This window comes from Serratia sp. H1w (assembly GCF_000633355.1).
In the GTDB taxonomy this organism is placed as follows: domain Bacteria; phylum Pseudomonadota; class Gammaproteobacteria; order Enterobacterales; family Enterobacteriaceae; genus Chania.
The window spans coordinates 1-41,074 of sequence record NZ_AYMQ01000023.1 but is presented as its reverse complement, the minus strand read 5'-3'; the positions used below and the strand labels follow the sequence as shown (position 1 = coordinate 41,074).

The window sequence follows — 41,074 nt, the reverse complement described above, 5'->3', positions numbered from 1 at the left end:
CTCCCACAGGGAGAGGGAACTGTCCGAGCCACAATTTGGCTTATGCACCCGGCCGTAACTTTGTATCTGTCCTCTCACCTACGACCTAGCCGTAGACTAGCGCCACACCAGACCGCAACTCCGCGCTGGCTCCCTCTCCTTGTGGGAGAGGGTTGGGGTGAGGGGGAACCGCATTGTTGAATGTATTTGCAAATCCTATGACACGCAACCAGTATTGAACAAAATTTAACACTGCCATTACAACTGATTTGAAGACAATCACACTTCTGATTATTTGTTTAGAGCCTGATGTGGCGCGAGATGAAAGCCCATTGCCCGCAGGGACGTTTGCCATGGCAAAAGGCGCAAAACATAAGAGAAAGATTGCGCCGACGCACAGTTTGCCTTTATTGTTGAATTGTTTTCAACAATTATTCCCTTTGCGATGAATGATTCTTAAGCGGATGTTTTTATCCGTCATCTGTTGCTATTCTCAGTAGCAATGAAAGTATCCAAGCCCACTGAAAAATAGGGAGCGAGAATATGTCTGATAAAGCGCTGATTAGCGAATTTCTTTTTGCTGCGGAACAAGGCGATGGCGAGGCACTGAAAAGCTGCCTGGATAAAGGTGTTGATATCAATGCTGCCAACCGCCAGGGCCGTACCGCCATTACCATTGCCAGCCTGAATAAACATTACGACTGTGTGGCATTATTAATCGCAGCCGGTGCCGATATTGATAAGCAAGATCAGACCTGTTTTAACCCCTTCCTGCTGAGCTGTCTGAATAATGACTTAACGCTGCTGCGCCTGGTATTGCCAGCAAACCCGGATTTGGATCGTTTGACACGTTTTGGCGGCGTAGGTATTACCCCAGCCAGTGAAAAAGGCCACGTCGACATCGTGCGCGAATTATTGACGCGTACCGAAATTAACGTCAACCACACCAATTTTGTGGGCTGGACGCCGCTGCTGGAAGCCATTGTGTTAAATGATGGCGGCGCGAAGCAGCAGGAGATTGTCAAATTACTGCTCGATCACGGCGCCAATCCTCATATGACCGACAAATATGGTAAATCTCCCCTGACGCTGGCACGTGAAAAAGATTATCGCGAAATTGCTGAGCTGCTGATCGCAGCCGGAGCCTAACCCGAGGAGAAGCCTTATCGCACAGCCATTACGGCAGTGCATTACAGCGTTATCGGCAGAGGTGGCGTTTCCCCGCCAGCGGCTAAGTGGGCAAGTCGAACAGGTTTTTTCCCGCGCGGTTAACCTGTTCGTCCCCGAGCAGAACATGCTCTACACGTTATTAAGCGACGAGTATGACAACGCCCCGAATAGCTGCCGTATAGCGCTCAGGCACTGCGACCAAATAGTTAGCCCAGGAGATCGAGTCGAGTTTTCACAGGGCGGCATTGAAATAGGCCAACACAGTTGGATTGATTTTTCCGGTTGCCAAATATGGCAGCAGCCCGAGCTGTATTTAACCGATGCAAACAGGGCTGATATTGCCTGGTACCAATGGGGGACATGCCTTAATCAACATGCCGCATCCGGTAATTCTCTTTTTAATTACCGTGGAGACAATATATTTCACCGAGAAATGGCCAGGTTATTACAATTGCATCGCGACGCATTATTTATGGCGATACGTCGCAATGAACATCCCGGCGATGCTATACAGTCTCTCATTGACTTGGGGATTGGCCTGACGCCTTCCGGTGATGATTATCTGGTTGGCCTTTGCTCTATATTGTTGTTGCCCGGACATCCGGCGCAAAAATATCGCGAATTATTTTTAGCCGTGCTGGAAAAAGCTCAACAGAAAACGACGTTACTGAGCGCGATTACATTAGAGGCGGCAATCAATCAGCGTTACCGACAGGTGATCGGCCAGCTGTTAGAGAAATTAGTACACGACGATCGTCACCTTATTATCGCTACCATAAACAAGATTAAACAGATCGGTTCAAGTTCGGGTTGCGACATGCTGCATGGCATGGCGGATGCCTGTCTCTTGACCTCATATTTTGGAGAAAAATATGCCCATCAGGATCATTGTAAAAAACAACACCTGGTTTGATTCCGTTTCGCTGATGTCTATTTCCACCAAAGCGAACAAGCTGGAAGGCGTTGAGCAAGCCTTTGTGGCCATGGCCACGGAGATGAACAAGGGAGTGCTGGAGAACCTGGGCTTGTTGACCCCAGAACTGGCAGCCGCCAAGAACGGCGATCTGATGATCGTGATTAAAGGCGTCAGCGATGAAGCGAACGATGCCAACCTGCTGGCCATCGAAGCCTTGTTCACCCATAAAGACCAAGGTGGCCGCCACGAAGCACGCTACGCCACCCTTGCCAGCGCGAAAACCCATATTCCAGAAAGCAATCTGGCGGTGATCTCGGTCAACGGGCTGTATGCGGCGCGTGAAGCCCGCCAGGCGCTGAAAAACGATCTCAACGTGATGCTGTTCTCCGATAACGTCTCCATCGAGGATGAATTGGCACTGAAACAACTGGCGCATGAGAAAGGCCTGCTGATGATGGGGCCAGACTGCGGCACCGCCATCATTAACGGCACCGCGCTGTGTTTTGCTAACGCGGTACGCCGGGGCAACATTGGCATCATCGGCGCATCCGGCACCGGTAGCCAGGAGTTGAGCGTGCGTATTCACGAATTTGGCGGCGGCATTTCTCAACTGATCGGCACCGGCGGGCGCGATCTGAGTGAAAAGATTGGCGGCCGGATGATGCTGGATGCGTTGGAGATGCTAGAGCAGGACGACGGCACCGAAGTGATCGCGCTGATCTCCAAGCCCCCTGCTCCTGCCGTGGCAAGCGCAGTGCTGGAACGCGCCCGCGCCTGCCGTAAACCGGTGGTGGTTTGTTTCCTTGGTCGCAATGAGCCACCAGCCGATGAACCAGGATTGCAGTTTGCTCGTGCAACGAAACAGGCTGCATTAAAGGCTGTGCTACTTACCGGGATCAAAGAAGAGTCTCTCGACCTGCATCCACTCAACTGGCCGCTGATTGAAGAAGTGCGTGCCAAGCTGACACCGCAGCAAAAGTATATTCGCGGCCTGTTCTGTGGCGGCACCCTGTGCGACGAAGCGATGTTTGCCGCATTGGAAAAACACGACGACGTTTACAGCAACATTCAACCCGATCCGGCCAAGCGTCTGCAAGATCTCAACCGCAGCGTGGCGCACACCTTCCTCGACTTTGGCGATGATGATTTCACCAATGGCAAACCCCACCCGATGATCGACCCGACCAACCGCATCCAGCGCCTGTTGCAGGAAGCGCGCGATCCAGAGGTTGCCGTGATCGTGATGGACTTCGTACTGGGGTTCGGTTCCCACGAGGATCCGGTAGGCGTGATGATCGAGGCGATCAAAGAAGCCAAAGCGATTGCAGCCAGCGAGGGCCGGCCATTGGAGATCCTCGGCTACGTGCTGGGCACCGATCTTGATACGCCGTCGTTAGTACAGCAGTGCCAGATGCTCACCGATGCGGGCGTCATCTGGGCAAGCAGCAGTACCAATACTGGATTGCTGGCACGTGAATTTGTCTGTAAAGGAGGGAAAGCCTGATGAGCCATTCGTTATTTAACCAACCGCTGAATGTGATTAACGTCGGCATTGCCATGTTCAGCGACGATTTGAAAAAACAGCATGTTCCGGTGACTCAGTTGGACTGGACACCGCCGGGTCAGGGCAATATGGCAGTGGTTGAAGCACTCGATCAGATTGCTTCCCCAGCGCTGGCCGACAAAGTCGCTGCCGCCAACAAACTGGCGCTGGAACGCATTATCCAATCGCATCCGGTACTGGTGGGTTACGACCAGGCGATCAATGTCGTCCCCGGTATGACTCGCCACACCATTTTGCATGCTGGCCCGCCAATCACCTGGCAAAAGATGTGCGGTGGAATGAAGGGCGCGGTCACCGGTGCGCTGGTATTTGAAGGATTGGCGGCCAACCTCGACGAAGCAGCGGAACTGGCTGCCTCCGGTGAAATCATCTTCTCGCCGTGCCATGAGCATGACTGCGTGGGTTCGATGGCGGGTGTGACCTCGGCGTCAATGTTCATGCACATAGTGGAAAACAAAACCTACGGCAACCGCGCTTATACCAATATGAGCGAGCAGATGGCGAAGATCCTGCGCATGGGGGCCAATGACCAGAGCGTAATTGACCGCCTGAACTGGATGCGCGACGTGCTAGGCCCGATGCTGCGCGATGCCATGAAGCTGGCCGGTGAAATTGACCTGCGGCTGATGCTGGCGCAGGCGCTGCATATGGGTGATGAGTGCCATAACCGTAATAACGCAGGCACCACACTGCTGATCCAGGCGCTGACGCCATGGATTATCCAGGCGGGTTACTCCGTTGAACAACAGCGTGAAGTGTTTGATTTTGTCGCCAGCAGCGATTACTTCTCCGGCCCGACCTGGATGGCGATGTGCAAAGCGGCGATGGACGCAGCACACGGCATTGAATACAGCACAGTAGTTACCACCATGGCGCGTAACGGCGTTGAGTTTGGTCTACGCATCAGCGGCCTACCGGGTCAATGGTTTACCGGCCCGGCACAACAGGTGATTGGCCCGATGTTTGCAGGCTACAAGCCCGAAGATTCCGGGCTGGATATCGGCGACAGCGCCATCACCGAAACCTACGGCATTGGCGGCTTTGCCATGGCGACCGCACCGGCCATCGTTGCACTGGTCGGGGGCACGGTGGATGAAGCGATCGATTTCTCACGCCAGATGCGTGAGATCACTCTCGGCGAAAACCCCAACGTCACCATCCCACTGCTGTCGTTTATGGGGATCCCAACGGCGATCGATATTACCAGGGTCGGCAGCAGCGGCATTCTGCCGGTGATCAACACCGCCATTGCCCATAAAGATGCGGGGATCGGCATGATCGGTGCCGGGATTGTCCACCCACCGTTTGCCTGTTTCGAGAAAGCAGTGCTGACCTATCGCGACCACTATTGCCAATAAAAAAATAACGGGGCTAACCCAGCGTTAGCCCCACCTGACACCAGAGAGTTGTTCACCTGCAGGACCAATGGCGATCCCGTGGACCGTCGAAAGTTGTTAAACGACCTGTGAAGGATTTTCCATGAACAAAATGAAATTAGAGTGGAAACGCGGTGACTGGGCGGCCTACTTCGGGCTGATGACCAATAACCTGACCAACCTGCTCACCATGATGGGCTTGCTCATCTTTGTGGTGGGTATTCCCAAAGAGATTGTTTACGGGCGCATCGCCCCTGCCTTTGGCCTGGCAGTGATGATGGCCAGCATCTGCTACACCTGGTTTGGCCTGCAAATGGCTCGCCAGACCGGGCGTAGCGATGTGACCGCGCTGCCTTCTGGCCCAAGCGCACCGTCTATTTTTACCGTGACCTTCCTGGTGCTGATGCCGGTTTATCAGTCGACCGGCGATGCGGATTTTGCCATTTCGATCGGCCTGGTGTGGTGCTTTGTTGAAGCGCTGATCCTGGTGGGCGGTTCATTCCTCGGCGAAACTATTCGCAAGATGATCCCGCGTACCGTGCTGCTCTCCTGTCTTTCTGGCCTGGGGCTGTTACTGCTGGCGATGAACCCGATGTTGCAGGCGTTCGAAGCGCCAACCGTCTCGTTTATCGTGCTGCTGCTGATCTTTATCAACTGGTTTGGCAAAAAGCCGATCTTCGCCCGTATTCCAACCGGCTTGCTGCTGCTGATCGCCGGTACTGCGCTGGCGTGGATCTCCGGCCTGCAAAGCCCGGACGCGATTAAGGCTTCGATGTCCTCCTTTGGCTTTAACCCGCCAGGGTTCCATGTCGACAGCTTTATGCAAGGTCTACCACATGCGCTGCCGTATCTGGCCTCTGCCGTTCCGCTGGGGCTGGCGAACTACATCTTTGACCTGGAAAACATTGAAAGTGCCCATGCTGCCGGTGATGAATACAACACCCGTAAGGTAATGATGGCCAACGGCCTTTCCTCCATGTTCGGCTGCCTGCTGGGTAACCCGTTCCCGGTGACCGTCTATGTTGGTCACGCCGGTTGGAAAGCGATGGGCGCCAGCATTGGTTACACCTTGGCTTCCGGCGTGACGATGTTCCTGGTGCCGCTGTTCGGGCTGGGTGCCTTTATGTTGGCGGTGATCCCAATGACGGCGATCGTCCCCATCCTGGTGTTTATCGGTGTGGTCACCGCCAACCAGGTGGTGAGGGAAACGCCGAAGATCGAGGTACCGGTCATCTTCATCTGCCTGTTCCCATGGATCGCCAACTGGGGCTTAACCGTGGTTAACAGCGTGCTGGGGGCGGCGGGCACCTCGGGAGCCAAGCTGGGTGCAGAGTTGCGGCACAGCAAAGGCGTGTATTACCAGGGGCTGGTGCATTTGGGTAGCGGTGCTCCGCTCGCCAGCATGCTGTGGGGATGTATCGCGATTTTCGCCATCATCAACAAACCGTTGCGTGGTGCAGTAGCGGCGGCAACCGGCGCGTTGCTGGCGTTGTTCGGCGTGATCCATGCCCCTGCCGTAGGCTTTGCCGAGGGAAGCTCGATGATGTTTGTGGTGGCTTACCTGATGATGTCGGGCATGTTTGTGGTGAAGCATTTCCTCGACAGCCGTGAAACGGTGGTTGCCGCAGTGCAGGAACCCACCAAGACGGCCTAAGCCCTCACCCCAACCCTCTCCCACAGGGAGAGGGAGCAGTCCGGAGCGCTTGGTAAGCTTGTGTATTACACAGAAAAATCAACGAACTCGATCAATCCCCTCTCCCTGCGGGAGAGGGTTAGGGTGAGGGGAAAAGCACCAGTGTTAACATCCTTCACCCTGCCCTTAGTCAAACGGTATTTCTACTCGGATCCAGCAAATGAAAGAACTCGTGGTGGTTGCCATTGGTGGCAACAGCATTATCAAAGACAACGCCAGCCAGTCCGTAGAACATCAGGCCGAGGCGGTAAAAGCGGTAGCCGACTCGGTGCTGGAAATGCTGGCATCGGATTACCACATCGTACTCACCCACGGCAACGGCCCGCAGGTAGGGCTGGAATTGCGCCGTGCAGAGGTTGCCCATGAACACGAAGGGCTGCCCCTGACCCCGCTGGCCAACTGCGTGGCGGATACCCAAGGCGGGATCGGCTATCTTATTCAGCAAGCGCTCAACAATCGCCTGGCACAGCACGGCGGGCAGAAAGCGGTTACGGTGATCACCCAAGTTGAAGTGGATAAAAACGATCCCGGATTTACCCATCCGACCAAACCGATCGGTGCTTTCTTTAACGAGCAACAGCGCGACGCGCTATTGCCGCAATACCCAAGCTGGCGGTTTGTCGAGGACTCCGGACGCGGTTATCGTCGGGTGGTCGCCTCACCAGAACCGATCAGGATTGTGGAAGCCGACGCCATCAAGGCACTGACGCAACAAGGGTTTGTGGTTATTGGGGCTGGCGGTGGCGGCATTCCTGTCATTCGCGATCTGCAGGGGGATTACCAGAGCGTAGACGCGGTGATCGATAAAGATCTCTCCACCGCATTGCTGGCCAGGGAAATCCGTGCCGACGTGCTGGTGATCACTACCGGCGTGGAACAAGTGTGCATTCACTTTGGCAAACCGAACCAACAGGCGTTAGGCCAGGTGAACGTAGCAGAGATGACCCGCTATATGGCTGAAGGGCATTTTCCTGCGGGCAGCATGCTGCCGAAGATTGTCTCCAGCCTGGCGTTCTTGCGCGACGGCGGTAAACGCGTCGTGATCACTTCGCCGGATTGCTTGCCTGCCGCACTGCGCGGAGAAACGGGCACCCATATCGTTAACCTCTGAGAGGGAACCACAGATGAATGAGAACCAAAGCCGCCGTGAGTTTTTGAGCCATAGCGGCAAAGTGGCTGCCGCCTGTGCGCTATTGGGCACGACCTCCTCCGTCGGTTATGCTGCTAACCCGGCAACCGCGAACTGTGAGGCAGACCAGCGCATGAAAATTACCGACCCACACTATTATCTGGATAACGTGCTGCTGGAGGCGGGCTTCGAGTTTGACGGAGCAACACCGATCAGTACCCGTACCGAACTGAAAACCCTGGAAATAAACCAGGGCAAGATCGTTGCCCTGCGCGATAACCGCCAGCATCCGGACGGTACCGTGCCGGTTTACGACGCTGGCGGCAAACTGCTGCTGCCTGCCATGCGTGATATGCACATCCATCTGGACAAAACGTTTTACGGCGGCCCATGGCGTTCACTCAATCGTCCGGCAGGCACCACCATCAAGGATATGATTGCGCTGGAGCAGAAGATGCTGCCGGAGTTGCAACCCTACACCCAAGAGCGGGCAGAAAAGCTGATCGATTTACTTCAATCACACGGCTCCACCATCGCCCGTAGCCATTGTAACGTTGAGCCCACTTCAGGGCTGAAAAACCTGGAGAACCTGCAACAGGTGCTGGCACGCCGCAAGTCGGGCTTTGAGTGCGAGATCGTTGCGTTCCCACAACATGGCCTGCTGTATTCAAAATCAGAACCGCTGATGCGTGAGGCGATGCAGGCGGGAGCCCATTACGTTGGTGGCCTGGATCCGACCAACGTCGATGGCACCATGGAAAAGTCGCTCGATAGCATGTTCCAGATCGCGCTGGATTATAACAAAGGGGTGGATATCCACCTGCACGAAACCAGCCCGGCAGGCATCGCGGCGGTGAACTACATGGTGGAAACCGTCGAGAAAACGCCACAGCTCAAGGGCAAACTGACCATTAGCCACGCCTTTGCGTTGGCGATGATGAATGAACAGCAGGTTGACGAGATCGCCACCCGCATGGCGGCACAGCAAATCACCATTGCCAGCACGATCCCGATTGGCCCTATGCATATGCCGCTCAGCCAACTGCGTAACAAAGGCGTGTTCTTGATGACCGGCACCGACAGCGTGATCGACCATTGGTCGCCGTATGGCCTGGGTGACATGTTGGAGAAAGCCAACCTCTATGCCCAGCTCTACATTCGCCCGAATGAGGGAACCTTGTCGCGCTCGCTGGCGATCGCCACCGGTGATGTCTTACCGCTGAACGATAAAGGCGAACGCGTATGGCCGAAAGTCCAGGACGATGCCAGCTTCGTGCTGGTCGATGCCTCCTGCTCTGCCGAGGCAGTAGCACGTATTTCCCCAAGAACCGCGACGTTCCATAAGGGCGAGATGGTTTGGGGCCGCGTTGGGCAAGGCAACAAAGCCTGAGGATTAGTGCCGGTTATTGAGTACGGATGAGGCCCGCAAGGCCCACAGAGTAGGGGCGCGGCATGCTGCGCCCCTGGTGAGATTGGCGTAGGTTTGATGGCGATAAAATCCACATAAACATCACAAAAGCACCCATAACTACTATAGTTTCAAATGAGTAGCGACTATGAAAAGCTACCAGTTTACAAGCAACGCACCGGCAGGTGATGTGGCTTGTTTTAACCGATTGAAATGGTTGCATCACAGTGTGGGTGAAACATGTTAATGCGCTACATCATCGACTCAAGCTTTGAGTTTTGCCCGGAAAGTTGCCAACTGACCGTTTTTGGTGCTGAAAATATTATCATTTCGCTTAACGCTCCAGCCAGTCGATGTCTGGAGCTGCTTCTTGAGCGGCGTTTTGAGTTGGTCCCTCAAAATGACTTTTACGAGTACGTCTGGGGAGATGAGGCCAAGGAGGTCTCCGTTAATACGCTTTACCAAAACATTGCATTGCTGCGTAAGGCGTTAAAAAGCATATCAAAAAACTATCAATCGATGGTACTGACGGTCCCCAAACAAGGATTCAAATTTAATCAGATCTTTTCCGTCCAGCAACTGTTGGGCGAAGAAGCGCCAGTGCCTCCGGTACAAGATGACATCACGATAAAAAATGTGCCGGATCTCTCCTCGCTTCAGGAAATGCTCAATGAGCCTCCAACTCCTCCCCAGAGGGTGAAGGTCAAGACGAAATTGAAACAGCCTCGCTTTTACAGCGTAATAGCATTGGCCGTGATTATGCTTTTGGCTGCACTTTATTTCTTGCTGATAAAAGAGGGATCATCACCATTAAACAAATATACCCTTTACCCGAATAACTCTGAATGCATGGCCTACACCAATTCGAAGACTCACGATATTGCAAAAAGAATTGCGACTGTTCAAGTCTTAGGCGTTGATTGCAAAACGTCCCCCTACCTGTATATTACCGTATTTAAATATAGTACCCGCACCTCGGTTGTTGCTTGCCCTCTCCCCATCGAAAGCACCCCATCACCGGTCTGCACCACCTTTAACCTGATTGGGAGAAGTATCAAATGAAAAATAAATCTCTCATCCTCAGCATGGTGGCCGTTGCCATACTGTGTTTATTAATTTACTCCTTTTTCATTGCTAACCGAGAGAACATAAATATCACCTGCCATGGCATTCTGGTTACCCAGAACGACCAGACCTCTAGCAGAGCACGAATTTCTGTTTTCTTGCATGGAAAAAATGGCCGAGTTAACTTTGACGGGATCGCGAAGAACAAAGACAATGAGGCAACCATTATACGCCGGGCTTCCTCATTCAACTTCAGTCATTATGGGGACACCTATATCATCTACAAATCAATCGTTTCCGAACTGCCGGGCAATACAACGCCCGCTGATTTACTCATCGGGATGTATCCCTCATTTATGTTATTTGATGGTATGGACTATCGTTTTAATATGTACCCAACCGGGGGCAATGGCTATCTGTTTATGAGTGATAAATTCGTCACCCTTTCCTGCGTCCGCTGAACCCAGTGATACCTTACTAACCAAGCACCTGAATGGGCTATTGGTAAGTAAAATCGAGCTGCATCGCCGCCCTGATTTGGCCCGCGCTTACCGGGCCCGTTCCCGTGCCATACACCCTGCTGGCCAAAGCCAGAGTCGCACTCTGGCTGGCATTATCCACCGCTATATTAACCCGGCTGCCCGGGCCTAGCGTTTGCTGGGTGATGCCATCAACCACCTGTACCCCTACATTGCTAGCCGAACCCAGATTGGCATAGAGTGCAACGCCATCCGTACCGGTAGTCTCTACCCCAGTCAGTAATACCGTAGCTTGACGAGTGCTTATTGGACACTGGGTAAGCAACACAGAGAAATGCTGCCAGCCTCCCTCTCCCCCCACGGCAGGAAAGTCACGGCTGCGGCGCTGCCCAAAATCTATCGTCTGGTTGGCGCTGTCAGTGTCAACCACACAAGGACTAGCCGTCACGTTGCCGCTAATAGTGAGGCTGGTATCCCCTGCCAGACAACCACCGCTTATCAGCCCGAATTGCAGTATCAGGCCAAAGGTTCCAAATTTCATCTTAGGGTCCTTTTATCAACCGGCGTTTTACCGCCGGACTACTTATAAACAAATGTTGCTAGCACAGAACTGGCGATAGTACCGGGCATCACCGTCCCCGGCGTCGCAAAGGCACGTGTTTTCAAATTAAAAACGGCCTGTTTGGTGGAGGAATTCACCGCCACGGTCATTTTTTTACTATTTCCCAGGTTTACCCCCGCGTTATCCGTCAACTCAACAGAGAGATTGGTTGCGGTGCCGGTGCTTTTGTAGCGTGTCGGGTCCACTGGATTTGGGGTTCCAGATAGCGTCATCTCCACATTAGTGGTTGATGCTGGGCAAGTGGTTAACGTAATCGCAAACGTTTTCCAGAGACCGAAGCCGTCGTTATTTAACGTGGTCGCCTGAATATCATCCAGATTAATCGTCATCACTGAATTGGTTGCATCAACCACGCAAGGTGAGGCAATCACATTGCCGGTAATATTCACCGTACTGGTATCTGCGGCAATAACCAGGGGGCTGGCCAGAAAACACACACTGGCGAGGGTAAGGCTTGCACTTGATAATTTCATATTTCCTCTCAACCAATTTTATAAACGTTAATCTATTGATAAGTAATGTCTAATGTTGCAGTGGCATTGGCGGAACCCGCTGAAACATTGCTCAATGTTTGATAATATCGCGCTTTAAAAGGGAAGGTCTCAATACCACCAGCAGATGTTTTCAACGCTAGTTTACTGCCAATATTTAACGGCGCATTGTTATATAAAATTTGGGCCCCGACGCCTTTGGCCACTCCGGCGCTCCCAGCACCGGTTAACGCCAGCACGCTGGTATTGGCGGTATCCGCGTTTTGAGTGCCGTTCATGGTCACGTTAACTTTAGTACCCGCGGCGCAATTGAGCCCCAGTTGAAAATCATTATTCCCCGCGGTAGAGCCTACCCCGGTAAACTCAGTGGCATAGATGTTGCCCAGGGGGGCTGCGACTGTCGGTGTGGTCAATGAGCAGGCAAGCGCCGTTACACTCAGCCCGCTAATACTAACGTTAATTTCCGAAGCCCATCCGCTTGCCTTCCCATCCCCCATAATTAATTTTCCTACCGTTTGATTGAGAGTTCCGGAAGATACTTCTCCAATTTTATAAAATGCTACCACTGCTCCGCCATACACAGTACTGATCGGACCAACATATGACTCGACACTCGTTTGATTGACATTACCATCAATAGTATTACCTTTCCCAACCCAACCACCAATTAAACCCGCTTTCGTTAGCCCGCCTAGCTGTACGCCTATCCCAGGTAAATCTGTTTTATAAACCCGGACACCATTTAATGTGGTTGAATAGGTGGTCGTCGCTTTGACACCAAAATATAGTGTACCGGTAGTAGTCCCGCAGTTAAATAGCGGATAATTAGCTGACGTAAAATCTTGAACTGCCAGCCTGCTACCCACGGCCACATCTCGTTGAACTATTAGCGAACTGGTGTTGATCGGCACACTGGCAGCAATGTTTGAACAATTTGACCATGACGGCAGACTGTAAATAATTAACAATGTGCCGAAAATCATCATTATTTTTTTCATAATGTTCCCTTATTGGCAACGGCCATTGATTATCTCAATGCCATTAGCCGTGATTGCCTGCGATTTTTTCCCGGCTAGTTGATAACTAACCTGGCATTGGCTATCGCTACCTTTACCCCATTGCACCAGTAACTTGCCGCTATCGGCCATACCGGTCAGATAAACCTGACCCGCGTCACCGACGATAAAGCCGTTTTCACCCGGATTGGCGGCATCACTGACCGTGGCACCAAATGGCACCGCCTGGCCGTTATTGCGTTGCAATGTCATCATCACCCGCTGACCAATCTTGGCCTGATAGCTGGCGACCACTACCGCACCGCGCGTCGGAGTAACCTTTTGGCTGGTTAACTCCAGTTCGACATCATCAGGCAGTGAGGAGGTATCCAGACCGATGTCATTATTGCGATAGGGACTGACATAAGGCACCACCGCATAACCGCGAGCATCCGTTTTCACGCCCCGGTTATTATTGATATCAATGCCTTTTGCCCCCGGCACCTTCACCAGCGCCACCGTTTCACCCAGTGGCTGTGACAGCGTGACGCCGCCGGAGTGGACAATGACGCCGCCAGCCACGCCGTAGTTGATGCGCTTTTGGTTATTGTCATAGCTGTAGCCGCCATTAATCTGACCGCTGCCGCCATCGTAGTTGGCTGTCAGGTTGCCATTGCCCCCAGTGCCCTGGGTGGTATACCCCTGATTGACGCCCCAGCTCAGATTGTTGTTTTCCAGCGCAGTGCCACTGAGCCCCAAGTTATGCGTTGTCGCGCCCCCTTTGCTGCTGCTCATGGCATAATTCGCCCAGGTGTTACCCAACCAGCGATTGAGCGGGATACTGACGTTCAGCGCCAGCATCCTGTCGGTAGCTTCACTACGCGTTCCATTACTGCTGGCCGCGTTTTTGCTTTGGCTATAGTTGATGCCATAGCTCACCCCCTGCCAACTGTTACTATAGCCAACGCCCAGAGATTGCGTCTTTTGGCCGTTGTCCCAATAGCCTTCATCAATCAGGCTCAATGACAGGGAACCCGCTGACGCCCCCAGATTCTGACTGACCACCAGTTCGGCACGGCTGCGTTTATGCTGTTCACCCATCGGATAACTGTGGCTATTGTAGGTATCCAGCGTCTCTTGCAGGGTATAGAACCCTCTGGTGGAATAACGATATCCCGCCAGACTGAAGTTGGTGCCAGTTTCCACAAAACTTTTGCCATAGCGAAAACGCCATGATTGGCCATTGTGGGAGCTGTCATCGGGCAAGTGCGATCGCGCCTCGGTGACATCTAATGAGATCGCCCCAATACTCCCCATATTTTTACCCACACCGCCAGCCACCGACTGATAATGCTCTGCGCCCTGTACACCTCCATAAACGGTCAACCCCCAAGGCAGACCATATATCACGGTACCTTGCGCAAACGGCGTATCATCCACGCTATTATCTGAGGACCGGTAGTTACCGCCGGTCAGGCTGTACTTCAAGGCTCCTTCACGCTGTAACACCGGCACCGAGGCAAACGGCACAATAAAGTTTTGCTCGCTGCCATCGGCCTCGGTGACCGTGACGTTCAAATCGCCACTGCCGGAGGTGGCATACAGGTCATTGATTTCAAATGCCCCTGGTGAGACATAACTTTGGTAAATGACATAGCCATTTTGCCGTACGGTGATCTGGGCATTGGTTTTGGCGATGCCACGCACCACTGGCGAATAACCTTTCATGCTGTCTGGCAGCATCTCTTCATCCGAGGCCAGTTGGCCACCGCGGAATGGCACGCTGTCAAACACTTCGCTGGGCGAGGTACTGTCACCCAGTGTGAGCTGGCTCCGCAGGGCAATAATGTCACGCTGCAAATAGGTGTTGATGGAGCTCCATTTGTCGCTACCTTCGCTATCCCGATTCCAGGTTGAGTAGTTGCGTAAGCGCCAGGGCCCGAAATTCAATCCACTGCGTAAATTTAAAAAGTAACTGTTGTTGCTGTTGCCATGGTCATGATCCGCACGGCTGTTAGAGCCGCTAAAGCTATAGTTGACCAACAGGGCTGACACACCTTGATCCCACTGTTCAGAGGGTACATAGCCACGTGCCTGGCGGGCCAGAGCCGCTTGAGGAATGCTGAGGTTAAGCTGTTGTTGGCCAAAACGAAACTCGGTTGAAGCCTGAGGAATAGCCGCCGATATATCCGCACATCCCTCTTTGGCCAATCCTGGAAACGCGGCCACCTTGACACCCAACTTTTGCAGCTCATCCAATGTCAGGCAAGGCTGCAGGTTTTGATTACCGCTGGCATCCTTTACCAGGGAAAACTCTACCTCACGGGTCTCAATAAACTGATTATTCAGCGATATATCAACGCGATACTTTCCAGATGCCTGGGTGTTCGTGTCTTCAAAAACAGATAAATCAGCGCCGGCTTGCGACGGATTACCCAGTTCCAACAACGCAGGGTCAAAATATTCCCGTGCTTGCACACGGCCCACATCCGTCATCAGCAATCCTAACTGACAGAGGACTAAATAACTCAGCCGTGTCAAATGAGCACGGTTTTTAATCTTGTTTACATATCCCTTGTTCAGTTGCTTTTCCATTGACTCTTACCTAATAAATTGACCCAGCGAGTTTGAAAATTTTCCCATCGACCGTATTTACAGTGAGGCCTGATACGCTTCGCTGGTACCGCCATAATCATTGATGATTTCCCAACTGACCTGGCTCCCACCACCAACGGCAGGCAGCGTCACACTCTGCGTTGCACCAGGGGCAATCATCGGAAAGTCTGGAATAGCTTTCCCAGCGACTTTCACGGCAAAGAAGGTCAGGTAATGACCAGAGTTGTTGGTCGCTTTCAGGGTGTTACCACTGCGCTGCCATTTAATCTGACTGGCAGACTGATCCAGCGTGCCTTGAACCCCTTTCGGGCGATAAATCAGCTTGATGCGCGTTTTTACCGCGATCTGTAAGGTGTTATCTCGTTTCTCACTGGACGGAATAGACTTAATGTTTAACCAAAACAGCGATTCTTTATCTTCAGGCAGGCTTCCCCCCGCACGCACGATACGTAATACATTATTCTGCTTGCCATCAAGGCGAAACAGCGGCGGCGTAATAATAAACGGAGCTTTTGCCTCACCACCTTCTTGCGTGTCCACCCAAGACTGGATCAGGTAAGCCGTGGTATCGGGATTACCAACATTTAATGCCGCTTCTTTCTTGGCTGCGTCATAAACCAGACGTGTTCCGCCAATCACTACACCGGCGGTTGAACTGAATGTGGTGGCAAATAATCCCGCCATCAAAACTGCTGACCATAACTTCATATGTACTTCCTATCTCAAAATTCTAATAAGTGTTGAATAAAACATAAGTGCGGTAACCCACTTACTCTTTACTTAACGCTCATAAAGTTTTATGCACTTACTGTGTTAAATCAGGTCGGTATAAATACCGACCCGGACTTATCAAGATCTCTTTGCCAGGCAAAGAGCGTCAATATTAGTTATAAATAATTGAGAACTGCACAGAGGCGTTAGCGACACCTGGGGTAACGACGGTGCTCAGTGCTTTATAACGCGCGGTGAAATTCAGATCGGTTTCACTGCCTACACCTGCCGTCAGGTTGTAAGACGCGGAGTTAGCGAACAAATTAACCACAGTTTGGGTGGCGTCAGACAGTTCAATACCGACACCGCCAGCCACACCTGCGCCTGACGCCAGCGCCAATACGCTGTTGTCACCGTCAACGCTGGTACCATCAAATTTTACCGTGGCAGTGTTCGCCAACGGGCAATCTTTCAGTTTCAGCGTAAAGTTAGTTGCTGCAGAGTAGCTCCCCTGACCGTTGAATGAGCTAGCGGCAATCTTACCCAATGGCACCTGCAGGTTTTGTGAAGTGCTGTCGACGGTACAAGCTTGATCTGTGATTTCACCGGTAAAGTTAATTGTGCCGTCGGCGGCATAAACAGAGGAAGCAACAAAACCTGAAGCAACCAAAGCGAGTGTCATTAAAGTCTTTTTCATATTTAAATCCATTAAAGTATGTGATAAGTATTCGGCAAACTATTTTGCCTGGGTGGTAAAACAACCTCACGCCTGATAACGCAACAATATTTCGTGCCAAAATGGCCACATGATATTTACTGAGTAATCATTTTGTTAGGTTGGTAAAACTTGATGCTATTAGAAAAAATTAATCTATAAAGTCACTTTATCCTAAATGTACACAAGCATATTCAGCAGAGAAATATCACGCTAAAGCAAAATGCTAATTAATAATATCTTCTCTGTTGTAGCAGATTGTGATAACTACCATAAATCACTATTGCGCGAGAATTTAAACCGCTAAGTCCCAATTTTTTTAGCGCACTTAATTTATGACTGCTAACAGTTTTTTCCGATATCTGCATCTCTTTGGAGACGGCATGGTTGCTTTTACCTTTAAGCAATTTATCCATTACCTCCATTTCACGCAGTGTCAGTTCGATCAACCAATCCTTTACTTTGCGCCGCAAAATATATTTCATGATACGAGGAAGTTCATGTATCGCCGTCTTTTTGGGCAACACCCCATCAATCCATTTATCTGATGAAATATTCCCAGCGACAGATTGGATAACCCTCATATCTGCTGCAACGGCATATAGCAACGTATCAATTGTCAAGTTTCTATTGTCAGACGACAAAAGAATGACATCGTCATGTTGAAAACCAGCCGGACGCTTGAGGCTCAATGGTAACTGACTATCCATGATGGCGACCTGAAAGCCTGACTGCGTTAATAACGCTTGGGCACCCAACGCAAAATAGCTGTCATCAGAGACTATGTTTATCATACCTTGTTCCTCCCTTCTCAACTCCCGGCTCCATTTACTTACATTCTTTTACAGTAGAACAATGTGATAATATCTTTGTTTATAGTGTAGCCTTGGTTTTTAACACGCAGGATGAAGTCAGTGCCAATCCCTAAAGCGCTAAATTTTTTACTCAGCTCATTGATGACTTGCCACAATCTCTGCCTGGATGAACTTAATCCTTGAACATCCCATACATTGATCATGATATCTTCATCTGAAACAATGTGAGACTGTGCATTATCCAAGATGTAGATGAGTAATCTCATCATGGTTTTTCTTAGATAGATCACCTGAGGGTTATCGTGTTTCTTATCAGATGAAAGATAAACAATGCGTTTGTAGGGTATATCCACATAAACATCGCAACCAATACGATAGCCATATAATGTGTGTTCCTCCATATGCAAAACCTTAAACAAGCTCCCCTATGTCTGTTTGCTCGCCGTTCGCCATTCCTACTGAGTTAGTGTTGCTATTTTACGGTCAGTAAACATAGCATTTCAAACCAGTTAATAATCAGCGCGTAACACTAATAAAGAAGACAAGACCAGATGTGAACACCTACTTAAACCATAAAAACAGAACATATCACCATAAATTACCAACATAAGAACATTAAAGTTAAGTTGGAATTTGAGTATTATCATCAAACATATACGGCATGATTTCTCCAATTTCCAGTAAAATAAACCACATTTCTAGTCAGGTTATCAACGTATCGCTATCATTGTGTCCACTTCCCCTCTCATTTAGCAGAGGCAGACATGAACCTATTTTCTTCACCTGTTGCCCGCCGCCTGTGGCTTGATGTAGAAAATATTACGTTCAAAAAACCACTGGTGGTAGCAAAATCCGTTTAATTGGCTTCTTAATTAAACTAAGATTATTCCGAACTCATCATCTTCAGTATTCAGGCATCAATAAAAGGTGAGGAAAAGCGGAGTAATGATCGCAATTGGCTGATATAAAACAATAAAAAAACAACAATGATATTGAATGATTATCATTTGACAATACTCCTGCGTGACCAGGACAAACCCTTAAATTAAGAAAAATCGTTCTTAATTAGGTTTTTTCACCCTATAAGAACGTCTAGCCTGTGGATTTTCGCCATGTCATCCTCAATAACACGCAGAGATCTTGTCATAATGAGGCTTTACAAAGATACAATGACAGGCTAATCCCCCACTTGCTGATAGAGATCCATGCTAATCGCGAAGGATTGAGCCTTCTTAACGACAATCAAGGGTTCAAAGATTATGCAGAAATTATTGGCGAACGGCTTGTCATGGGTCAACAATCAGGCGTAACAGTTTATGTTGAACCAGTGCGGTATTGGCTAGCCACTCATGCTTACCAGCAAGCCGCATACGCGTTTTGCGACCGTTCGTTCTGCCTTTCAATTTACGAGTTGAGGTTTTTTGCTGGTAGCGCAGATTGCGCTTAGCATTAATAGGTGGCGTGGACCCAAGCTTTACTACTACCAAATTTGATAGGTTGTGAGATAACCACATCCGGAACCGTTCATCACCCAATTACAGTGGCATGATAGGTTGCTGATTAGTACCGGAGTGGCAAAATTGAACTGGAAGGTTTTGAGCAGAGCTTGCAGAGGTAAGGTTGGTGTGAGTGCCCGTTATATCCTGGCGCGGATTTAATCTCTCCTATTGCCGTCCTTATTTATCAATCGATATTTCACTGCCAGGCTATCTATAGGTAAATGTTGCCAGCACGGTACCAACAACAGTGCCTGGCATGACATTCCCCGACGAAATGGCGCGTGTTTGCAGGTTAAAAACGGCCTGCTTGGTGGCGGCATTGACTGCTACGGTCGATTTTTTACCGTTACCGAGATTAACACCGGCCTTGTCCGTCAATTCAACCGAGAGTTTGGTAGCCGTACCGGTATTTTTATAGCGAGTCGGATCCTGCGGGTCTTGGGTTCCTGACAACACCATATCCACGTTAGTGGTTGATGCTGGGCAACTGGTTAAGGTTATCGCAAACGTTTTCCACGGGCTGTACGAACCGTTGTCGCTTAACGTGGTCGCTTGAATATCACCCAGATTGACATTCATTACTGAGTTATTCGCATCAACCACACAAGGCGATGCAATAATATTGCCGGTGATATTCACCGCGCTGGTATCTGCGGCTATCACCAGAGGGCAGGCCAGGAAATACAAACCGGCCAATGTCATACTTGTCTTTAATAAGTTCATGGTTTTTACAATCTATTCTATTAACGTTGAGTTACTGATAAGTAATATCTAATGTTGCCGTGGCATTGGCGGAACCCGGTGAAATAGTGCTCAGTGTTTGATAATAACGCGCTTTAAACGGGAAGGTCTCAATCCCACCGGCAGAGGTTTTCAACACCAATTTGCTGCCAATATTCAACGGGGTATTGTTATACAAAATTTGTGCCCCCACTCCTTTGGCAACCCCAGCGCTGCCAGCACCGGTCAGTGCCAGCACCGGTCAGTGCCAGCACGCTGGCGTTGGCCGTATCCGTGTTTTGTGTGCCGTTCATGGTCACGTTGACTTTGGTACCCACAGCACAATTAAGCCCCAGATTAAAATCATTATTACCCGCGGTGGAGCCTACCCCGGTAAAAAAGGTGGCATAAATATTCCCCAACGGCGCAGCGAGTGTTGGTGTGGTCAATGAGCAAGCTAGAACCGTTACGTTCAGCCCGCTAATACTGACCGGGACTGCTGTCTGCGCCCAACTGCCTACGGCGCCAAGGATCAGTGAGCCAACCCGCTGTTGGGCAAAAGCACCCGATGACATATCCCCTATTTTATAGAAAGTCACCGCCGCGCCCCCCCTAGCCTCCCTCATCACGCCATTTATACTGGTAAACTCACCTTGGTCGGCACTGCCGTCTATAGAGGCAACCGTCCCGAGCCAGCCACGGTAACTTCCAGTAGCATTTACTCCTGCCAACTGTACCCCCACCCCGGGAATATTGGTGGTATAGATACGTCCCCCCGCAACCGTTAAGCCGGAATAGACTGCCACCGCCTCGATACCTAAATGCTGCCATCCCTTTGGGTAGGTCTTCCCCTCTGGGCAAGTGAATAACAGCGTGAGGGATGAGACAAAATCCGGCGTAGCCAAGCGGGTCCCAACGGGGATATCTCGCTGGACAGTTAACGTCGGTGCGCCGATCGTGACACCACTAGATTCGGTGTTACAACCAGAGTAAGACCAGGAGTGAGTGCTATATAAAAATAACAGAGCCCCAACCATCCTGACGTAATGCTTCATTTCTTTTGTTCCTTTATAGACAGCTGCCATGGACAGTTACCGACTCTAATGCCACTGCGCACCTTAACGTATTCGGAACAACTATCTTTACAGTGAGGCCTGATAGGCTTCGCTGGTACCGCCATAATCATTGATGATTTCCCAACTGACCTGATTACCGGCACTGACAGCAGGTAGCGTCACACTCTGGGTGGCACCTGGTGCCAGCATCGGAAAGTCAGGAATAGCTTTCCCAGCGATTTTCACCGCAAAGAAGGTCAGGTAATGGCCGGAGTTGTTGGTCGCTTTCAGGGTGTTACCACTGCGCTGCCATTTGATCTGGCTGGCAGACTGATCAAGCGTGCCTTGAACCCCCTTAGGGCGGTAAATCAGTTTGATGCGCGTTTTCACCGCAATTTGTAAGGTGTTATCCCGTTTTTCACTGGACGGAATAGACTTGATGTTCAACCAGAACAGCGATTCTTTATCTTCGGGTAGACTGCCCCCCGCACGCACGATACGCAACACGTTGTTCTGATTGCCATCAAGACGAAACAGCGGTGGCGTAATAATAAACGGGGCTTTTGCCTCACCACCTTCTTGCGTCTCCACCCACGACTGGATCAGATAAGCTGTCTTGTCGGGATTACTGACATTTAATGCCGCTTCTTTTTTTGCCCCGTCATAAACCAGACGCGTCCCGCCAATCACCACCCCGGCAGTTGAACTGAATGTGGTAGCAAGCAAACCCGCTACTAAAAATACTGAACATAGCTTCATTTGTATTTCCTATCTACGATGTTGATAAGTGTTGAATAAACGATAAGTGCAGAGAAAGCCTCCCTCTCACCTACTCTTTACTTAACACTCATGAGATTTAATATAGTTCTTGGCTAGCAGCCTATCCAGTCGGCGTCAGCTATAAGCAAGGTCGGCGCAAACACCGACCTGCATTCATCAGACCGCTTTGCCAGGCAAAGAAAATCCAGATTAATTATAAATAATAGAGAACTGCACAGACGCGTTAGCCGCACCGGGGGTGACAGTGGAACTCAGCGCTTTATAACGTGCGGTGAAATTCAGATCGGTTTCGCTGTCTGCGCCGGTATTCAGGGTGTATGGGGTCGAGTTAGTGAACAACTTAACCACTTTCTGATTGGCATCAGACAGTTCAATGCCGACACCGGTAGCCCCGCCCAACGCCAGAGCCAATACGCTATTGTCGCCGGGAACGCTGGCGCCATCAAACTTGACCGTGACGGTGGAGGTCGCCAATGGGCAACTTTTCAGTTTCAACGTAAAGTTGGTTGCCGCAGAGTAACTGCCCTGACCACTGAATGAGTTGGAGGCAATCTTACCCAATGGCACCTGCAGGTTTTGGGAAGCGCTGTCTACAATACAGGCTGAGTCCGTGATTTCACCGCTAAATTCAATCGTGCCATCAGCGGCATAAACAGAGGAAGCCACAAAACCTGAAGCAACCAAAGCGAGTGTCATTAAAGTCTTTTTCATATTTAAATCCAATAAAGTATGTGATAAGTATTCGGCAAAATTACTTTACCTGGGTGGTACAAACAACCTCACTATTGATAGCGCACAAATATGCGGGCAATACAGCCACGCTATATGCTCTGAGCTATAGTTTTGTTTGGTTGGTAAAAAGCCAACGTCATTTTGACGGAAGCTATGTTGCTGGGATTTATTGTGATATTCATCGGCAGATCCAGTAAATAAATCCCCATATTAAAACCAGCGGGGGTTTCAACTAAAAATTAGCAACTTGTTCTTCGTGGTATCAAAAAATGCAATCCCCATAAGCCTATGGCGGGAGAATTAAAGCCTGAGACTAATTTTCAACCAGCCTTAAACCAGAACCTCTATGCTTGTTTGCTTGGTCTTTTGCCATCCCTACTGGATTAGGGGCGCTATTCTACGGTCACCGAACTTGGGATTTCAAATCAGTTAACTTGCTGGTTCCAAGTTGCAAAAAAATCACATATGACAGTGTTTAATGCAAGTTATTAGCTAAAAACAAGATTAAAACACTGCAAGTGGCAGTAAAAGTGTGATTATAAATCACTCCAAGCCATAAAATTTTCATCAAACTTATACTATGTAATTTCCTCAACCCGCAGTTAAATAAACCACATTTCCATGCACGCTATCAAAATACCAAGGTGACCATCATTAACTTTCGGCTCTATAGCCAGAGACTAAAATGAACGTCTTCTCTTAGCCTGTATAGCCCGCCGTTTGTGGCTTGCTGTGAAAAATATTACGATCAAGATAACCCCCTGGGTAGTAAAATCAGTTTAATAAGAAGCCAAATTAAACTAAGACTATTCTCACCTAACCACCAAGACCGTTCCGGTATGGAAAATTTGACACCTGCCCGCCAGATGAACGCATAACACATTGATATTATTAACATAAATAAGGACAGGTTGATTTCGAGGCGATTTGATTATCAAATAGTGACTTTGACTGTGAAAACCTAAAACTAGCGAGTTAAGAAATTTTTCTGACTCTTAATTAGAATTTTTAGCCCTCCCAAGACTAATTTTTCAGGAATTTCGCGATTCCCTTCTCGATAACCCCCAAAGATTTAACACGAATAGTTCTTCTCTCGGCTCCAGAGACAAAATTATCACTGGGGAAGCAGCCCATCATTACTCGCGATTCGGACGCCTGAAAAAAAAGCGCCACGCTACCTGAAAAAAACCTCAAGACAATAGCGTGATTTATGCCCAACGATGATCATGACCATAAAAAAAGGCCCTGCAAGCAGGGCCTTTTCTCGAAAATACATTCAATCAGCTTAAATCCACATCCTTGCTGCCAAACAGCCAGGTCAGAATAAATCCGGCTATATAGGAGATCAAAATACCGGCGACATACACCAGCATACCGGCGAAAATGCCCTTGGCCGAGGTCATTAGTGGAATAGACACCAGACCCGAAGGACCAAACACCGTATTCAATCCTACCGGTAATCCCATCCAGGCAACCAGACCGATAAAGAAGCCGCCAACCGCGCCACCTAGGCAGGCGGTTACGAAAGGCTTAAGGCGCGGTAAGGTTACGCCGTAAATCAACGGCTCACCAATCCCTAACAGGCCAGGGAAAATGGCACCTTTAATCTGGGTACGCAGCAGAGAACCCTTTGGTGAACGCACAAATAACGCCAGTGACGCACCGACTTGCCCAGCACCGGCCATCGCCAGTATAGGGAACAGCGAGTTAAAGCCCTGCGCATCCATCAAGGCAAAATAAACCGGCACAAAGCCCTGATGAATCCCAAACACCACAGCGATCAGGAACAGCCCGGCAAGAATAGCGGTACCGAACGGATTGCCGTTCAGGTGCATAAACAGCCATGACATTCCCTTAAACAACTCGCCACCCACAGGCATAATCACCACAAAGGTAATAGCACCGGTGATCAACAAGGTAATCGATGAAGTCAGGATCATATCCAGATTATCGGGAATAACCCGGCGGACCTGCCTTTCTATCCATGCACCCAGAATACAGGCCAGCAGAACGCCGATAATGTTGCCGCGCGGATCGATCACCAGGCCAAAAAAGTCACTCATGCCCGCGTAATAGCCGGTAGTGCCTTCCGGTACATAGCGTAAAACAAACAGCGAAGCGATGATCGCACCATTAACCCCGGTGCCGCCAAAGGCCTTCTGGGTGTTATAACCGATCAGGATGCTAAGGAAGGTAAACAAGCCGATGCTGAACACTTTCATGTAAGCAATCAGCCCCTTTAGCCATGCGGCCGGCGCTACGCCCTCGACCAACAGTGTTTGCTGCATCAGAGTAGCGATCCCCAATAGCAACCCTGCGGCAATAAACCCTGGGATCAACGGCGTAAAAATCGTGGCAAATTTAGTCAGGAAATTATGCACCGCGCTGTTTTGCTTGGCTTTCATCTGCTGCTTGTTTTCGCTTGCCAAGGCCTGTAAATCAGGTTGCTCAACACTCCCCCGTTCCTGCTGCGGTTGCGCCGATAACAACGTGTTCATCATCTCGCTGGCGGTCTGGGCTTTGCCAGGGCCGAGGATAATTTGCAGCTGATCGTCGCCGTTAACGACACCCATCACGCCAGGTATCTTCTTCAACTCATCGAGCTGAATTTGCTGACGGTCTTTTAGCGTCAGACGCAGTCTGGTCATGCAGTTACCGCAGATAATGATATTTTTACTGCCACCTACCAGAAGTAAAATTTGCTCTATCATCGAAACGGTTATTTTCGCCATGGTTATGCCTGTATCCCTTGCAGTGCTTGACGGATGAATCCTTTGTTTTTACTCAATACCGCGCTGGCCTCTGGGGCAGACAGGCCGCCAAGGATCATGACAATCGCGGTTTTGCAGTGGCGCTGGCATTGATTAAGCGCGTCCTCAGCCTCTTCGGGGCTGCACTCCGTCGCCTCGACCACAATATTGACCTGGCGCTGTATCAGCTTGGCATTGGTGGCCTCAACGTCGACCATCAGATTGCTGTAGACCTTGCCGCTGCGGATCATCGCCCCGGTAGTGATCATATTCAGGATTAGCTTTTGTGCCGTGCCCGCTTTCATACGCGACGAACCGGTCACCACTTCTGGACCAACCAACGCTTCGATAGCAATATCGGCCGCCTGGCCCATTTCGCTATTCGGATTGCAAGAGATCGCAGCGGTCGTTGCCCCAAGGCTACGAGCATAAGCCATTGCCCCCAGCACATAAGGGGTGCGGCCACTCGCTGCGATGCCTACCAGCACATCACGCGCGTTGAAACTGAGATCTCGCAGGTCCTGTTCCCCCATTTGCGGGTTGTCCTCCGCATTTTCCACCGCCTGCAAAATCGCGGTATGGCCACCGGCGATCAACCCGACAACCTGCTCACGCGGGGTGCCATAAGTCGGGGGACATTCACTGGCATCTAGGATCCCCAACCGGCCAGAGGTACCTGCGCCGCTATAAATCAAGCGGCCACCGTTGGCAAACGCCTCAACCACCAGATCGACCAACTTGGCGATAGCTGGCAACAAGGCTTCTACCGCCAGAGGCACTTTTTTGTCTTCGCTGTTGATCACGGCCAGCATATCCAGCGTGGGCAACGTATCAATTTGCCAACTGGCCGGGTTGCGGCTTTCCGTCACCATCTTGCTTAAATTAATCTTCATGGGGGCTTCCAATGGGTTAAGATTTTCGACAATGTTAAGGAATTATTTATTCAACAAATGTGATAATTATCACGCTAAATCGATTCTCGACGCTAGCAACAGGAGGAATAAATCGCAAAAATATTCGCCATTTAAAAATTTATTCTCAACAATTTCAATTAAGTAAATCAAAGGAATGGAAACCCCTATGACTGGAATAATCTATTACATACAGTGGAGATATTGTTGATGTCAGTGCTAAACGAAATCACCTGGTTGTTGCCAAGCTTGGCCGAAAACCAGCAAAAAATCGCCAAATACATCCTTGATAACCCGGAAGCGATCCTGAGCATGTCTTCTTCGCGCTTTGCTGAAGATGCGGGAGTCAGCCAGTCTGCCATCGTCAAGTTTAGCCAGAAGATTGGCATGAAAGGCTTCCCTGCCCTGAAAATTGCCATCAGCGAGGAGCTGGGTAGAAATAACCTGTTCAAGTCCTTTCCGCATGAGGCCTTGCATAACGCCATTTCATCAGAAGATTCCTTGATGGTGGTGGCACAAAAGCTGGCCCATGAGAAAAACGCCGCGATCGTGGAAACGACTCGAAGGATAAATTTCTCGATTTTTAAACAGGTGGTCGATGCCATCGATAACGCTCAGCGCGTGCAGATCGTCGGCATTTGGGGTTCCGGCCTCACCGCCAAAGATCTGAGCTTTAAATTACAAAAAATCGGCATCCTGAGCCTGGTAGAAGCCGACCTTCACGTCCAGATTGCCACCGCTCAAGCGCTGACGGCCAAAGACGTCCAGATCGTGATTTCCTTCAGTGGTCGCAGGAAAGATATGCATATCGCCGCCTCCATGGCCAAGGCACAGGGAGCGACCGTAATAGCCATAACCGGCAACAAGGGTAATCCGCTGGCCAAAATAGCCGACTACGTGCTGGAAAGTGTCTCGGATGAAAACGAATGGCGCAGCTCTTCGATTTCGTCCAGAACCGCGCAGAATACCCTGACGGATCTGATTTTCCTGGCATTAATGCAACAGCGAAAGGAGTTTGCCAAACCTCTGGTGCTGAATGCGAGCATGACAATTAACAATCTGGATGACTGATCCTGGAAAAATTGACTCACACTAAAGGAGTATTAAGAGTTTTCTTGACATTGACCACCGGGTTTAAATAGTTAACTAAAAATATTCTCACCATTAAATGGTTATTCCTTGCGCTTTCCCTTTGCCATCCAAGCGGCGAGATAAATCACGAGCATAAAAAACAGCCATTATTCCTGTTAGCGTAACAAACACGAATCGATCAACTGTGATAATTGTCACTTTATTAAGCGATTTGGAATGTACAATCGCCGGAAATTGATACCTCGGAGTGATCTCATGAAAAAAATAATACCGGCGATTTTTTTAGTTAGTGCAGGAAGTTATGCTGCCACCATTCCAGAAAACCAACTAAAGGAGATGTGGCTTTCACCGCAGAATGCGGCAGAAAAGCTCGTCGCCAATATGAGTTTTGCAGAAAAGCTCGGGCAAATGCTGATGGTTGACATTCGTTCCTGGGATGAAAAAAGCAGCGAAACTAAAACCCCGTTTACCGAGATGAATGCCAACGTCAGTAAAATGATCGCTGACTATCATTTGGGGTCGGTGATCCTGTTCCGTGAAAACCTGATTAATACCCCGCAAACGGTTGAGTTGATTAATAACTTCCAGAACGCACGCTATAATTTACCGCTGTTTATCAGCACCGATCAGGAAGGCGGCTATGTCACACGTCTGCGAGTTGGCACCGAGATGCCGGGGAATATGGCTCTGGGGGCTACGGGTATCGCTGACCTGGCCAAGCAAGCCGGGAATATCCATGGTTACGAATTAACCAGCCTCGGGTTTAACTTTAACTTTGGCCCGGTGGTGGACGTCAATAATAATCAGAATAATCCGGTGATCGGCGTCCGCTCTTACTCCGACGATCCTATTCTGGTAGGTAAATTAGCTCGCAGCTATATCGAAGGTATTCACCAATACCCGGTTCTCACCTCTTTGAAGCATTTCCCTGGCCACGGTAACGTTGCCTCCGATACCCATTTTGCCTTACCCAGCGTCAATACGGATAAGGCTTCATGGCAGCAGACCGAACTGCAACCCTTTGTTGATGTCATGCCAGCTACCGATGCCATCATGACCGCTCATGTCGTAGTACCAGCGCTCGACAGCACCATCCTGACCAACATCAAGGGCGAAAAAATCGGTACCCCGGCCACCTTGTCCAAGGCGATCCTGACCGATACCTTGCGCAATCAACTGAAATTTAACGGCCTGATCCTGACGGATGCGATGGATATGGGGGCGATTACCGGTAATTTTGATCGTCACTGGTCAATCAAGCAGGCGATTTTAGCCGGTAATGACATTGTGTTGATGCCAATCGGCATTAAAGACAACGCCAGCATTGAACAACTCGGTGAGCTGTACGCTTATTTGCAGGCTGAGGCGGAAAAAGATCCGGTGTTTAAGCAACGCATTGAGGATTCTGCCCGACGCGTAATTTACACCAAACTGAATAAGCGCATCTCCCCAGCACCTCATGATGCCGCCAAGGCTGAAACTATTGTCGCTTCCAAGGCGCACAAGGATCTGGAAAATGCCATTTCAGAGCAAGCCATTACGCTGATCAAAAATGAGGGCGTCCTGCCTTATCCACTGAAAGCGCAAAACAGCATCATGGTGTTTTCGGATGAAGGCCCACGCAATGAGCTCATCAAGAAGCATTTGAACCAGATTGCCAATGAGTTGAAGGTAGAATTAAACATCAAAGATCAGGTAGTTAAACTGGACCAAGACCAATTAACAACGGCAGAAATTGAACAGCAACTGCAAGATCGGCAGTTTGTTATTCTGGCCACCTATAATCTGAAGCTCAACCCGGCCAATGCACAGCGGATCATCGACGTCGCCAATAAGAAAAACATTCCTCTGGTGGTGATTGCGACGCGCAACCCGTACGACATCGCCTATTTATCCGACGTAAAGGCTAATATTGCGATTTATGGTATCACCGGTTTTGATGTGACCAATAACGTCCGCAATAGCCTGGAAACCAATATTCGCAGTGGCTTAAGAACCTTGTTCCAAGGGCCAGCCGGAAAAGAAGATATTCTTGCCACACCTCGCGGTAAGTTACCGGTAGATATTAAAACCCCAGATAACAAAGACGTACTCTACCCTCGCGGTTACGGATTAACAGCATTATAAAAATCTCTGAAGGTAAAACATGAAGATCTTAACAGGGCTAGTGATTTTCAGTGCCATTTTTCTGGCGCAACCGGTATTGGCTGATGAGTCTGAGACAGATTATGATCAGGAGATCATCAAACTCAATAAACGCATTCAGCAAATAGAACAAGAAAAGAAAGCAGCACAAGATAAATTACACCAGCAAACTTGGCGCTTTGATACTTATATTGGTACCGAGCAAGAGATAGACAGTGACGATCGTTGGAAATATATCCGGGGCAGCGTAGCAACCTCGCCTTATGTCGGTGCCTTTATTTACCAGAATGATTCATTGTGGATGTATGACGTTCAATTTTTGAAAACCTATCTGGACAATACGCCTGAATATGACCGTACACGCTGGCAAGCGGGCGTCACCAGAACGTTTCCTTTTACCTTGGCAGGTAAAAGTGGCAACACCAAACTGCGCCTGGGCTACCGTAACGACAACTGGCATTTCCCTTCCATCAGCAACCCGGCGCTAGCAGCACCGGAGTATAAAGGGGATATCCGCAAGGGCGAGGAGCGGCACGAGATCTGGATCCGTCCACAGGCATACTACAAATATTCTGATAGCCTGAGCTTTAATGCCAGCCTCTCCTTCCGCCTGATTGACCGCAAGTTGGACTATGCGCGGGCCAAAGGCGATTACGGGGTCTACAAACGCGACTGGAGCCAGATCAATGAACACTTCGCGGGGGCGAATTTTACGTTTAACCAGAAAAACTCTCTCTGGCTCAACTATCTGTATATCGATGAGCAATTGGTCAATACGCTGTATAACAAGGAACATTTCCTGTGGGCGACTTACCGTTACAAGCTCGATAATGGCGTGATGTTAATGCCTTATACCCGGCTGGCGCTGACCAAAGGGACGCAAAGCTTCCGCGACTCCAGAAACCAGGAGACGGTGTATAAAGAGAAAGACCGCAGCCGCTATGGTTTCCAGGCGATCTATCCGTTTACCAAACAGACGTCGCTGTTTGTCGACAGCTACTACCGCCCGGAACAAACCTGGATGAACGGTGATAAGACCAGCAACAACTTCTGGTTCTGGGCGCTGGAACTGCGGCATAACTTCTGACGGTGGCCATAATCCTACCAATGGAGTCATGCCTGTCAGTTAAGCAACGAAATACCTGACCAACGTGCCGTGAGCCCCCTCACCCTAACCCTCTCCCACAGGGAGAGGGGACTGAACGTGCCACAAATTGGCTCCCACATCTAGCCTTAACACGAGCGCAGTATATGGTGCCGACGCTGTACCACATTAGCTGCCAACGACGCTGGGCTGGCCCCCTCGCCCTACGGGAGAGGGTTGGGGTGAGGGGGAAATTGTTAACCTTAACTGACCAGCGTTCCATCAATGGAGATACGTAACAAATGAGACACCTGCTGCAAACGGTATTATTCCTGTGCGCATCGTTTGCCCTCAGCGCTGGCCATGCCAGCGCTGTACCTGGCATCGTACTCGGCGTCGATCAGGAACAAACATATGGACCACTGCTTAAAAACAAGCGGGTAGGTCTGATGGTGAATCAAAGCTCGATCAATAAACAGGGCCGCCATACCATCGATAAACTGCTCTCTGAGCAAGATAAATATCAGTTTACCGTGACGACCCTGTTCTCGGTGGAACACGGTATTCGCGGCAACGCAGATGCCGGGCTGGGTGACGATAATCATCTCGATAAAAACAGCGGCCTGCCTATCGTTTCTTTATATGGCAGAGATGAAGATGGACGGGCTCGCGCTCATCCCACAGAGGCGCAATTAGCCAATGTCGATATCGTGATTTACGATTTGCAGGATGTTGGCGTGCGCTTCTTCACCTACACCATCTCCCTGCACCATATGCTGGAAAGCCTGCAAAAATACCATAAGCAAATGATGGTATTTGACCGCCCCAATCCGCTCGGCAGCCATGTGTATGGCCCTATTCTTGAGGAACAGAACATCTCAGGCATAGGCATGCACCCGATACCTATGGTTCACGGTCTCACCTCGGGCGAATTTGCCCGTATGATCATCGGCGAGGGGTGGCTGACGCATTTCAACGATACTCATTGGCAAGCCTTTGGCGTCAAAGCATACCAACTGCCCGCTGAAGATCTGATGGTTATCAGCATGGCCAACTATACGCATGGCACGCCGTATTCACTGCCAGTGCGGCCATCACCGAACTTGCGCAGCGATTTGGCTATTCAGCTTTATCCTTCCCTGGGCCTGTTTGAAGCCACCAGCGTCAATATGGGCAGAGGTTCCGATCATCCGTTTGAACAACTGGGTTTTCCTTCGCGCCAGTTTTACGTCAATACCTGCTATCAGGTCGATATCAACCAGCAGAAAACCGGTTGGCCGCAGGCAGGGAAAGAGGTGTGTGGTGAGATTTTTACCAGCACTGATATCAGCCAGGTTAAGCCGACGATCCGTTACCTGGTCGACTGGTGGTTCAAGTTCAAACATGCAGGCTATGCAATGGTGATCCCGGCGGTAAAAGAAGCGCAGTACCTGGATTACCAGGAGGAGTTCTTTTTAATCCGCCCGACCTGGTTAGCCAAGCTCACCGGTACCAGCAAACTGGTGACGTTGCTCAATGATGCCAGCGATAGAAAGCTGTCCGTTGATGAAACGGTCAGTTTTATCGAGGCTCAGTGGCAGCCCGGAGTAGATAGCTATTTGCAGCTACGGGAGAAATATAAGCTTTACCCTTAACTAAGCGGGCGCAGCATGCGGCGCCCCTAAGGTAGCCGTTGACATGCTGCCATCAATCTTTCCTGTTCCTATTTCTTTGACTTTTGGGTGGCGGCAACATTGCCACCTCTTTTTTGTGACAGCCAACGGTTGCAAGCAAATTTGATAAAGCCTTGTCTTAAATTACCCCATATCCTCTCAGGAATAGCTAAGTTAGGACTGGTTCATAACGTCATTTTTACGAGAACGCTGAGTAAATGCCGCTATGAATGCAGGCAAGCACATCCCGAGTAAAATTAACCCCCCACCCAAAAACATGTTGCCCGATATAGTTTCATATAATAACCAAACGGCAAACAAGGCCGAGAATACAGGTTCAAGATTATAAATCAATATGGCACGTATCGGCGTCGTATAGCGCTGATAATGGGTTTGAACCCAAAAAGCTATTACTGTAGAAAATAGTGCCGTTACCATCAGAGCAATAATCAGATCTCTATCCCAAACAGAAGGCAGCAGGTCCCCTCCTCTAAAGTACTCGAGTAGCATTATCACTATTGCCATAGTCACGACTTGTAAAAATGTCAGGATCGTATTATCGTGATTGCGGCTAAATTTATCGAGTGCAATAATGTGTATGGCTGTAAATATTGAACCGACGATAACTAACATATCACCCCATTGTAACTGCCAGCCATTAATATCAGACATCAGATATAATCCAGCAATGCCAAAAAGAGTAGCAAGAGCCGCTTCAAATGTTGGTAATCTACCAGCCAATGGCCCAGATAACAGGAGAACCCAGATAACACTAAGTCCGGAAAGGAACCCGGTATTTGAAGCTGTAGTTATCTGTAACCCAAAAATAAGAAATATGAATGCGCATCCGAGCAATAGCCCAAGGATGCCTCCCGCTGCCATTGTATTCAGAGGCACCTTACGTAATTTCTTTGCACTGAAAGGCAGCAAAATGAGAGCGGAAAGTGCAAATCGTAACCCTAATACCATCAAGACAGGATGTGTATTAACCGCCAACTTCATTACAGGGAAACCTATTCCCCATCCTGCGGCTACACATACCAATAACAGCTCTGCAACCCAGCGTTTGGATGTGGTCGTACTCATGCAACCCCCTTCAATCGCTGCGCATATGAAACCAGTAAATCCAAAGCGCAATCCAACTCTTCTTGAGTAGTGCTATAACTCATGCTCAGTCTGATAGATCCATCGAGTAACTCTTCTTTCACCCCCATTGCAGCTAAAACGTGACTTGGCTTTTGCTCAGCAGAATGGCAGGCGGAAGCACTACTCAATGCTACCTTCATTTTCAATTTTTTCAGCAATGTGCTTGCTTTAATACCCGGAATAGAAAAATTGACTGTATTGGGTAGGCTTTGCTGTTGACAGCCATTAATCACAACGTCGGGCAAAAGAGTTAGAAGAGAACCAATAAAATATTTTTTCTTCACTTTCTGGTCGGCAATACGCTGGTTATATGTTGCAAGGAACATTTCTGCTGCCTTTGCCATTCCGGCAACACCCGGTAAATTAACCGTGCCACTGCGAAGTCCTGACTCTTGACCACCACCATGGATAAGGGGCGAGTTGCGCAGTATGTCTGGTCTCGAACAGTAGAGTGCACCAACACCTCGGGGTCCATAAAATTTATGAGCTGAAATACTGACGAAATCTGGCTTGAACTCGATTACAGAGAACGGCAGTTTCCCTACCCACTGCGCAGCATCAGTATGAAATAGAATATTATTTTCGCGGGCTATAGCGCTCACCTCCGCCAATGGCTGCAATGCACCCGTCTCATTATTAGCAGCCATTATAGAGATCAAGCGGGTGTCAGGGCGTATTGCAGCCTTTAGTAAGTCAAGACAAACTCTTCCCGAATGGTCAACTGGCACGTAAGTCACTTCGACTCCATAGTGCTGAAGGTGCTTACAGACTTTCAATAGACACGCGTGCTCAATGGCGCTGGTAATTATATGAACTTTACCATGAGGTAGGTAATAATCAGAAACCGCTCTAATTACAGTGTTGTTAGCCTCAGAAGCACCAGAGTTAAAAACAATATTATCAGGCTCAGCATCCATTAACTGTGCTACAATGCGCCGACACTCTTCTAAGTATCTATTAGCCTTTAACCCTTCATAATGGCTAACAGAGGCCGTATTGGCAAAGTATTTTTGAGTGCAATCAATTATTGCATCACGGACTTCTTGGGGAATAAGAGTCGTTGAGTTATTATCTAAGTAAATCATATCTAACATACCTGTCATCTATTATTTAATTCCATTTACACAAGGACTGAGTCACATGTTGACTTAATATTGTGTCGAATCTCGGTAAGTTCTCCTTCATCATCACCAAAGAATACATTGATAATAGAGGTTTTTAAGGGTGCGGTATCACAGATGACAGGGAAAGCGGATGCCCCTTGCAATACTTTATTTTTATCTGAAGCATCTGACCAGTCTATAATTGCAAAATCGTTAATTTCAAAGAAACGTTGCCTCAGTTTTATTAGCACATCTTTATAATGTTGAGAAATAATAGCCGGGCATTTTGCTGTGAACACACTTCCCTGGCGGCGTGCCAACATAAAAGTCCCTAACTCATTGGTGGATACGTTAATTTCACTATATTCATCAACTTCTTTGACAAGCACTCTATCATTATTATTCTTTATTTGTTTTTTTATCGTTTCGATTGCGCGATTTTTACTAGTACGCTCAGAAAAAACCATCAATTTATCTCTTTTTATAAGCGAACTGGCAGCAATAACCTCTTCAAGCTCATCAGGAAGCTCAGTTTTATTTACTTTTTCATTGATGGGTAATGAATTTAAGCTACAACCTTCGTCAGAACAAGCGAGGCCCAAATCATCTATCAGGATCCCATAGACAAGCCTTACATTTTTTTGATATTTTTTAATCAGAGCTTGCCCCAGCGCAATGGAATCATTTAATGTATTTACAGCGAACTCATCCACGCCAAATTTATTATTAAAATGACCAGCCTCAAGATACACGACCATTTTCTCATCCGATTGAATGTAGCACTCATCAATATATGACAGTAGCGCCTCAAAGTAACGTTTTTGAGATTCATTGTTAATCTGATGTGACATAAATTCACCTTTATTTTACATGATTGAAAATATCAGCAATGTAAATACAGTACAATTCTATAATCAATAACACTTGCCATATTTAGAGCTGAACGAGTGACAACGACTCTAGTCATTGACCAGAAAAAGCAACTGAGGAGCTTCAGCATTGCCAAATTTATAATACTCCAGGAATCTATTTCGTGGACCAACAGCCCGGTACCACTATTTATTTCATGAGGTTTTTCTTATAATAAATAGCATTAGGAGGACTATTTTTGAGTTACCAGCACTTAGCAGAAGATTGCCTTGATGCAGCAGTTTGAAGACATCAATAAAAGTAAATACCGCGGATTTTTTCATTTTAAAACATCCATGTTCTCGCACTATAAACCCAATGATTAAGTATCCTACAGTATGGTTTTTTTAATGTCACTTTTTTATTTTAAATATTTACACAGCAACATGGTTATATATTCTTTCATTCAAGCTTTCATTAGTTATTTTTTAATGAAAGAAATCGACAAATCATTACAATACTTCAAATTCAACAACAAAACTGGAATTAATATCTATGGAAAAAATGCATAACCGGTTCGTCGGAACGCTCATAGAGTGTGAGCATACCTTACTAATGCCCCCAAGCGTTGAACTCCCATTGTGAGACACAAATAATGCAATGGGCTACGCAAGGTGGTTCAACAAGCAAGATGCTGAACCATTTTGAATTGCTCCGTAACCCTGACGACCTCTTTGGTTGGTATTTACCGTTCAAGCTTTACCCTTAACGCTCATCTGTTCCTCTTTCATTAACTTTTGGCTGGCGTCTCGATTGCCCCCTTTTTTAGGAGTGCCAATTGTGAGGATTGAGATGCCCTCCGCTCCGCGCCGTTGTTTTCTAAGACACGTTAATAAAAAATCCACCAGCAGATCACACCGAGAACGACCAAAAACAACAACACTGGGATTAACTTCCAACCCCGTTTGCGCCGTTTGCCAGAGCCAGATATATGCAGGAGATCCCCAATTTCGCAGACAACCTCCAGCAAAAATGAAGCCGTTCCGATAATCACTCTGAACACCATGTGCAGTAACTCAGCGATACCCTCTAACATTCCATGTCCTTGTTTTCCATCAAGGTGATACCGTACCAGCTAGCCGAGCGATAAGCCACCGATCGGTATCGGCCCGGCAGAGAATAAGCGCTCAATTAGCCAATGCGGATCACGCACATCCTGTGATATTAAAGATGAAGATTTACCTGGCATCGTTTAGGCACTACCGCCGACAGCCCCCAATAATTAAGGTATTTTATGGCTTTTTTCGGCTACATCGGTGCAAAGGAATACCAATCCTGGCAGGGAAAAACGCCGTTTCTTCCTGCTTTCAGCTTTTACGAACGGCATGAATCCGCGCCGATGAGCGCACGGCCAGAAGACATGATTAATGCAGTCGGCCAGCTCAACATGAACGATGACCGCGTGATACGCTCATTGATGTCATTAAGACGGTTACCAACATCCATAGCGGCGTTTATTACCCGTCGCCCCAGCGATACCACGGCTGAACTGTTTGGTCTTAATGATTTTACTCCTCTGCATCAGGATGCCCGTGAACTCTCCCTGGGGTTGGCTGGGCAATTCTGGCGCCCAGGTATGGGAGTGGCCACAATCACCGATGCCCATCAGTTCCTGGCGTTTGACGATCCGCATGCGGTGAAACTGGTTGTGCGCTTCCAGGCGATAGAACAACCCGGTGGAAAACACGTTTTGCGCACGGAGACTTTTATTTTCTGCCCAAATCGGCGCACAACGTTAGCACTTGCCCCTTACTGGGCGGCTATCCGCCCCGCAAGCGGCTGGATCCGGCGGCGTATGCTGGCTTTGGTGCAACGCCATCTGGCCCTAGGCGACTAATCACACATTCTCTTGCTCTCAGCGCCAAAACGGACGGCTGTAATCGCGCTTGATATCATCCCGACTCAGGCCAATATCCTTTAACTGATCGCCATTAAGCCTTGCCAGCGTATTGGCGGCTTTGCGCCGCTCATTCCAACGATTTACCCATCTGTATGCTTTCAGCCATAACTGGACAACCCTATTTTGGCGTTTCCGTGTTGCTCGCGCAGCCGATAAACCGTTTTCATCCATTTGATTTTCAATCACATTACTCATTATCGACTCCCCGTCAGTAGCTGAGCCATTAGCATGATACTTTGGCGAAAAACCTGACAGATGCAAAAGCCGGCTATTATTTCCATACAGATATGTGATAAACAGTCTGAATGGCCAAAATCAGCGCCATCTGTACTGGTCCCTCTTTCTTTATCAGGTGATATCCATGACTCGCTACCAACAATTGGCCGATATTCTTAGCCAGCGCATCAAAGAAGGGCTGTATGTCGCCGGAGAGCGGTTGCCTTCGGTTCGAGTGTTGAGCGACGAGCATGGGGTCAGTATCAGCACCGTACAGCAGGCATACCGACAGCTAGAAGAGTGCATGCTGATCGAAGCGCGACCGAAATCGGGATACTTTGTGCGTTTTAGTTCAAATCTGCCAGCTTTACCTGCGCTATGCAGCCATGCACAAAGGCCGGTCGAGATATCCCAATGGGAAAATACGCTGGAGTTTTTACAGGGGAGTACTCAAAAGGATGTGCTACATCTGGGCGTCGGCACGCCCGACCTTTCTGGCCCCGGCTTGAAAATACTCAGCCGTTTGCTCGCCCGTATCAGCCTGCACCAAAGCGAGGATGTGCTGGATTACGACAGTATTTACGGCACCCTGACGTTGCGTGAGCAGATTGCCCGCCTGATGCTGGACAGCGGCAATCATCAGTCGGCTGAAAATATCATCATCACCTCTGGCTGCCATGGCGCACTGGCTATTGCCTTAGGGGCCGTTTGCCAGTCTGGCGACATCGTGGCGGTGGATTCACCCAGCTTTCATGGTGCAATGCAGACCCTGAAAGGAATGGGGATGAAGGTGATAGAAATCCCCACCGATCCGGTGGTTGGGATCAGCCTGGAAGCGTTGGGAATGGCACTGGATCAGTGGCCGATCAAAGCCATCCAACTGACACCGACCTGCAATAATCCGCTGGGTTACAACATGCCGGATGAGCGCAAGAAAGCGCTGCTGACGCTGGCCCAACGCTATGACGTTGCCATTATTGAGGACGACGTGTATGGCGCACTCGCTTATCAATACCCTCGTCCGCCGACCATCGCATCATTTGATGATGATGGTCGCGTATTGTTGTGCAGTTCCTTCTCTAAAACCGTTGCGCCCGGTTTACGCGTAGGCTGGATTGCGCCAGGGCGTTACCTGGAAAAAGCACTGCATATGAAATACATTTCTGCCGGGCGGGTCCCCACACTGCCACAGCTGGCAATGGCTGAATTTATCAAACAAGGGCATTACCTCCAGCACTTACGCCGTATGCGCCGCCAATATCAGCGTAATTGCGACATTATGACGGGCTGGATCATGAAGTATTTCCCACCGAATACCTGCCTGAGCAGGCCGCAAGGCAGCTTTATGCTGTGGGTTGAGCTGCCTTATGGATTCGACAGCCTGCGGCTGAATCGCAGTCTGTTGCCACAGGGCGTACAGATTGCCGTCGGCTTTATCAGTTCTGCGGCGGGAAAATACCGCAATTGCCTGCGGCTCAGTTACAGCAAACCCATGACCAGTGAGATTGAGCGGGCGATCCAGAAGGTGGGGAAAACGATTTATGAAATGCTGGAGGAACGGCAACCGGTTGTGGTGGCGGAAAGACTGCCCTAACCGGTTCAATCAGCGCCCGTTGGATGTTCCCTGGATTAGCTTGGATATTCCTAATGGACTCAAACGTAGATTGATAACCTTGTTATGCCGTATTACGGAAAAGGAATATGTACATGGCATAGCTCTCGCCCTAGCAACTTATGATTCTGGCACCTTGCCATCCTGCATTTTTCCGGACCAAAACCATTATGCGCAAGTATGCATAAATATTGTTTGGCTGCCTGTAGCTCACTCTCTGAAGGTAACAGAGCTGTCCCATTCACCTTTAACGCAAATTCTGGATAGGATGCCTGCTCAGGCGCACACTCTATGTACCATGTCTGGCCGCATTCCGTGCAAAGATACATAGATTGTGAGTAATCAAGTTGCGGTTCGAAATGCTCACTATCCGGTGTTTCGAAGTATTGATAATGAATCAAGACACCCAAAAACTGGAAGCCCTGCTCCCGGTATTCAATCTCGGCCACACAAGTTGGGAGTTCTCTGCAATTGCACATAAACCTAACCGTCTAGTGAACCACGCAACGGATGCCCGTAGAACGTGAAGTGACAACCTGGGAGCGAAAAACTAATGCGCCGGAACAAACATCAGATAGTAAAATTTTTCGGATAAATGAGATGTTTGTAAACCGCAACGGCGCTTACCGCTCCAGGATCTCTTGAACCCAATCCCCCCAGCACTCGCAACCCAGTTGAGATTCAACGGTAGTTGGGCGGGTTACAATCCACCATGCCTTCACCACTTCATATTCCGAGGACGTAAGTGTGAATGGCCGCCAACGCCCCATTCTTCCATCTTGATCGCACGGGTCACTACCAACCAGGAAGAACTCATTCAGGAAAGGCAAGGGAGGGAAATAGCCAGAACGGTCGATGACACCAAAGATGCCATAAAGCACTTTGGTGTTTGCATCTAACACCTGTTTAGCCTGATTGATATTATCCATAGAAGTCCATTTCGATTGATATTTACGCCATTGTAAGGTTCAGGGCGAATATTTGCGACACAAAGAAGGTTAGCTCTACTGAAGGATTAAAGCCGGGAGCGGGCGCGGTACTCATTCCCGGTCATATCAGTGAATTAATGCCGCACCTAAAGGTGCAGCCAGCCATTAATCAGCGTACAGCTCTGCCCACCAATCCATGGCTCATCATCAGTAAAACGCACGCTAACCCGGCCTTCTCGATGTAGTTGGGTACCTTGTCGAACCTGGTATCCCTGCTCCGTCGAGCCACCGTCAGAGAAGTTATTGGCCTTCAGCAAACGCGCCAAGCACGCATTAGCACTGCCTGTTACGGGATCCTCAACCAACTTATCCCACTCAACCAGAAACGCGCGCATTTCGTAATCTGCTGGCTTACCAGAGGAATAGGCACCATAAACCACCACGCCATCAACCTGGCAATCAATTTGCAGCTTTTTAATCATGGCTTGATCCGGCGTCATCGTCAGGCAGGATTGAGCGTTTGGCATACGTATCATAAGCCAGCGAATACCCATATCGGCAATCACCGGCATCGTCTCTGCTGCAATAACCGCAGGCTGAACATCGGCTATTAGCCGTTCCCATTCCTCAGCGGCCAGCGTGCGCAATGTTACCGCAGGCGCGGCAAACGCCAGCGTTCCTTCAGGCAAGATGTTGACCGCAACCAGACCAACCCCGCATTCCTGCATGATGACACCCGGCTGTTTGGTCACCAACCCGGCTTCCAATAACGCATGGGCTGTGCCTAATGTCGGGTGTCCGGCAAACGGCAATTCTTTTTCGGGGGTAAAAATGCGCACCCGATAATCGGCAAGCGGATCTGTCGGTTTGAAAACAAACGTCGTTTCCGAAAGGTTGGTCCAGCGAGCCAATGAAAGCATCTGCATGTCACTCAGCCCTTCCGCCTCCAGGATCACCGCCAACGGGTTCCCCTGCAATGGTGAGGTGGTAAATACATCCACCTGTTTGTAGGCGCGTGGTTTCACATCATTTCGTCTGAGCATTTACCATCATCCTTTAACAACAAGGCCTGATGGTCAAGTATTCAATGTGTTG

General features: G+C 49.2%; 37 protein-coding genes. 15 read left to right on the top strand and 22 right to left on the bottom strand.

The window, feature by feature from the left end:
• Positions 1-522 precede the first annotated feature (522 nt).
• From U869_RS0104365 to U869_RS0104325, 9 genes are all read left to right on the top strand, one after another.
• Positions 523-1,128, top strand: a complete 606-nt coding sequence (locus U869_RS0104365; RefSeq protein WP_025123476.1) for an ankyrin repeat domain-containing protein — start codon at positions 523-525, stop codon at positions 1,126-1,128.
• A 145-nt stretch (positions 1,129-1,273) separates the two neighbouring features.
• Positions 1,274-2,062, top strand: a complete 789-nt coding sequence (locus tag U869_RS29190; RefSeq protein ID WP_051588716.1) for a DUF2877 domain-containing protein — start codon at positions 1,274-1,276, stop codon at positions 2,060-2,062.
• Positions 2,022-3,569: an acyl-CoA synthetase FdrA gene (gene fdrA, locus U869_RS0104355; RefSeq protein ID WP_025123477.1), complete on the top strand. Its 1,548-nt coding sequence runs from the start codon at positions 2,022-2,024 to the stop codon at positions 3,567-3,569. Before U869_RS29190 ends, fdrA begins: the two co-directional genes overlap by 41 nt.
• Positions 3,569-4,987, top strand: coding sequence for a DUF1116 domain-containing protein (locus tag U869_RS0104350; protein ID WP_025123478.1), 1,419 nt, complete (start codon positions 3,569-3,571; stop codon positions 4,985-4,987). Before fdrA ends, U869_RS0104350 begins: the two co-directional genes overlap by 1 nt.
• 121 nt (positions 4,988-5,108) lie before the next feature.
• The gene (locus U869_RS0104345) at positions 5,109-6,659 is read left to right on the top strand and encodes a xanthine permease (protein ID WP_025123479.1); all 1,551 of its coding nucleotides are present in this window, start codon (positions 5,109-5,111) and stop codon (positions 6,657-6,659) included.
• 199 nt (positions 6,660-6,858) lie between these two features.
• Positions 6,859-7,809 carry a carbamate kinase family protein gene (locus tag U869_RS0104340; protein WP_025123480.1) on the top strand — a complete coding sequence of 317 codons (951 nt, stop codon included), beginning with the start codon at positions 6,859-6,861 and terminating at the stop codon, positions 7,807-7,809.
• Between the two features lie 13 nt (positions 7,810-7,822).
• Positions 7,823-9,217, top strand: coding sequence for an amidohydrolase family protein (locus U869_RS0104335; RefSeq protein WP_025123481.1), 1,395 nt, complete (start codon positions 7,823-7,825; stop codon positions 9,215-9,217).
• A gap of 264 nt (positions 9,218-9,481) precedes the next feature.
• Entirely contained in the window at positions 9,482-10,297 is an 816-nt protein-coding gene (locus tag U869_RS29945; RefSeq protein WP_025123482.1) for a transcriptional regulator, read from the top strand.
• On the top strand, positions 10,294-10,761 hold the full coding sequence (locus U869_RS0104325; protein WP_025123483.1) for a hypothetical protein: 468 nt from the start codon (positions 10,294-10,296) through the stop codon (positions 10,759-10,761). The genes U869_RS29945 and U869_RS0104325 overlap by 4 nt, the downstream gene beginning before the upstream one ends.
• A gap of 37 nt (positions 10,762-10,798) precedes the next feature.
• Here the strand turns inward: U869_RS0104325 and U869_RS0104320 are convergent, their stop codons facing one another.
• The 15 genes from U869_RS0104320 to murQ all read right to left on the bottom strand — a co-directional run bounded on the left by U869_RS0104320 (position 10,799) and on the right by murQ (position 26,173).
• On the bottom strand, positions 10,799-11,320 hold the full coding sequence (locus U869_RS0104320; RefSeq protein WP_025123484.1) for a fimbrial protein: 522 nt from the start codon (positions 11,318-11,320) through the stop codon (positions 10,799-10,801).
• A 38-nt stretch (positions 11,321-11,358) separates the two neighbouring features.
• Positions 11,359-11,874 carry a fimbrial protein gene (locus tag U869_RS0104315; RefSeq protein ID WP_025123485.1) on the bottom strand — a complete coding sequence of 172 codons (516 nt, stop codon included), beginning with the start codon at positions 11,872-11,874 and terminating at the stop codon, positions 11,359-11,361.
• A gap of 32 nt (positions 11,875-11,906) precedes the next feature.
• Complete coding sequence (locus U869_RS0104310) at positions 11,907-12,890, bottom strand: fimbrial protein (RefSeq protein WP_025123486.1); 984 nt, start codon at positions 12,888-12,890, stop codon at positions 11,907-11,909.
• 9 nt (positions 12,891-12,899) lie between these two features.
• Complete coding sequence (locus U869_RS0104305) at positions 12,900-15,383, bottom strand: fimbria/pilus outer membrane usher protein (protein WP_232785324.1); 2,484 nt, start codon at positions 15,381-15,383, stop codon at positions 12,900-12,902.
• A 156-nt stretch (positions 15,384-15,539) separates the two neighbouring features.
• Entirely contained in the window at positions 15,540-16,211 is a 672-nt protein-coding gene (locus tag U869_RS0104300; RefSeq protein WP_025123488.1) for a molecular chaperone, read from the bottom strand.
• Between the two features lie 175 nt (positions 16,212-16,386).
• Positions 16,387-16,911 (bottom strand): fimbrial protein, encoded by a 525-nt coding sequence (locus U869_RS0104295; RefSeq protein ID WP_025123489.1) that lies wholly within the window; start codon positions 16,909-16,911, stop codon positions 16,387-16,389.
• Positions 16,912-17,159: 248 nt separating this feature from the next.
• Positions 17,160-17,723, bottom strand: coding sequence for a helix-turn-helix transcriptional regulator (locus tag U869_RS0104290; RefSeq protein ID WP_025123490.1), 564 nt, complete (start codon positions 17,721-17,723; stop codon positions 17,160-17,162).
• A gap of 38 nt (positions 17,724-17,761) precedes the next feature.
• Positions 17,762-18,145 (bottom strand): winged helix-turn-helix domain-containing protein, encoded by a 384-nt coding sequence (locus tag U869_RS0104285; protein WP_025123491.1) that lies wholly within the window; start codon positions 18,143-18,145, stop codon positions 17,762-17,764.
• Between the two features lie 1,305 nt (positions 18,146-19,450).
• Entirely contained in the window at positions 19,451-19,966 is a 516-nt protein-coding gene (locus tag U869_RS0104280; RefSeq protein ID WP_025123492.1) for a fimbrial protein, read from the bottom strand.
• A 31-nt stretch (positions 19,967-19,997) separates the two neighbouring features.
• The gene (locus U869_RS30430) at positions 19,998-20,162 is read right to left on the bottom strand and encodes a fimbrial protein (protein ID WP_232785323.1); all 165 of its coding nucleotides are present in this window, start codon (positions 20,160-20,162) and stop codon (positions 19,998-20,000) included.
• Entirely contained in the window at positions 20,155-21,018 is an 864-nt protein-coding gene (locus U869_RS32115; protein WP_025123493.1) for a fimbrial protein, read from the bottom strand. The genes U869_RS30430 and U869_RS32115 overlap by 8 nt, the downstream gene beginning before the upstream one ends.
• A gap of 87 nt (positions 21,019-21,105) precedes the next feature.
• On the bottom strand, positions 21,106-21,777 hold the full coding sequence (locus tag U869_RS0104265; RefSeq protein ID WP_025123494.1) for a molecular chaperone: 672 nt from the start codon (positions 21,775-21,777) through the stop codon (positions 21,106-21,108).
• A 210-nt stretch (positions 21,778-21,987) separates the two neighbouring features.
• Entirely contained in the window at positions 21,988-22,509 is a 522-nt protein-coding gene (locus tag U869_RS0104260; RefSeq protein WP_025123495.1) for a fimbrial protein, read from the bottom strand.
• Between the two features lie 1,301 nt (positions 22,510-23,810).
• On the bottom strand, positions 23,811-25,262 hold the full coding sequence (murP, locus tag U869_RS0104255; protein ID WP_025123496.1) for a PTS N-acetylmuramic acid transporter subunit IIBC: 1,452 nt from the start codon (positions 25,260-25,262) through the stop codon (positions 23,811-23,813).
• A gap of 2 nt (positions 25,263-25,264) precedes the next feature.
• Positions 25,265-26,173, bottom strand: coding sequence for an N-acetylmuramic acid 6-phosphate etherase (gene murQ, locus U869_RS0104250; RefSeq protein ID WP_025123497.1), 909 nt, complete (start codon positions 26,171-26,173; stop codon positions 25,265-25,267).
• Positions 26,174-26,401: 228 nt separating this feature from the next.
• Here murQ and U869_RS0104245 point away from each other — a divergent pair, with 228 nt between their 5' ends.
• The 4 genes from U869_RS0104245 to U869_RS0104230 all read left to right on the top strand — a co-directional run bounded on the left by U869_RS0104245 (position 26,402) and on the right by U869_RS0104230 (position 32,146).
• Positions 26,402-27,262, top strand: a complete 861-nt coding sequence (locus U869_RS0104245; protein WP_025123498.1) for an SIS domain-containing protein — start codon at positions 26,402-26,404, stop codon at positions 27,260-27,262.
• Between the two features lie 276 nt (positions 27,263-27,538).
• Positions 27,539-29,410 carry a glycoside hydrolase family 3 protein gene (locus U869_RS0104240; protein WP_025123499.1) on the top strand — a complete coding sequence of 624 codons (1,872 nt, stop codon included), beginning with the start codon at positions 27,539-27,541 and terminating at the stop codon, positions 29,408-29,410.
• Positions 29,411-29,429: 19 nt separating this feature from the next.
• Positions 29,430-30,515 (top strand): hypothetical protein, encoded by a 1,086-nt coding sequence (locus U869_RS0104235; RefSeq protein WP_025123500.1) that lies wholly within the window; start codon positions 29,430-29,432, stop codon positions 30,513-30,515.
• 299 nt (positions 30,516-30,814) lie between these two features.
• A complete protein-coding gene (locus U869_RS0104230) occupies positions 30,815-32,146 on the top strand; it encodes an exo-beta-N-acetylmuramidase NamZ domain-containing protein (RefSeq protein ID WP_025123501.1) in 1,332 nt (443 codons plus the stop codon).
• Between the two features lie 192 nt (positions 32,147-32,338).
• Here the strand turns inward: U869_RS0104230 and U869_RS0104225 are convergent, their stop codons facing one another.
• The 4 genes from U869_RS0104225 to U869_RS0104200 all read right to left on the bottom strand — a co-directional run bounded on the left by U869_RS0104225 (position 32,339) and on the right by U869_RS0104200 (position 36,358).
• Positions 32,339-33,250: a DMT family transporter gene (locus tag U869_RS0104225; RefSeq protein WP_025123502.1), complete on the bottom strand. Its 912-nt coding sequence runs from the start codon at positions 33,248-33,250 to the stop codon at positions 32,339-32,341.
• Positions 33,247-34,413 carry a cysteine desulfurase family protein gene (locus U869_RS0104220; RefSeq protein ID WP_029988611.1) on the bottom strand — a complete coding sequence of 389 codons (1,167 nt, stop codon included), beginning with the start codon at positions 34,411-34,413 and terminating at the stop codon, positions 33,247-33,249. Before U869_RS0104220 ends, U869_RS0104225 begins: the two co-directional genes overlap by 4 nt.
• A gap of 17 nt (positions 34,414-34,430) precedes the next feature.
• Complete coding sequence (locus U869_RS0104215; protein WP_025123504.1) at positions 34,431-35,264, bottom strand: hypothetical protein; 834 nt, start codon at positions 35,262-35,264, stop codon at positions 34,431-34,433.
• A gap of 887 nt (positions 35,265-36,151) precedes the next feature.
• Entirely contained in the window at positions 36,152-36,358 is a 207-nt protein-coding gene (locus U869_RS0104200) for a hypothetical protein (RefSeq protein ID WP_025123505.1), read from the bottom strand.
• 198 nt (positions 36,359-36,556) lie between these two features.
• Between U869_RS0104200 and U869_RS0104195 the strand changes: the two genes are divergently transcribed.
• On the top strand, positions 36,557-37,159 hold the full coding sequence (locus tag U869_RS0104195) for a hypothetical protein (RefSeq protein WP_025123506.1): 603 nt from the start codon (positions 36,557-36,559) through the stop codon (positions 37,157-37,159).
• Positions 37,160-37,177: 18 nt separating this feature from the next.
• Here the strand turns inward: U869_RS0104195 and U869_RS0104190 are convergent, their stop codons facing one another.
• A complete protein-coding gene (locus U869_RS0104190; protein ID WP_025123507.1) occupies positions 37,178-37,417 on the bottom strand; it encodes a DUF1127 domain-containing protein in 240 nt (79 codons plus the stop codon).
• Positions 37,418-37,583: 166 nt separating this feature from the next.
• Here U869_RS0104190 and U869_RS0104185 point away from each other — a divergent pair, with 166 nt between their 5' ends.
• Positions 37,584-39,032: a PLP-dependent aminotransferase family protein gene (locus tag U869_RS0104185; RefSeq protein ID WP_025123508.1), complete on the top strand. Its 1,449-nt coding sequence runs from the start codon at positions 37,584-37,586 to the stop codon at positions 39,030-39,032.
• Between the two features lie 641 nt (positions 39,033-39,673).
• Here the strand turns inward: U869_RS0104185 and U869_RS0104180 are convergent.
• A complete protein-coding gene (locus U869_RS0104180) occupies positions 39,674-39,979 on the bottom strand; it encodes a hypothetical protein (RefSeq protein WP_025123509.1) in 306 nt (101 codons plus the stop codon).
• Between the two features lie 146 nt (positions 39,980-40,125).
• On the bottom strand, positions 40,126-41,022 hold the full coding sequence (locus U869_RS0104175) for a PhzF family phenazine biosynthesis protein (RefSeq protein ID WP_025123510.1): 897 nt from the start codon (positions 41,020-41,022) through the stop codon (positions 40,126-40,128).
• Between the last annotated feature and the right edge of the window lie 52 nt (positions 41,023-41,074).

What these genes read in the sequence shown, in the direction of transcription:
- U869_RS0104225 (WP_025123502.1), bottom strand. Translation starts at nt 33,250, where the DNA reads ATGAGTACGACCACATCCAAACGCTGGGTTGCAGAGCTGTTATTGGTA.
- U869_RS0104180 (WP_025123509.1), bottom strand. Translation starts at nt 39,979, where the DNA reads ATGGATAATATCAATCAGGCTAAACAGGTGTTAGATGCAAACACCAAA.
- murP (WP_025123496.1), bottom strand. Translation starts at nt 25,262, where the DNA reads ATGGCGAAAATAACCGTTTCGATGATAGAGCAAATTTTACTTCTGGTA.
- U869_RS0104300 (WP_025123488.1), bottom strand. Translation starts at nt 16,211, where the DNA reads ATGAAGTTATGGTCAGCAGTTTTGATGGCGGGATTATTTGCCACCACA.
- U869_RS0104260 (WP_025123495.1), bottom strand. Translation starts at nt 22,509, where the DNA reads ATGAAAAAGACTTTAATGACACTCGCTTTGGTTGCTTCAGGTTTTGTG.
- U869_RS0104245 (WP_025123498.1), top strand. Translation starts at nt 26,402, where the DNA reads ATGTCAGTGCTAAACGAAATCACCTGGTTGTTGCCAAGCTTGGCCGAA.
- U869_RS0104345 (WP_025123479.1), top strand. Translation starts at nt 5,109, where the DNA reads ATGAACAAAATGAAATTAGAGTGGAAACGCGGTGACTGGGCGGCCTAC.
- U869_RS0104190 (WP_025123507.1), bottom strand. Translation starts at nt 37,417, where the DNA reads ATGAGTAATGTGATTGAAAATCAAATGGATGAAAACGGTTTATCGGCT.
- U869_RS0104265 (WP_025123494.1), bottom strand. Translation starts at nt 21,777, where the DNA reads ATGAAGCTATGTTCAGTATTTTTAGTAGCGGGTTTGCTTGCTACCACA.
- fdrA (WP_025123477.1), top strand. Translation starts at nt 2,022, where the DNA reads ATGCCCATCAGGATCATTGTAAAAAACAACACCTGGTTTGATTCCGTT.
- U869_RS0104175 (WP_025123510.1), bottom strand. Translation starts at nt 41,022, where the DNA reads ATGCTCAGACGAAATGATGTGAAACCACGCGCCTACAAACAGGTGGAT.
- U869_RS0104230 (WP_025123501.1), top strand. Translation starts at nt 30,815, where the DNA reads ATGAGACACCTGCTGCAAACGGTATTATTCCTGTGCGCATCGTTTGCC.
- U869_RS0104340 (WP_025123480.1), top strand. Translation starts at nt 6,859, where the DNA reads ATGAAAGAACTCGTGGTGGTTGCCATTGGTGGCAACAGCATTATCAAA.
- U869_RS0104290 (WP_025123490.1), bottom strand. Translation starts at nt 17,723, where the DNA reads ATGATAAACATAGTCTCTGATGACAGCTATTTTGCGTTGGGTGCCCAA.
- U869_RS0104195 (WP_025123506.1), top strand. Translation starts at nt 36,557, where the DNA reads ATGGCTTTTTTCGGCTACATCGGTGCAAAGGAATACCAATCCTGGCAG.
- U869_RS0104220 (WP_029988611.1), bottom strand. Translation starts at nt 34,413, where the DNA reads ATGACAGGTATGTTAGATATGATTTACTTAGATAATAACTCAACGACT.
- U869_RS0104200 (WP_025123505.1), bottom strand. Translation starts at nt 36,358, where the DNA reads ATGTTAGAGGGTATCGCTGAGTTACTGCACATGGTGTTCAGAGTGATT.
- U869_RS0104325 (WP_025123483.1), top strand. Translation starts at nt 10,294, where the DNA reads ATGAAAAATAAATCTCTCATCCTCAGCATGGTGGCCGTTGCCATACTG.
- U869_RS0104240 (WP_025123499.1), top strand. Translation starts at nt 27,539, where the DNA reads ATGAAAAAAATAATACCGGCGATTTTTTTAGTTAGTGCAGGAAGTTAT.
- U869_RS32115 (WP_025123493.1), bottom strand. Translation starts at nt 21,018, where the DNA reads ATGAAGCATTACGTCAGGATGGTTGGGGCTCTGTTATTTTTATATAGC.
- U869_RS0104285 (WP_025123491.1), bottom strand. Translation starts at nt 18,145, where the DNA reads ATGGAGGAACACACATTATATGGCTATCGTATTGGTTGCGATGTTTAT.
- U869_RS0104295 (WP_025123489.1), bottom strand. Translation starts at nt 16,911, where the DNA reads ATGAAAAAGACTTTAATGACACTCGCTTTGGTTGCTTCAGGTTTTGTT.
- U869_RS0104320 (WP_025123484.1), bottom strand. Translation starts at nt 11,320, where the DNA reads ATGAAATTTGGAACCTTTGGCCTGATACTGCAATTCGGGCTGATAAGC.
- U869_RS0104280 (WP_025123492.1), bottom strand. Translation starts at nt 19,966, where the DNA reads ATGAACTTATTAAAGACAAGTATGACATTGGCCGGTTTGTATTTCCTG.
- U869_RS0104305 (WP_232785324.1), bottom strand. Translation starts at nt 15,383, where the DNA reads ATGACGGATGTGGGCCGTGTGCAAGCACGGGAATATTTTGACCCTGCG.
- U869_RS0104350 (WP_025123478.1), top strand. Translation starts at nt 3,569, where the DNA reads ATGAGCCATTCGTTATTTAACCAACCGCTGAATGTGATTAACGTCGGC.
- U869_RS29945 (WP_025123482.1), top strand. Translation starts at nt 9,482, where the DNA reads ATGCGCTACATCATCGACTCAAGCTTTGAGTTTTGCCCGGAAAGTTGC.
- U869_RS0104335 (WP_025123481.1), top strand. Translation starts at nt 7,823, where the DNA reads ATGAATGAGAACCAAAGCCGCCGTGAGTTTTTGAGCCATAGCGGCAAA.
- U869_RS0104215 (WP_025123504.1), bottom strand. Translation starts at nt 35,264, where the DNA reads ATGTCACATCAGATTAACAATGAATCTCAAAAACGTTACTTTGAGGCG.
- murQ (WP_025123497.1), bottom strand. Translation starts at nt 26,173, where the DNA reads ATGAAGATTAATTTAAGCAAGATGGTGACGGAAAGCCGCAACCCGGCC.
- U869_RS0104365 (WP_025123476.1), top strand. Translation starts at nt 523, where the DNA reads ATGTCTGATAAAGCGCTGATTAGCGAATTTCTTTTTGCTGCGGAACAA.
- U869_RS0104315 (WP_025123485.1), bottom strand. Translation starts at nt 11,874, where the DNA reads ATGAAATTATCAAGTGCAAGCCTTACCCTCGCCAGTGTGTGTTTTCTG.
- U869_RS0104235 (WP_025123500.1), top strand. Translation starts at nt 29,430, where the DNA reads ATGAAGATCTTAACAGGGCTAGTGATTTTCAGTGCCATTTTTCTGGCG.
- U869_RS0104310 (WP_025123486.1), bottom strand. Translation starts at nt 12,890, where the DNA reads ATGAAAAAAATAATGATGATTTTCGGCACATTGTTAATTATTTACAGT.
- U869_RS0104185 (WP_025123508.1), top strand. Translation starts at nt 37,584, where the DNA reads ATGACTCGCTACCAACAATTGGCCGATATTCTTAGCCAGCGCATCAAA.
- U869_RS29190 (WP_051588716.1), top strand. Translation starts at nt 1,274, where the DNA reads ATGCTCTACACGTTATTAAGCGACGAGTATGACAACGCCCCGAATAGC.